Annotated in this window: 65 protein-coding genes and 2 pseudogenes (2 of these 67 running past the window's edge); 40 read left to right on the top strand and 27 right to left on the bottom strand. The window is 68.5% G+C overall.

Annotated features, from left to right (window positions below):
* On the bottom strand, positions 1-237 hold the beginning of the coding sequence (locus ACWD04_RS09760) for a LacI family DNA-binding transcriptional regulator (protein WP_451129895.1). 807 nt of this gene lie to the left of the window's left edge; 237 of the gene's 1,044 nt are visible here — the first part of the coding sequence; it begins with the start codon at positions 235-237; its stop codon lies beyond the left edge, outside the window.
* Positions 238-261: 24 nt separating this feature from the next.
* Positions 262-1,065 (bottom strand): response regulator transcription factor, encoded by an 804-nt coding sequence (locus ACWD04_RS09755; protein WP_451129893.1) that lies wholly within the window; start codon positions 1,063-1,065, stop codon positions 262-264.
* A 297-nt stretch (positions 1,066-1,362) separates the two neighbouring features.
* On the opposite strand from ACWD04_RS09755, the gene ACWD04_RS09750 reads away from it, so the two are divergent.
* From ACWD04_RS09750 to ACWD04_RS09715, 8 genes are all read left to right on the top strand, one after another.
* Complete coding sequence (locus ACWD04_RS09750; RefSeq protein ID WP_451129891.1) at positions 1,363-2,325, top strand: alpha/beta hydrolase; 963 nt, start codon at positions 1,363-1,365, stop codon at positions 2,323-2,325.
* A 41-nt stretch (positions 2,326-2,366) separates the two neighbouring features.
* Complete coding sequence (locus ACWD04_RS09745; RefSeq protein WP_099174183.1) at positions 2,367-2,621, top strand: MoaD/ThiS family protein; 255 nt, start codon at positions 2,367-2,369, stop codon at positions 2,619-2,621.
* Between the two features lie 10 nt (positions 2,622-2,631).
* On the top strand, positions 2,632-3,855 hold the full coding sequence (locus ACWD04_RS09740) for a hypothetical protein (protein WP_451129889.1): 1,224 nt from the start codon (positions 2,632-2,634) through the stop codon (positions 3,853-3,855).
* Between the two features lie 167 nt (positions 3,856-4,022).
* Positions 4,023-4,718, top strand: a complete 696-nt coding sequence (locus ACWD04_RS09735; RefSeq protein ID WP_451129887.1) for an LmeA family phospholipid-binding protein — start codon at positions 4,023-4,025, stop codon at positions 4,716-4,718.
* Positions 4,719-4,965: 247 nt separating this feature from the next.
* Positions 4,966-5,046, top strand: coding sequence for a putative leader peptide (locus ACWD04_RS09730; RefSeq protein ID WP_350310325.1), 81 nt, complete (start codon positions 4,966-4,968; stop codon positions 5,044-5,046).
* A 150-nt stretch (positions 5,047-5,196) separates the two neighbouring features.
* On the top strand, positions 5,197-6,042 hold the full coding sequence (locus ACWD04_RS09725) for a sulfurtransferase (protein WP_451129885.1): 846 nt from the start codon (positions 5,197-5,199) through the stop codon (positions 6,040-6,042).
* A gap of 48 nt (positions 6,043-6,090) precedes the next feature.
* Complete coding sequence (locus ACWD04_RS09720) at positions 6,091-6,378, top strand: DUF1416 domain-containing protein (RefSeq protein ID WP_014154938.1); 288 nt, start codon at positions 6,091-6,093, stop codon at positions 6,376-6,378.
* Between the two features lie 120 nt (positions 6,379-6,498).
* On the top strand, positions 6,499-6,873 hold the full coding sequence (locus ACWD04_RS09715; RefSeq protein ID WP_451129883.1) for a DUF3099 domain-containing protein: 375 nt from the start codon (positions 6,499-6,501) through the stop codon (positions 6,871-6,873).
* A 27-nt stretch (positions 6,874-6,900) separates the two neighbouring features.
* On the opposite strand, the gene ACWD04_RS09710 is transcribed toward ACWD04_RS09715, so the two are convergent.
* The gene (locus ACWD04_RS09710; protein ID WP_451129881.1) at positions 6,901-7,263 is read right to left on the bottom strand and encodes a DsrE family protein; all 363 of its coding nucleotides are present in this window, start codon (positions 7,261-7,263) and stop codon (positions 6,901-6,903) included.
* Positions 7,264-7,866: 603 nt separating this feature from the next.
* Here ACWD04_RS09710 and ACWD04_RS09705 point away from each other — a divergent pair.
* From ACWD04_RS09705 to ygfZ, 4 genes are all read left to right on the top strand, one after another.
* A complete protein-coding gene (locus ACWD04_RS09705) occupies positions 7,867-8,439 on the top strand; it encodes an FABP family protein (protein ID WP_451129879.1) in 573 nt (190 codons plus the stop codon).
* Positions 8,440-8,716: 277 nt separating this feature from the next.
* Positions 8,717-8,878: a hypothetical protein gene (locus tag ACWD04_RS09700; RefSeq protein ID WP_451129877.1), complete on the top strand. Its 162-nt coding sequence runs from the start codon at positions 8,717-8,719 to the stop codon at positions 8,876-8,878.
* A 24-nt stretch (positions 8,879-8,902) separates the two neighbouring features.
* Positions 8,903-9,364 carry a Fur family transcriptional regulator gene (locus ACWD04_RS09695; RefSeq protein WP_451129875.1) on the top strand — a complete coding sequence of 154 codons (462 nt, stop codon included), beginning with the start codon at positions 8,903-8,905 and terminating at the stop codon, positions 9,362-9,364.
* Between the two features lie 30 nt (positions 9,365-9,394).
* On the top strand, positions 9,395-10,360 hold the full coding sequence (gene ygfZ / locus ACWD04_RS09690; protein WP_451129873.1) for a CAF17-like 4Fe-4S cluster assembly/insertion protein YgfZ: 966 nt from the start codon (positions 9,395-9,397) through the stop codon (positions 10,358-10,360).
* 39 nt (positions 10,361-10,399) lie between these two features.
* Here ygfZ and dtd read toward each other — a convergent pair whose 3' ends face one another.
* On the bottom strand, positions 10,400-10,849 hold the full coding sequence (dtd, locus tag ACWD04_RS09685; protein ID WP_451129871.1) for a D-aminoacyl-tRNA deacylase: 450 nt from the start codon (positions 10,847-10,849) through the stop codon (positions 10,400-10,402).
* 115 nt (positions 10,850-10,964) lie between these two features.
* Here dtd and ACWD04_RS09680 point away from each other — a divergent pair, with 115 nt between their 5' ends.
* The 3 genes from ACWD04_RS09680 (at position 10,965) to ACWD04_RS09670 (ending at position 14,008) form a co-directional block, all read left to right on the top strand.
* Entirely contained in the window at positions 10,965-11,642 is a 678-nt protein-coding gene (locus ACWD04_RS09680) for an RsiG family protein (protein WP_451129869.1), read from the top strand.
* A gap of 53 nt (positions 11,643-11,695) precedes the next feature.
* On the top strand, positions 11,696-12,676 hold the full coding sequence (locus ACWD04_RS09675; RefSeq protein WP_451129867.1) for an asparaginase: 981 nt from the start codon (positions 11,696-11,698) through the stop codon (positions 12,674-12,676).
* A 75-nt stretch (positions 12,677-12,751) separates the two neighbouring features.
* Complete coding sequence (locus ACWD04_RS09670) at positions 12,752-14,008, top strand: GNAT family N-acetyltransferase (protein ID WP_451129865.1); 1,257 nt, start codon at positions 12,752-12,754, stop codon at positions 14,006-14,008.
* A 63-nt stretch (positions 14,009-14,071) separates the two neighbouring features.
* On the opposite strand, the gene ACWD04_RS09665 is transcribed toward ACWD04_RS09670, so the two are convergent.
* The gene (locus ACWD04_RS09665; RefSeq protein WP_451129863.1) at positions 14,072-14,845 is read right to left on the bottom strand and encodes an ABC transporter permease; all 774 of its coding nucleotides are present in this window, start codon (positions 14,843-14,845) and stop codon (positions 14,072-14,074) included.
* Entirely contained in the window at positions 14,838-15,806 is a 969-nt protein-coding gene (locus tag ACWD04_RS09660; protein WP_451129861.1) for an ATP-binding cassette domain-containing protein, read from the bottom strand. Before ACWD04_RS09660 ends, ACWD04_RS09665 begins: the two co-directional genes overlap by 8 nt.
* A gap of 96 nt (positions 15,807-15,902) precedes the next feature.
* Between ACWD04_RS09660 and ACWD04_RS09655 the strand changes: the two genes are divergently transcribed.
* Together ACWD04_RS09655 and ACWD04_RS09650 are read left to right on the top strand one after the other, a co-directional pair.
* A complete protein-coding gene (locus tag ACWD04_RS09655; protein ID WP_451129859.1) occupies positions 15,903-16,679 on the top strand; it encodes a TetR/AcrR family transcriptional regulator in 777 nt (258 codons plus the stop codon).
* Positions 16,676-17,320 carry a TetR/AcrR family transcriptional regulator gene (locus ACWD04_RS09650; RefSeq protein WP_451129857.1) on the top strand — a complete coding sequence of 215 codons (645 nt, stop codon included), beginning with the start codon at positions 16,676-16,678 and terminating at the stop codon, positions 17,318-17,320. Before ACWD04_RS09655 ends, ACWD04_RS09650 begins: the two co-directional genes overlap by 4 nt.
* Before the next feature lie 43 nt (positions 17,321-17,363).
* Here the strand turns inward: ACWD04_RS09650 and ACWD04_RS09645 are convergent.
* A pseudogene (locus ACWD04_RS09645) lies at positions 17,364-17,471 on the bottom strand (deoxyxylulose-5-phosphate synthase); the annotation flags it as partial.
* A 327-nt stretch (positions 17,472-17,798) separates the two neighbouring features.
* On the opposite strand from ACWD04_RS09645, the gene ACWD04_RS09640 reads away from it, so the two are divergent.
* Positions 17,799-18,074 (top strand): hypothetical protein, encoded by a 276-nt coding sequence (locus ACWD04_RS09640; protein ID WP_387397032.1) that lies wholly within the window; start codon positions 17,799-17,801, stop codon positions 18,072-18,074.
* An 8-nt stretch (positions 18,075-18,082) separates the two neighbouring features.
* On the opposite strand, the gene ACWD04_RS09635 is transcribed toward ACWD04_RS09640, so the two are convergent.
* Positions 18,083-19,684, bottom strand: a complete 1,602-nt coding sequence (locus tag ACWD04_RS09635; protein ID WP_451129855.1) for an ISL3 family transposase — start codon at positions 19,682-19,684, stop codon at positions 18,083-18,085.
* 279 nt (positions 19,685-19,963) lie between these two features.
* Between ACWD04_RS09635 and ACWD04_RS09630 the strand changes: the two genes are divergently transcribed.
* Complete coding sequence (locus tag ACWD04_RS09630; protein ID WP_451129853.1) at positions 19,964-20,839, top strand: alpha/beta fold hydrolase; 876 nt, start codon at positions 19,964-19,966, stop codon at positions 20,837-20,839.
* 118 nt (positions 20,840-20,957) lie between these two features.
* Here the strand turns inward: ACWD04_RS09630 and ACWD04_RS09625 are convergent.
* A pseudogene (locus tag ACWD04_RS09625) lies at positions 20,958-21,460 on the bottom strand (DinB family protein); the annotation flags it as partial.
* 187 nt (positions 21,461-21,647) lie between these two features.
* Positions 21,648-22,853, bottom strand: coding sequence for an erythromycin esterase family protein (locus tag ACWD04_RS09620; protein WP_451129851.1), 1,206 nt, complete (start codon positions 22,851-22,853; stop codon positions 21,648-21,650).
* A gap of 58 nt (positions 22,854-22,911) precedes the next feature.
* Between ACWD04_RS09620 and ACWD04_RS09615 the strand changes: the two genes are divergently transcribed.
* On the top strand, positions 22,912-23,664 hold the full coding sequence (locus ACWD04_RS09615) for a TioE family transcriptional regulator (protein ID WP_451129849.1): 753 nt from the start codon (positions 22,912-22,914) through the stop codon (positions 23,662-23,664).
* Here ACWD04_RS09615 and ACWD04_RS09610 read toward each other — a convergent pair.
* Positions 23,654-24,175, bottom strand: coding sequence for an ATP-binding protein (locus ACWD04_RS09610; protein ID WP_451129847.1), 522 nt, complete (start codon positions 24,173-24,175; stop codon positions 23,654-23,656). The genes ACWD04_RS09615 and ACWD04_RS09610 overlap by 11 nt on opposite strands.
* 339 nt (positions 24,176-24,514) lie before the next feature.
* Between ACWD04_RS09610 and ACWD04_RS09605 the strand changes: the two genes are divergently transcribed.
* From ACWD04_RS09605 to ACWD04_RS09590, 4 genes are all read left to right on the top strand, one after another.
* Positions 24,515-25,156 (top strand): SMI1/KNR4 family protein, encoded by a 642-nt coding sequence (locus ACWD04_RS09605; protein ID WP_451129845.1) that lies wholly within the window; start codon positions 24,515-24,517, stop codon positions 25,154-25,156.
* Positions 25,157-25,239: 83 nt separating this feature from the next.
* Entirely contained in the window at positions 25,240-25,749 is a 510-nt protein-coding gene (locus tag ACWD04_RS09600) for a helix-turn-helix domain-containing protein (RefSeq protein WP_451129843.1), read from the top strand.
* A 28-nt stretch (positions 25,750-25,777) separates the two neighbouring features.
* Positions 25,778-26,422: a hypothetical protein gene (locus ACWD04_RS09595; protein WP_451129841.1), complete on the top strand. Its 645-nt coding sequence runs from the start codon at positions 25,778-25,780 to the stop codon at positions 26,420-26,422.
* Between the two features lie 116 nt (positions 26,423-26,538).
* The gene (locus ACWD04_RS09590) at positions 26,539-26,874 is read left to right on the top strand and encodes a DUF2516 family protein (RefSeq protein ID WP_033298647.1); all 336 of its coding nucleotides are present in this window, start codon (positions 26,539-26,541) and stop codon (positions 26,872-26,874) included.
* Here the strand turns inward: ACWD04_RS09590 and ACWD04_RS09585 are convergent.
* The 3 genes from ACWD04_RS09585 to ACWD04_RS09575 form a co-directional block, all read right to left on the bottom strand.
* Positions 26,856-28,205 (bottom strand): PP2C family protein-serine/threonine phosphatase, encoded by a 1,350-nt coding sequence (locus tag ACWD04_RS09585; RefSeq protein ID WP_451129839.1) that lies wholly within the window; start codon positions 28,203-28,205, stop codon positions 26,856-26,858. The genes ACWD04_RS09590 and ACWD04_RS09585 overlap by 19 nt on opposite strands.
* Positions 28,206-28,475: 270 nt before the next feature.
* Positions 28,476-29,564, bottom strand: coding sequence for an NlpC/P60 family protein (locus ACWD04_RS09580; RefSeq protein ID WP_451129837.1), 1,089 nt, complete (start codon positions 29,562-29,564; stop codon positions 28,476-28,478).
* 212 nt (positions 29,565-29,776) lie between these two features.
* On the bottom strand, positions 29,777-30,562 hold the full coding sequence (locus tag ACWD04_RS09575; RefSeq protein ID WP_451129835.1) for a class I SAM-dependent methyltransferase: 786 nt from the start codon (positions 30,560-30,562) through the stop codon (positions 29,777-29,779).
* Between the two features lie 191 nt (positions 30,563-30,753).
* Between ACWD04_RS09575 and mshA the strand changes: the two genes are divergently transcribed.
* From mshA to ACWD04_RS09560, 3 genes are all read left to right on the top strand, one after another.
* Positions 30,754-32,103: a D-inositol-3-phosphate glycosyltransferase gene (mshA, locus tag ACWD04_RS09570; protein ID WP_451129833.1), complete on the top strand. Its 1,350-nt coding sequence runs from the start codon at positions 30,754-30,756 to the stop codon at positions 32,101-32,103.
* Between the two features lie 49 nt (positions 32,104-32,152).
* Positions 32,153-32,659 (top strand): YbjN domain-containing protein, encoded by a 507-nt coding sequence (locus ACWD04_RS09565; protein WP_451129831.1) that lies wholly within the window; start codon positions 32,153-32,155, stop codon positions 32,657-32,659.
* Between the two features lie 244 nt (positions 32,660-32,903).
* Positions 32,904-33,683: a hypothetical protein gene (locus tag ACWD04_RS09560; protein WP_451129829.1), complete on the top strand. Its 780-nt coding sequence runs from the start codon at positions 32,904-32,906 to the stop codon at positions 33,681-33,683.
* Positions 33,684-33,704: 21 nt separating this feature from the next.
* Here the strand turns inward: ACWD04_RS09560 and ACWD04_RS09555 are convergent, their stop codons facing one another.
* The 4 genes from ACWD04_RS09555 to ACWD04_RS09540 all read right to left on the bottom strand — a co-directional run bounded on the left by ACWD04_RS09555 (position 33,705) and on the right by ACWD04_RS09540 (position 35,426).
* Positions 33,705-33,947 carry a hypothetical protein gene (locus tag ACWD04_RS09555; RefSeq protein ID WP_451129827.1) on the bottom strand — a complete coding sequence of 81 codons (243 nt, stop codon included), beginning with the start codon at positions 33,945-33,947 and terminating at the stop codon, positions 33,705-33,707.
* Positions 33,944-34,192 (bottom strand): hypothetical protein, encoded by a 249-nt coding sequence (locus ACWD04_RS09550; protein ID WP_124273995.1) that lies wholly within the window; start codon positions 34,190-34,192, stop codon positions 33,944-33,946. Before ACWD04_RS09550 ends, ACWD04_RS09555 begins: the two co-directional genes overlap by 4 nt.
* A gap of 192 nt (positions 34,193-34,384) precedes the next feature.
* Complete coding sequence (locus ACWD04_RS09545) at positions 34,385-34,813, bottom strand: VOC family protein (RefSeq protein ID WP_451129824.1); 429 nt, start codon at positions 34,811-34,813, stop codon at positions 34,385-34,387.
* A 316-nt stretch (positions 34,814-35,129) separates the two neighbouring features.
* Positions 35,130-35,426, bottom strand: a complete 297-nt coding sequence (locus ACWD04_RS09540) for a hypothetical protein (RefSeq protein WP_451129822.1) — start codon at positions 35,424-35,426, stop codon at positions 35,130-35,132.
* Between the two features lie 573 nt (positions 35,427-35,999).
* Between ACWD04_RS09540 and ACWD04_RS09535 the strand changes: the two genes are divergently transcribed.
* Positions 36,000-36,545, top strand: a complete 546-nt coding sequence (locus ACWD04_RS09535) for a hypothetical protein (RefSeq protein WP_451129820.1) — start codon at positions 36,000-36,002, stop codon at positions 36,543-36,545.
* Positions 36,546-36,639: 94 nt separating this feature from the next.
* On the opposite strand, the gene ACWD04_RS09530 is transcribed toward ACWD04_RS09535, so the two are convergent.
* Positions 36,640-36,813 (bottom strand): hypothetical protein, encoded by a 174-nt coding sequence (locus ACWD04_RS09530; RefSeq protein ID WP_451129818.1) that lies wholly within the window; start codon positions 36,811-36,813, stop codon positions 36,640-36,642.
* A gap of 304 nt (positions 36,814-37,117) precedes the next feature.
* Positions 37,118-37,678 (bottom strand): GIY-YIG nuclease family protein, encoded by a 561-nt coding sequence (locus ACWD04_RS09525; RefSeq protein WP_451129816.1) that lies wholly within the window; start codon positions 37,676-37,678, stop codon positions 37,118-37,120.
* 189 nt (positions 37,679-37,867) lie between these two features.
* Here ACWD04_RS09525 and ACWD04_RS09520 point away from each other — a divergent pair, with 189 nt between their 5' ends.
* Complete coding sequence (locus ACWD04_RS09520; protein ID WP_451129814.1) at positions 37,868-38,320, top strand: DUF6009 family protein; 453 nt, start codon at positions 37,868-37,870, stop codon at positions 38,318-38,320.
* On the opposite strand, the gene ACWD04_RS09515 is transcribed toward ACWD04_RS09520, so the two are convergent.
* Together ACWD04_RS09515 and ACWD04_RS09510 are read right to left on the bottom strand one after the other, a co-directional pair.
* Positions 38,266-39,279, bottom strand: coding sequence for an HNH endonuclease (locus ACWD04_RS09515; RefSeq protein WP_451129812.1), 1,014 nt, complete (start codon positions 39,277-39,279; stop codon positions 38,266-38,268). The two genes, ACWD04_RS09520 and ACWD04_RS09515, sit on opposite strands and share 55 nt — an antisense overlap.
* Positions 39,280-39,296: 17 nt before the next feature.
* A complete protein-coding gene (locus ACWD04_RS09510) occupies positions 39,297-40,892 on the bottom strand; it encodes an AAA family ATPase (protein ID WP_451129810.1) in 1,596 nt (531 codons plus the stop codon).
* A 389-nt stretch (positions 40,893-41,281) separates the two neighbouring features.
* Between ACWD04_RS09510 and ACWD04_RS09505 the strand changes: the two genes are divergently transcribed.
* Complete coding sequence (locus tag ACWD04_RS09505; RefSeq protein WP_451129808.1) at positions 41,282-41,461, top strand: hypothetical protein; 180 nt, start codon at positions 41,282-41,284, stop codon at positions 41,459-41,461.
* Between the two features lie 50 nt (positions 41,462-41,511).
* On the opposite strand, the gene ACWD04_RS09500 is transcribed toward ACWD04_RS09505, so the two are convergent.
* On the bottom strand, positions 41,512-42,267 hold the full coding sequence (locus ACWD04_RS09500; RefSeq protein WP_451129806.1) for a GntR family transcriptional regulator: 756 nt from the start codon (positions 42,265-42,267) through the stop codon (positions 41,512-41,514).
* A gap of 78 nt (positions 42,268-42,345) precedes the next feature.
* Here ACWD04_RS09500 and ACWD04_RS09495 point away from each other — a divergent pair, with 78 nt between their 5' ends.
* From ACWD04_RS09495 to ACWD04_RS09480, 4 genes are all read left to right on the top strand, one after another.
* Complete coding sequence (locus tag ACWD04_RS09495) at positions 42,346-42,624, top strand: hypothetical protein (RefSeq protein ID WP_451129804.1); 279 nt, start codon at positions 42,346-42,348, stop codon at positions 42,622-42,624.
* Positions 42,625-43,147: 523 nt separating this feature from the next.
* On the top strand, positions 43,148-43,372 hold the full coding sequence (locus ACWD04_RS09490) for a hypothetical protein (protein WP_451129802.1): 225 nt from the start codon (positions 43,148-43,150) through the stop codon (positions 43,370-43,372).
* Entirely contained in the window at positions 43,369-44,112 is a 744-nt protein-coding gene (locus tag ACWD04_RS09485) for a GntR family transcriptional regulator (protein WP_451129800.1), read from the top strand. The genes ACWD04_RS09490 and ACWD04_RS09485 overlap by 4 nt, the downstream gene beginning before the upstream one ends.
* Positions 44,109-44,411 carry a hypothetical protein gene (locus tag ACWD04_RS09480; protein WP_451129798.1) on the top strand — a complete coding sequence of 101 codons (303 nt, stop codon included), beginning with the start codon at positions 44,109-44,111 and terminating at the stop codon, positions 44,409-44,411. The genes ACWD04_RS09485 and ACWD04_RS09480 overlap by 4 nt, the downstream gene beginning before the upstream one ends.
* 239 nt (positions 44,412-44,650) lie before the next feature.
* Here ACWD04_RS09480 and ACWD04_RS09475 read toward each other — a convergent pair whose 3' ends face one another.
* A complete protein-coding gene (locus ACWD04_RS09475) occupies positions 44,651-44,911 on the bottom strand; it encodes a hypothetical protein (protein WP_451129797.1) in 261 nt (86 codons plus the stop codon).
* 562 nt (positions 44,912-45,473) lie between these two features.
* Between ACWD04_RS09475 and ACWD04_RS09470 the strand changes: the two genes are divergently transcribed.
* Entirely contained in the window at positions 45,474-46,367 is an 894-nt protein-coding gene (locus ACWD04_RS09470) for a Shedu anti-phage system protein SduA domain-containing protein (protein WP_451129795.1), read from the top strand.
* A 246-nt stretch (positions 46,368-46,613) separates the two neighbouring features.
* Here ACWD04_RS09470 and ACWD04_RS09465 read toward each other — a convergent pair whose 3' ends face one another.
* The 3 genes from ACWD04_RS09465 to ACWD04_RS09455 form a co-directional block, all read right to left on the bottom strand.
* On the bottom strand, positions 46,614-47,669 hold the full coding sequence (locus tag ACWD04_RS09465) for a YaaC family protein (protein ID WP_451130013.1): 1,056 nt from the start codon (positions 47,667-47,669) through the stop codon (positions 46,614-46,616).
* 144 nt (positions 47,670-47,813) lie between these two features.
* Positions 47,814-48,344 (bottom strand): hypothetical protein, encoded by a 531-nt coding sequence (locus tag ACWD04_RS09460; RefSeq protein ID WP_451129793.1) that lies wholly within the window; start codon positions 48,342-48,344, stop codon positions 47,814-47,816.
* A 466-nt stretch (positions 48,345-48,810) separates the two neighbouring features.
* Complete coding sequence (locus tag ACWD04_RS09455; RefSeq protein ID WP_450165063.1) at positions 48,811-49,278, bottom strand: NUDIX hydrolase; 468 nt, start codon at positions 49,276-49,278, stop codon at positions 48,811-48,813.
* 18 nt (positions 49,279-49,296) lie between these two features.
* On the opposite strand from ACWD04_RS09455, the gene ACWD04_RS09450 reads away from it, so the two are divergent.
* The 5 genes from ACWD04_RS09450 to ACWD04_RS09430 form a co-directional block, all read left to right on the top strand.
* On the top strand, positions 49,297-50,076 hold the full coding sequence (locus tag ACWD04_RS09450; RefSeq protein ID WP_103511814.1) for a GntR family transcriptional regulator: 780 nt from the start codon (positions 49,297-49,299) through the stop codon (positions 50,074-50,076).
* 139 nt (positions 50,077-50,215) lie between these two features.
* Positions 50,216-50,572 (top strand): SCO3933 family regulatory protein, encoded by a 357-nt coding sequence (locus ACWD04_RS09445; RefSeq protein WP_248585145.1) that lies wholly within the window; start codon positions 50,216-50,218, stop codon positions 50,570-50,572.
* Between the two features lie 2 nt (positions 50,573-50,574).
* On the top strand, positions 50,575-51,939 hold the full coding sequence (locus ACWD04_RS09440; RefSeq protein WP_451129790.1) for an FtsK/SpoIIIE domain-containing protein: 1,365 nt from the start codon (positions 50,575-50,577) through the stop codon (positions 51,937-51,939).
* Positions 51,940-52,017: 78 nt separating this feature from the next.
* A complete protein-coding gene (locus ACWD04_RS09435) occupies positions 52,018-52,683 on the top strand; it encodes a DUF2637 domain-containing protein (RefSeq protein ID WP_383808442.1) in 666 nt (221 codons plus the stop codon).
* 18 nt (positions 52,684-52,701) lie between these two features.
* A protein-coding gene (locus tag ACWD04_RS09430) for a mobile element transfer protein (protein WP_329208681.1) crosses the window boundary here: on the top strand, positions 52,702-52,853 show its 5' portion. The gene runs 40 nt beyond the window's last position; 152 of the gene's 192 nt are visible here — the first part of the coding sequence; its start codon is at positions 52,702-52,704; its stop codon lies off the right edge, out of view.

Genomic DNA, 52,853 nt, shown 5'->3' with positions numbered 1-52,853 from the left:
CTCGGCGAAGAACGGCTGCCGGGCGTCCGGCACGATCATCCCTATGAGGTCGGTGCGCCGCGAGGCCATGGCCTGGGCGACCCGGTCGGGCCGGTAGCCCAGCTCTTTGATCGCGGCGAGCACCCGCTCGCGCGTGGCCGGGGCAACCGGCCTCGGTCCGTTGTTGATGACGTAGCTGACGACCGCTGTCGAGGTCCCCGCCAGTCTCGCCACATCGTCCCGCGTCACCTTGGCCACGCGCGGCAGTCTACGCGGATCGACCTACCGGTTGGCAGGCCGGACCGGGGCTTCTTCCGTGATCTCGGCTTCCGCGGACTGCTCCGAACGGGCGCCCTCCTCGCGCGCGGGCTTCGCCGCCTCCCTGGCCTTGGCCTCCTCGGCCGCCCGGTCCACCTTCTCGGGGGTGACGAAGCGGTAGCCGACGTTGCGCACGGTGCCGATCAGGGACTCGTGCTCGGGGCCGAGCTTGGCCCGCAGCCGCCGTACGTGGACGTCGACCGTGCGGGTGCCGCCGAAGTAGTCGTAACCCCAGACCTCCTGGAGCAACTGGGCGCGGGTGAAAACCCGGCCCGGGTGCTGCGCGAGGTACTTGAGCAGTTCGAATTCCTTGAAGGTCAGGTCGAGGACCCGGCCCTTGAGCTTGGCGCTGTAGGTTGCCTCGTCGACCGACAGATCCCCGTTGCGGATCTCCATGGGGGAGTCGTCGGCGGTGATCTGCTGGCGGCCGGTGGCCAGCCGCAGCCGGGCCTCGACCTCGGCGGGACCCGCGGTGTCCAGCAGGACGTCGTCGATGCCCCAGTCGGCGGTGACGGCCGCGAGGCCGCCCTCCGTCACGACGAGGATCAGCGGACAGCCGGGCCCCGTGGACCGCAGCAGCTGGCAGAGCGACCGCACCTGGGGGAGGTCGCGACGGCCGTCGATGAGAATGACATCGGCACCAGGGGTGTCGACGAGCGCGGGTCCTTCGGCGGGGGCGACCCGCACGCTGTGCAGCAGTAGGCCGAGGGCGGGGAGCACCTCCGTCGACGGTTGAAGGGCATTCGTCAGAAGCAGCAGTGAACTCATCGCCGCCCACCTGCCTGGGTCGTCGGTCGATCGTGCACGTTCAGCTCGCCCATTACGTCGGTCCTCCTCGTTCCCTGCGAGAGGGGCACTCCCGGGTCGGACCCGGGGGAGTAGTGCGGCACTGCTTCGTACTCCCGTACGGCCATCACCTGCGACGGCCGTCATACGGTTTTACTGTGCGGCTCCCCGCCCGGGGACCGCTGAGCTTGTCGAAACGTTGTCGTAACAACACTCGGAAAGCACAAAAGGATCCGGGGGCTGCTTTGCCCGGATCCTCTTCGAAGCAGAATAGCCCACATGAGTTGTGTGCCCGAGGGGCGTCTGCCGAGTTCTTCTGTTTCCTCGGTCACGCGGGTACCCCGGCGCACCACGTTGCTGACCGGTGACGGCGTCCGTATCGAGGCGGTGTACACCCCGTGTACGGCGGGTTCCGGAGCCGCTGGGAGCGGTGCGCCCGAAGGGACCGCCGTGGTCCTCGCGCACGGCTTCACCGGCGCCGCCGACCGGCCGGCGCTGCTGCGGGCCGCCGAGGTGTTCGCCCAGCGTGCGGCCGTGATCACGTTTTCCTTCCGGGGTCACGGAAGGTCCGGCGGACGGTCCACGGTGGGCGATCGAGAGGTGCTGGATCTGGCGGCGGCGGTCACCTGGGCGCGGTCGCTGGGACACCGGCGCGTCGTTACGGTCGGCTTCTCGATGGGCGGTTCCGTGGTGCTCCGGCACGCCGCTCTGTATACGGCGCCGGAAGCCGCTGAGTCCGCGAGTGAGGAATCGGGGGCGGCAGGGTCCGAACGAGTGGCGAGGCGCATTGAGGCGCGAAAAGCGCACGACGGGCGCTCGGGGGCGCATTCGGGGGCGCGTGCGCATGCCCTCGCGGACGCGCACACGGACGCGGTCGTCGCCGTGAGCGCCCCTGCCCGCTGGTACTACCGCGGCACGGCCCCCATGCGCCGCCTGCACTGGGTCGTCACCCGCCCCGCGGGTCGCCTCGTCGGCCGCTACGGCTTCCGTACCCGGATCCACCGTGAGGACTGGGACCCGGTGCCGCTCTCGCCGGTGGAGGCGGTTTCGCTGATCACCGCGCCCCTGCTGATCGTGCACGGCGACAAGGATCCGTACTTCCCCGTGGACCACCCGCGGATGCTGGCAGGAGCGGCGGGGGACGAGGCGGAGCTCTGGCTGGAGCACGGCATGGGCCACGCGGAGAACGCCACGGACGGGGAACTGCTGGCCCGTATCGCCGACTGGACGGAGTCGGCGTGATTCATGATGGACACCGACGTACGACGAAAGGGGGTGCCGCCATGGCAGCGGGGACGATCCGCTACTGGGCCGCGGCCAAGGCCGCCGCAGGGACCGCGGAGGAGCCGTACACGGCGGAGACACTCGCCGAGGCGCTCGACGGGGTGCGCGAGCGGCACCCCGGTGAGCTGACGCGCGTACTGCTCAGATGCTCGTTCCTGATCGACGGGAATCCCGTGGGGACCCGAGGTCATGAGACCGTACGGCTTGCCGAGGGCGGCACGGTCGAGGTGCTCCCGCCGTTCGCAGGAGGGTGAACCGCAGACCATGAGCAACAGCGATCAGCAGTATCCGTACGACCCGGGACACGCGCAGCAGTACGACCCGGGACACGCGCAGCAGTACGACCCGGGACACGCGCAGCAGTACGACCCGGGACACGCGCAGCAATACCAGGGGCAGCAGCAGTACGACCCGGCGTACGGGCAGCAGAGCCAGCATCCGGGCTACGGGCAGCAGCAGTCCTTCCCGCCGCAGCAGCCCGCCGACCAGGGCGAGACCCAGACGTGGCAGGGCCAGACCTGGGACACCCGGTATCAGCCGGCGATCCAGCCGCAGCAGGCCGCGGCGCCCGCTCCCGCCGCCGGTCAGGCCGCCCGGGGCGGCTACCCACTGCCGCCCGAGGTCCCGGTGGTCCCGGCAGCCTCCGAAGCCCCACCCGCCCCGGCGGTGGCTCCGGCCGCCGCGCCCGACGGCTCGGACTACAGTGCGCCCACCACCCTGGGCAACAGCCGGATCACCGACGCTCAGCGGGCCCGCGCCGAGGGCCGTTCTCCGATCATCGCGCCGGGGATGCTGCCCGCCGCGATCACCGCCGGCCTCGGCCTGCTGCTCGCGCTCGGCGCCGCGATCGGGGCGTACGCCCTGCTCGTGCCCCTGGTACTGCTCCAAGCCGTGACGGCCGCGGGGTGGTTCCGGCTCAACGGCATGTGGCCGGCCAGGCAGGGCATCGCGCTCGCGTTCGCCGGTGGTGTCGTGGCCGATGCGGTGCTGCTCGTGGCGGGCCGGAGCAACGGCCCGGCGGCCCTCCTCGGCACGCTCGGTGTCTGGGTGCTGCTCACCCTGGTCCTTCAGCTGCGCAGCCGGGCCGGGGCCGATGAGCGGATGTACGGCCTGACGGCCACAGTCGCGTCGACCGCGCTCGCCGTGCTGGCCGCCGGACACCTCGCGGCCGTCCCGGGCGCGGTGACGGTGGGCGGCATCGCGGTCGCCGTGGCCGTGCTCGTCAGGGCCCTGCCGCTGCCCGGACCGGTCTCCGTCGGCGCGGCGCTCCTCGCCTCGGCCGGCGCGGGTGCGGTCGCCGGAGCGTTCACCGACTTCGGCGCGCAGGCCGCGTTCCTCGGCTTCGCCGCCGGCTGCTGTGCGCTGATCGGCCTGCGGGTCGCGAGCTACGACTACCCGTCCCGCTTCGTGCACATGACGGCAGGGGTGGCGCTGCCGCTCACCGCCGCGGCTCCCGCCGTCTATCTGATCGGCCGTGCCATCGCCTGATGTACCGGACGTTTCCGACGTTCCCTCACTCCCGCCGCCGTCCCCGTCTCCGTCCACGGGGAACTGGCCGGGCCTCCCGCTCGTCGATCACTCGGGGCACGCCGCGCTGCGGCAGTAGTCTCACGCGCACCAGGGGTCAGGTACGTCCGAGTGGGGGAACAACAGGCATGCGAGCACTGCGAATACTGCTGATCATCGCCGTGGTGCTGGGCGGCGTCTTCGTCGCCGTGGACCGCGCCGCCGTGTATTTCGCGGAGTCGGAGGCCGAGGGGCGGGTCGCTTTCGGCGGCGCCGAGGCCGGTTCGACCGAGGTCTCGATCAAGGGCTTTCCCTTCCTGACCCAGGTGGCCGGGTCCGAGCTCGACCGCGTCGACGTCACGGTCAAGGACATCCGCGCCAACGCGGCCGGACGGGAGATACGGATCAGTGAGATCCAGGCCCAACTCCGGCAGGTGACGCTGGGTGCCGGTTACACCAGCGTGACGGCCTCCCGGGCCACCGGGACGGCCGTCATCCCGTACGCCGCCCTCACCGAGGCGGCCGACGACGGTGTCACGGTCGCCTACGGCGGCGACGGCAAGGTCAAGGTCACCGGGACGGCGCGGATCCCGATGCTGGAGCAGACGGTCACGCGCAGCGTGCTCTCCACGGTCTCCCTGGTCGACGGCGACACCGTCAAGGTGCGCGCCGACGAGGTCCCGGGCGAGGGCGTTCCCGGCCTGGAGGACCTGGTCAGGAAGAAGACCGACTTCGAGCGCGGGATCGGCGGACTGCCCGACGGCCTGAAGCTGGAGAGGATCGAGGCGGCGCCGGGCGGCCTGGAGATATCGCTGACCGGTGCCGACATCCGACTGGCGGGATGACGGGCGGCCTGGAGCGGCCACGGATAACCCGCGGCAGGGTGGGGTAGGGGCCCGCGGAGACGGACGGACGTCCGATCCGGATATTGAGACGGGTCCGTCCGTTCCGTAGATGGGTATCGGTCTCAGGCCGCCCGCCGACGGCCGCCGGAGCCTTCGGGGGCTTGCGCGTCTCGCATGGTGGACGATCGTGTCTCATCATTCGACACGACGGTGACATCTCCGCCCGTACCTCCCTACGATCGGACGCATGAAGCGACAGGCGGACCTCACGAAGCGGCGGGCAGTAGACCTGTGCCGCGTCGCCGCCATGCTCTGTCGCACCTTCTGAGCGGGACCTTTTCCCGTTTCCCCGGCCCTTCGACGATGTCAGGGCCGAACCCGTGCCTCCCGTACGCGTTCCGCTCCAAGCACCTGCGCGTACACCTCGCACCCCGCACACCGCACCACCCCGCCGCAGACTGCCCCGGAGGAGAAACACATGAGCCGCGCAGACGTTCTGGTCGACGCCGACTGGGTCGAGGCCCGCATCGAGGACCCGCAGGTCGCCATCGTCGAGGTCGACGAGGACACCTCGGCGTACGAGAAGAACCACATCAAGAACGCGATCCGGATCGACTGGACCAAGGACCTCCAGGACCCGGTCCGCCGCGACTTCATCGACCAGGCCGGCTTCGAGAAGCTCCTGTCCGAGAAGGGCATCGGGAACGACACCACGGTCGTCCTCTACGGCGGCAACAACAACTGGTTCGCGTCCTACGCCTTCTGGTACTTCAAGCTCTACGGCCACCAGGACGTCCGCCTGCTCGACGGCGGCCGCAAGAAGTGGGAGCTCGACTCCCGCGACCTGGTGGACGGCGACCAGATCCCGTCCCGCCCGGCCACCCAGTACAAGGCCAAGCCCCAGGACGAGTCGATCCGCGCCTACCGTGACGACGTCGTCGCCGCGATCGGCAGCCAGAACATCGTCGACGTGCGGTCGCCCGACGAGTTCAGCGGCAAGCTGCTCGCCCCGGCGCACCTCCCGCAGGAGCAGTCGCAGCGCCCCGGCCACGTGCCGAGCTCGCGCAACATCCCGTGGTCGAAGAACGCCAACGACGACGGCACCTTCAAGTCGGACGACGAGCTCAAGGCCCTCTACGAGGACGAGCAGGTCGACCTGTCGAAGGACACCATCGCGCTCTGCCGCATCGGTGAGCGCTCGGCCCTGACCTGGTTCGTGCTGCACGAGCTGCTCGGCGTCGACAACGTCAAGAACTACGACGGTTCGTGGACCGAGTACGGCTCCCTCGTGGGCGTGCCGATCGAGCTCGGCGCCAACAAGTAATTCCGCAGGACCCGATCAGCAGGACCCCGACCAGAAGGACAGAACACCATGTGTGGAGCACAGGCCGGCGGCCCCGACGCTTCGACGATCAAGCCGGGCGAGACGACCATCCAGGGCAGCGTGACCCGCGACGGCGAGCCCGTCACCGGCTACGTCCGTCTGCTGGACTCGACCGGTGAGTTCACCGCCGAGGTCCCGACCTCGGCGACCGGACAGTTCCGCTTCTACGCGGCCGAGGGCACCTGGACGCTCCGCGCCCTGGTTCCGGGCGGCACCGCCGACCGTACGGTCGTGGCGCAGACCGGTGGCCTCGCCGAGGTCGCCATCGCCGTGTAGTTCACGCACGCTCACGGCCGGAGGGCCGCACCCCAGGGGGTTGGACGCCACCTGCACAGGGGTGCGGCCCTTCCCGCCGTCCGCATGCGTCTCCGCGTCCGAGAGCTCTACGCTGGAGACATGTACGCCCGGCGCAGGCGCGCCTATTTCTGGATGATGGGCGCATGCCTTTTTCTCTTCGTCTCCGCCTGGGCCTTCGTGCGTCTGTGGTCCGTCCCGGTGGCCGTGGCGATGTGCGTGCTCGCCATGGTCATACCGCCCGTCGCGGCGATCGTCGCCAACCGCCGGGGGCCTGAGGACCGTTGGTGGGACGAGCCTCCGCCCGAAGACCGGCCCCGGTCCTCCCCGCCTCCGGACATCGTGCCTCCGGACATCCGGTCCCCGGACGTCCCGCGCAGGGAGCCCCGGCCTCGCCCGCCCCGGGAGGAGCCCACGGGCGATCCGACGTCGGACGCCTGGTGGGACGAGCTCGACGGCAGGAACCGCCGTCGGTAGGCCGACGGCCATCCGGACCGGTGGACGTCAGTAGACGAGGGCCTGGGTACCGTCCGCCATGGCCTCCTGTACGAAGACCTGGGCGCCGGCGATCCGCACGCCCTCCAGGACGTCCTTCTCCGTGATGTCGCGCCGCGCCGCGCACTGGGTGCAGAGAGTGATCCCGCCGCCCGCCAGGATCGAGTCGACCAGATCGGGCAACGGCGCGGAGTGCGGCAGTTCGAATTCGGCGGCGCGCCCCGGCAGGGCGAACCAGGCGGACTCGCCGGTCAGCCACAGCGAGACCTCGACCCCGCTGGCGACGGCCACGGCTGCCACGGTGAAGGCCTGCGAGCAGCGCTCGGGGGCATCGGCTCCGGCGGTCACCTTGATCACGAGCTTCTTCGGCATGAACCGAACTGTAATCCTCGGCCGGACGACCTCCCCTGTGACCCGTGGATCAGTCGTGTGCGCAGGTGATGGAATCCCGCGCCTCAGGTCTCATGCGAGGACCGTTCCGGAACCGAGCGACCCGAATCCGGCGTGCCGGCCGACCCGCCGCCGTCCCCGCCCGGGTGCCCGTGTCCGCGAAGCCGTACGACCCCGCTGATCGCCGTCGCCGGCCTGGTCGGCCCCTCCGGTGGCACGGCCGTCGGCTACGACATCCAGGCTGAGCGGCGGCCAAGGGCGCGGGCGGCACGGAGACCGTTCCGTTCCACCAGGCCGCCGTCTGCGGGACCGGCTGCTGGGCTGCGCCGACCGCGCCCGGGGGAAACCCCGGGCCGTCGTGCCGGGCCCCCACCCATTAGGCTGGGGGCCCGGTCGCCTGCTGCCGTCATGTCGTTCGTCCCGAGGAGCTCCCGTGCTTGAGGTTTTCTTCTCCGCCCTGCTGGTCCTGGTCTGTGTCGGCGTGCTCGCCTTCTCGGCCGTGGCCGTGAAGAAGCTGTACCAGGGCCAGCGCTGACCCTCGCCTGAACACCTTCCGTACACCCTCACAGATCGTCTGAGCCGCTCATGATCGAGATTCCGTCCGACCTCCATCCGGACCTCGTGCCGCTGGCCTTCCTCCTCGGCAACTGGGCGGGTGCGGGCGTCTCCGACTTCCCCGGCGCCGAGAAGTGCAACTTCGGCCAGGAAGTCACCTTCAGCCACGACGGCCGCGACTTCCTCGAGTACGTCTCGCACTCCTGGGTGCTGGATTCCGAGGGCAAGCAGGTCAAGCCGCTGGAGTCCGAGTCCGGCTACTGGCGCATCGACAAGGACCGCAAGGTCGAGATCGTCATGGTTCGCGACCAGGGCATCGTCGAGGTCTGGTACGGCGAGCTGGCCAAGCAGAAGCCGCAGATCGACGTCGTCACCGACGCGGTCGCCCGCACCGCGGCCTCCGGCCCGTACAGCGGCGGCAAGCGCCTCTACGGCTATGTGAACAGCGACCTGATGTGGGTCGGTGAGAAGGCCACCCCCGACGTGGAGCTGCGGCCGTACATGTCGGCGCACCTGAAGAAGGTCGTCACCCCGGAAGAGGTCGCCGCGATGGCCAAGAGCCTCGGGGACATGCCGGACGACGGCATCGCGTTCTTCAAGTAGCGGTAACGCACTTTCCTCTTCACGCGTGAGCCCCCGGCACCTCCGTGCCGGGGGCTCACGCGCGTGACGGGGGGCGCAACGGTCCGTACGAGGGGCCGCGAGGGTGACGGGGTGAGCGACGGGAGGGGGGTTTCCGGATTACTTGTGTACTGCAATGCGCTTACGTCTGAGGAGTGTGGCTCGCTGCGGTGGTCACAGGTGCGGAGCTCCAGATCTCCTGGGTCCGGGGAACGCGGAACCCCCAGTCGCATTGCCCGCGACCGGGGGTTCATAAGCCGTGCTCAGGGCGGCCTGCGCACAGCGGCGGATCGGATCCCTGCTCGGTGCCCTGGACGAGAAGATCCGGGTGCACGAGGAGATCTCACGTACGACAGCGCTGCTGCGCGACTCCCTGGCGGGACGACTGATGAGCGGACAGCAGCCAGGGCCGCGGGAATGAGCCGGCTGCTCCTACACTGGGCCTGTGGTGAGCACCGACTGGAAGACCGATCTTCGGCAGCGTGGCTACCGGCTGACGCCTCAGCGTCAGCTTGTCCTGGAGGCCGTCGACACCCTGGAGCACGCGACCCCCGACGACATCCTCTGCGAGGTGCGCAGGACGGCGTCGGGGGTGAACATCTCCACCGTCTACCGGACCCTGGAGCTCCTGGAGGAGCTCGGGCTGGTCAGCCATGCGCACCTGGGGCACGGCGCCCCGACGTATCACCTGGCGGACCGTCACCACCACATCCATCTCGTCTGCCGGGACTGTACGAACGTCATCGAGGCCGATGTCGACGTGGTGGCCGACTTCACAGCGAAGCTGCGGGGTGCGTTCGGCTTCGAGACCGACATGAAACACTTCGCGATCTTCGGGCGCTGCGCCGACTGTGCGGCGAAGGCGGCACAGGCCGGCCCGGAGGAGGGACCCGGTAGCGCGCGGTAGGGATGTCCGCCCGGGTCGTACGCTGGTCGCATGAAGAGCCCCTTGCTGTCCCTGCCCGGCGCCGTCCCCGCCGAGGGGCGCGACGAAGGCGTCGCCGCGCACTACGGCGACCTGTTCCGTGAACAACGCGCACTCGCCGACGGCGGCGGCCTCGTCGACCTCTCGCACCGCGGGGTCGTCACCGTCACCGGCGACGACCGGCTGGCCTGGCTGCACCTGCTGCTCACCCAGCACGTCAGCGACCTCGCGCCGCACCAGGCGACCGAGGCGCTGATCCTCTCCGCCAACGGGCACATCGAGCACGCCCTCTATCTGGTCGACGACGGCACGACGGTGTGGATGCACGCCGAGCCGGAGACCCAGGGTGAGCTGATCGCGTACCTGGAGTCGATGAAGTTCTTCTACCGGGTCGAGGTCGCCGACCGCACCGAGGACATCGCCGTCGTGCATCTGCCGGCCGGTTCCATCGCCGAGGTTCCGGACGGCGCCGCCGTACGGGAGACGGCGCACGGCCGCGACCTCTTCCTGCCCCGCGCCGATCTGGAGACGTACGCGGCCGCGCACGGCCCGGTGGCCGGGATCCTGGCGTACGAGGCGCTGCGCGTCGAGGCGCACCGCCCGCGTCTGGGCTTCGAGACCGACCACCGCACCATCCCGCACGAGCTGGGCTGGATCGGCAGCGCCGTACATCTCCAGAAGGGCTGCTACCGGGGCCAGGAGACGGTCGCCCGTGTCCAGAACCTGGGGAAGCCGCCGCGCCGCCTCGTCTTCCTGCACCTCGACGGCAGCGAGGTCCATCTGCCCGGCCACGGGACTCCGGTCCGGCTCGCCGCCGACGGTGAGGAGGGCAGGCAGCTCGGTTTCATCACCACCTCGGCCCGTCACCACGAGCTGGGGCCGATCGCCCTGGCGCTGGTGAAGCGGAATGTCGCGGTGGACGCGGAACTGATCGCGGGTGACACCGCGGCGGCCCAGGAGACGGTCGTCGAGCCGTAGGGGGCTACGCGCGGCCGTCCAGTCGCGCTGCCCGCCTTGCTATACCTCGACCAGTACGGTGAACGGGCCGTGGTTCGTGAGCGAGACCCGCATGTCCGCTCCGAACCGGCCCGTCTCCACCTGCGCGCCGAGCGCCCGCAGCTGTGCCACCACCTCGTCGACCAGCGGCTCGGCGACGTCGCCCGGCGCGGCCGCGTTCCACGTGGGCCTGCGGCCCTTCCTGGCGTCCCCGTAGAGAGTGAACTGCGAAATGACCAAAAGCGGTGCATTCGCGTCCGAGCAGGACTTCTCGCCCTCGAGGATCCGCAGGGTCCACAGTTTCCTGGCGAGTTGTGCCGCCTTCTCCACGGTGTCCCCGTGAGTGACCCCCACCAGCACACACAGGCCCTCGCCGACGATCTTGCCGACCGTTCCGGTCTCCGACGCGTCGTCCGCGGCGCCGGCCACGGTGACGGTCGCGCCGTCCACTCTCTGTATCACTGCACGCATACAGACCAACCTATCTTGGGCTGAACGGGTACAGAGCACCTGCGTGAACACCGTGCGTAGTGGCACCATGCACGGTGTCGGTGTGCCGACGCACCGGTCGAGGGGACGGAACATCATGACGACACGTGGAACCGGGCCAGCACCCGGCGCCGTACCAGTGACACGTACAGCCGCCGACCCGCGGCCGCCTGTGCAGCGGACCGGTGTGGTGGCCGGGCGGCCGCCCACCCCGCCGCCCGTACAGCTGCCCGCAGTGGTGTCCGTGCCCGGGCAGACCGGCGGCGGTGCGGTCGAGGGACTGGCCGCCGTGCGTCCCCAGCCCGAATTCGGCGGACTGAGGCTGCCGGAGCTGCGCACCTTGCGCCGTGACGCCCGGCGCGACGAGGCGGACCTCAGCTACGTGCGCCGTCTCGTCCAGGGACGGATCGACATCCTGCGCGCCGAGCTGGCCCGCCGGGTGGGACCCGAGTCGCCTGTGGTGGACCGGCTCTCGGAGATCCTGGCCGACACCCCGTCCGTCCACCGCTCCTCGGTGCGGCACGTCACTCTCACCACGCCTCGCAGCGAGGAGTACCGGCAGCTGGCGGCGGACACGCTCGCGGAGGTCGAGCTCTCCGACCTCGACGCCCGGACTGACGACGAGCTCCTCACGGCCATGGGACGGCTGGTCCGCTACGAGCAGCGGGTGTCCCGGCGTCGTCACCGGCTCCAGCGGACCGTCGACGATTGCAGCGCGGAGATCGCCCGCAGGTACCGTGACGGAGAAGCACAAGTACAGGACCTGCTCGCCTGAAGCGACCCTTCCGGGGGTGGGTCACGCCCGCCCCCGGAAGGCCACCCGCCAGCATGACGTCCTCCATAGCCTCGTATCCGTCCGAGTCGTCGCCCGCTCTCCCGGTCCTGGCCGAGGTCGTACGGTCCGGCTTCACCGAGGGCCACCACCGGGGGTCGCTGGTCGTTCTGGCCGCGGACGGGAGTGTGGAGCTGACGCTCGGCGACCCGGCGGCGCCGGTCTTCCCGCGCTCGTCCAACAAGCCGATGCAGGCCGCCGCGATCCTGCGGGCCGGGCTGGACCTTTCGGGGGAGCGGCTGGCCATGGCCGCCGCGAGCCACTCGGGCGAGGCCTTCCACCTCGACCTCGTGCGCACGATGCTCGCCGAGCACGGGCTGCAGCCGGACGATCTGCAGACGCCGCCCGATCTGCCGCTGGACCCGGTCGAGGCGGAGGCGTACCTCGCCGCCGGGGGTGTGCGGGAGCCGCTCACCATGAACTGCTCGGGCAAGCACGCGGCGATGCTCGCCGTATGCGTACGCAACGGATGGGACACGGCGACGTATCTCGACCCGGCCCACCCGCTGCAAGGGCTGGTCGGCGAGGTGGTCGCGGAGGCGGCGGGCGAGCCTGTCGCAGCGGTCGGCACGGACGGCTGCGGGGCTCCGCTGATGGCGATCGGGCTGGTGGGCCTGGCCCGTGCGTTCCGTACGTTCGTGCTGGCGGAGCCGGGCTCGGCGGAGCGCCGGGTCGCGGATGCGATGCGGGCGCATCCGGAGTACGTCGCCGGCACGCGGCGGCCCGACACCTGGCTGATGCGGGAGGTGCCGGGCACGCTCTCCAAGATGGGCGCGGAGGCGGTCCAGGCGGTGGCGCTCCCGGACGGCAGGGCCCTGGCCTTCAAGATCGACGATGGTTCCACCCGCGCCCTGGGCCCGGTGCTGGCCCGCTCCCTCGAACTGCTCGGTGTCGACGCCCCGGTGGTGTCCCGCATCGGGCGGGCTCCGCTGCTGGGCGGTGCCGCTGAGGTGGGCAGGATCCGGGCCGCGTTCTGAGCGGCGGCGGCGGCCCGTCGGCCCGGCGGGAAAACCGCGCGACATTGCGTACGCCTTGTGCCTAGCGTGCGCCGTATGAGCCTTGATCCACGTACCGTATCCGCAGCCGAATTCCCCGACTGGCTGCGTGCCGTGGGCACCGGGTTCCTCCGGGCGTCGGCTTCGGTGCCGGGGGAGGAGGAGACCGCTGTGCGCCTGGCCCACACGGATCTCGCCCGGGTGCAGGGAGTGTTCGACGCCGGCCGCTGTGTGGCCACCTTCCGGTCGTTCGCGCAGGAGCTGACCGTCGTCGGCGGCGCGACGGTGCCGGCCGACGCGATCACCGCCGTGACGGTGACACCCACGCACCGCCGCCGCGGGCTGCTCAGCCGGATGATGGCCACCGACCTGGCGGCGGCGAAGGAGCGCGGCGACGTGGTCGCCTCGCTGACTGCCTCCGAGTACCCGATCTACGGGCGGTACGGCTTCGGCCCGGCCGCCTGGACCACCGAATGGGAGATCGACGTCCTCCGGGCCGGCCTGGACACGCGCGGCCGGTTTCCCTCCGAGGCGGACGGCGGGGGGATCGAGCTGGTGGACGGCGCGGACGTACGCAAGCTGGGCCCCGGACTCCACGGCCGTCTTGCCGCACGCCAGCACGGCGTGGTGTCCCGGGACGAACGCTGGTGGCAGCGCAACACCGGCGTGGACGTCCCGGCGTCCGAGACGTGGACGGAGCCGTTCTACGCGGTGTACCGGTCGGCCGAGGGGCGGACGGACGGGCTGATCGCCTACCGCGCCGACGACACATGGAGCGACCGTAAGCAGCCGCGCAACACGGCGAAGGTGGTCGGCATGATCGCGACGACCCCGGCGGCGGAGCGCGCCCTGTGGCAGTTCGTCTGCTCCATCGACTGGATCACGACGGTCCGCTCGGGCTACCGCGCGCCCGACGACCTGCTCCCGCTCCTCCTCCCGGACCCGCGTGCCGCCCGCGTCGTGACCCAGGTGGACCGGCTGTGGCTGTGCGTCCTGGACGTTCCCCGGGCCCTGGAGGCACGTACGTACGCGACCGAGGGCGCCCTGGTCCTCGATGTCCGCGACGCCACGGGCCTGGCGGGCGGCCGGTTCCTGCTGGAGGTCTCACCGTCCGGCGCCTCCTGCGTCCCCACGCCCCGGGAAGCCGACCTCACGCTGGACGTGGCGGAGCTGGGCGCGCTGTGCCTGGGCGACGAGTCGCCGGTGCGGCTGGCCGCGCTCGGCCGGCTCGACGAACACCGGACGGGCGCGGCGGCATGGGCGGACGCGTTGTTCCGGGCGCCACGGCGGGCGTGGTGCCCGGACGTGTTCTGAGGCAGCGTCACGTGCGTGGGACGTGGCGGATGAGAGCTGTCCACCCGCCGTCGGCTCCGGGCGTCACCGCGTCCGCATCCTGAAGAGCACCCCCGACAGGGCCACGGCCACCAGCAGGATGCCGGACGCCCACGCGAGCGCGATATAGGGGGCGTTGCCCACCGGCTGGTCCAGGAGGAGGCCGCGGAGGGATTCGATGGCCGGGGTGACCGGCTGGTGGTCGGCGAAGCCGCGGAGCCAGCCCGGCATGCTGTCGACCGGGACGAACGCGCTGCTCGGGTAGGGCAGGAACGACATGAAGAAGGTGAATCCTCCGGCCGCCTCCGGGGTGCGGGCCAGCAGGCCCATCGCCGCCGAGATCCAGGACAGCGCCACGATGTAGGCGAGCAGTACGGCGGCGACCCCGAGCCAGCCGACAGGGGTGGCGGCGGGGCGGAAGCCGATGAGCAGGGCGACGGTGAACACCAGCGTGGTGGAGACCAGGTTGCGCACCGTGCTCGCCGCGACATGGCCGGCCAGGATCGGCATCGCGCCGATGTCCAGGGAGCGGAAGCGGTCGATGATGCCGCCCTTCATGTCCTCGCTCACCGCCACCGCCGTGGTGGCCGAGCCGAAGCCGGCGCACAGGAACAGGACACCTGGGACGACGTACATGACGTACGAGTCGTAGGCGGTGCCCGTGTCGATCGCACCGCCGAAGAAGTAGACGAAGATCAGCATCAGCATGATCGGCAGCATCAGCGAGACGATGACGGCATCGACGTTGCGGCGGCTGATGAGCAGGCTGCGGCCGGTCATGACCGTGGTGTGGGTCAGGGCTCCGGGTGCGTCAGACATGGGCCGGTGCCTCCGTCTTCTCGGTGGTGAGGGCGAGGAACACGTCGTCGAGGGTCGCGCTGTGCACGGAGAAGCGGTCGACGTCGGTGCGGTGCGGGTCGATCTCGTCGAGCAGCGCCCGGGCGTGGGTGGCGGTGCCGTCCGTGGGGATGCCCAGGGTCAGGGTCTCGGGGGAGTGGTGGGCCGCGCGGGTGGCGAGCCGGAGGTAGGCCTCGCGGTTGCTGAGGACGAGGTCCAGGCGGTGACCGGAGACGCGTGACTTCAGGACCTCCGGGGTGCCCTCTGCGACGATCCGGCCCTTGTTCAGCACGGAGATGCGGTCGGCGAGCTGATCGGCCTCCTCCAGGTACTGCGTCGTGAGCAGCACCGCGGCGCCCCGTCCGGCGAGGTCGCGGACCACCTGCCAGAGCTCGCGGCGGCTGCGCGGGTCGAGTCCGGTGGTGGGCTCGTCGAGGAAGAACACGCCGGGCTCGGGCGAGCCGACCAGTCCTGCCGCCAGGTCCAGGCGGCGGCGCATCCCCCCGGAGTACGTACGGGCCTGTCGGCGGGCCGCGTCGGTGAGGCCGAAGCGGACGAGGAGCTCCCCGGCGCGGGCCTGGGCCTGTGCGCGGGTCAGGCCGGAGAGCCGCGCCATCATCCGCAGGTTCTCCTCGCCGGTCAGCGTCTCGTCGACGGCGGCGAACTGCCCGGTCAGGCTGATGGCGCGGCGCACCCGGCGGCGGTCGGTGACGACGTCGTACCCGGCGACGCGCGCGGTGCCGGAGTCAGCGGTGGTGAGGGTGGCGAGGATCCGTACGGTCGTGGTCTTGCCCGCGCCGTTGGGGCCGAGCAGCGCGTGGATCCCGGCACGGGCGACCTGGAGGCCGACATCGTTCAGGACCCGGACCCGGGCTCCTGGTTTTCCGTAGGACTTGGTCAGGCCGTGCGCCTCGATCAGGACGTCGTTCATGGCGGTGCTCATGGCGGTCCCCCTTCTGCGTATGACATACGCGTTACTGCGTAAGCATTACGCAAACCTAGGATGGTGGCAAGCCAGTACCGGGAAAGGCGGCTTCAGGTGACGGAGAACAGCAGCGCGTCGTCGGGCGGTACGGGCCTGCCGGCCAGCATCGAGGCCGCGTGGGGACTGCGTAAGCGTCCGGTCAAGGGCCCGAAGCCCGGCCTGACGCTGGACCGCATCGTCGAGGCGGCCGTGACGGTGGCGGCGTCGGAAGGCCTTCCGGCCGTCTCGATGGGCCGGGTCGCCAAGGAGCTGGGCGCCTCCACGATGTCCCTCTACCGCTACGTCTCCGCCAAGGAGGAGCTGTACGTCCTCATGCAGGAGGCGGCGATGGGTGCCCCTGAGCCCCTGCCGGCGCTGGAGGAGGGGGCGGGCTGGCGGGAGTCGCTGAGCCAGTGGGCGTGGGCCCAGCGACGGATGTTCCAGCGGAACCTGTGGTCCCTGCGCATCCCGATCGCGGGGCCGCCGGCCAGCCCGCATTCGGTCGCCTGGTGGGAACAGGGCCTCCAGGCGCTGGAGAACAGCGGACTGCACGAGGGTGACAAGCTCTCCGTCATCCTCCTCGTCTCGGGGCTCGTGCGGAACGAGGCCCTGCTGATGAGCGACCTCGCCGCCGCCGTCGCGGCGAAGGGCGCTTCGGCCGAGGAGGTGACGGCTCAGTGGGCACGGACCATGCAACGGCTTGTCGACCCCGTCCGCCATCCGGCGCTGTCCAGGCTGCTGTCCTCCGAGGCCATGAGTGAGCCGGACGAGGTCGACTACGACTTCGTGTTCGGACTCGAACGGATCCTCGACGGGGTCGAGGCGCTCATCCGGAAGGGCCCGCCGTCATGAGCACGGAGAAGACCGGCTTGCGCCAGCGCAAGAAGCAGCTGACCTACGAGGCGGTCTCCGAGGCCGCGATCTCGATGTTCCTCGCACGGGGCTTCGACAAGGTGTCGGTGGCCGAAGTGGCGGCAGCAGCCGACATCTCGAAGCCGACGCTGTTCCGGTACTTCCCGGCCAAGGAGGACCTCGTCCTGCACCGGTTCGCCGACCACGAGGACGAGGCGGCCCGCGTCGTCTCCGGCCGGCCGGACGGCGTCACACCCCTGGAGGCGCTGCGCCGGCACTTCCTGGACGGCCTGGACCGCCGCGACCCCGTGACCGGACTCTGCGACGACCCGCAGGTGCTGGCCTTCCACCGGCTGCTCTACGGCACCCCGTCGCTCGTCGCCCGCCTCTACGCCTACCAGGGCCGCTCCGAAGCGGCACTCGCCCGCGCACTGGACCCCGGCACCCCGGTGGCGGCACGCCTCGCGGCGGGCCAGATCATCGCCGTACTGCGGATCCTGGCGGAGGAGAACTGGCGTCGGATGGACGCGGGGGTGAGCGCCGGCCAGGTGCACGGGGGCGCGGTGGCGGCAGCAGGTCTCGCGTTCGGGCAACTGGAGAACGGGCTGCTCAACGCGTGCCCCGGAGGAGCCGCTCGGTGAGCAGCCCGCGTGGAAGCGATGCCCGCGTTCAGCAGGACCGAGAGGGTGCGGCGCACCGGGGGCGGACGCGGTCCGCCCACCCCCTGTCGTAGGGCTGCTTGTACGAGGCCCGGCACGGCAGGCGGACGTACGAGGTCTTGGGCGGAGGCATGCGGCCGGCGTAGGGCGCGCGCCCTACGCTGTTCGACCGGTTTACGCGGGCCCGGGCCGGCGTCAGCTCCACAGGCGCCGGACATGGGGCCGCAGCCGGTCCGTCGGCGTCACGCATGCGCGTCGGCTTCGCGGGCCGCGCGATCCAGCCGGCTCCGGTGGTCCTCCCACCAGGCCGCGTCGCCCGGCGGGATGCTGTCGTTGCTGGCTTTGTTCACGAGAACGGGTTCTGGCTCACATTCCGTGGAGGGCTGACTGAGTGTGATGTCAGTGGTGTGTGGTGGGATGGCCGGACTTTGCTGCCGTGACCTGCTGGGGGTCCGCCTTGATGCCCGTGTACTCGTCTCTGACCCACGCCCTGGCCGAGGCTTTGGTCGATGTCCTGTGGTTCGTTGAAGGCAGTGATGACGAGCAGATGGATCCGGACGATGCCGTCAAGGTCATGGAGGGCGTCGCCCACTTGGTCAGCAAGCTGTCGAGCGAGCAGCGGAACGAGTTGATCGAACTGCTGGGGACGATGGCCGACGCCGAGTCCGACCCAGCACGGCGCGAGTTCCTGGAAGGGTTCGCGGAAGGCTTCGGGCTCCTTGAGGATGGGGTCTGACCTGTGCTTTACGAGTAGAGCAGGACGCGTTTGCGGAGAAGGGCGAAGCCGGCCCGGCCGAACATCTGGCGTTTGAGCATCTTGATGCGGTTGACGTGGCCTTCGACGACGCCTGAGCTCCAGGGCAGGGTGAGGCCGGCGATGACCGCATCGCGGTCACGGTCGATGCCCGCGGCGAGGGTGTGGAGGCCGGGGAGGTCGTCTCGCCGGACGGCATCGAGCCACTGCGGCAACCGCTCGCCCTGGCGCTCGGTGAGCATCTGGCCGAAGGAGCGGACGTGCCCGGTGAGGGCGTCCAGTTCAGGGCAGTGGACCAGAACGGCCTTGAGCCGAAGTTGCTCCGTCTCGTTGAGGGTCTCCGGCCGGCGGAGGATCCATCCGGCGACGATGCGGGGTGACGGTGGCCGAGCTGTGCTGGGGCCCGGCGAGAGCCGCTTCTCCCGGAAATAGGCGCGAACCCGCTGGTAGCTGCCCTGATAGCCGAGCGGCACGATCTCTTCCCACACGGTCCAGGCGTTCGTGCAGCCCTGGTTCCAGCGGTCATCCAGGTAGGGCTTGAAGGCGTCGAGTTTGGACGGCCGGCCCTGCCACTGTCCGTGGAAGAGGTCCTCCGGGGTGGCTGCATCGGCCAAGAGTTTGACGGTGCGGGAGGTCGTACGGAGCTGGCGGCCGATCGCCCTCCGGCTGAGACCGGCTGCCAGCAGTTCGTGGACAGTCGCGTGGTTGACGCGGGTGCGGTCAGCGAAGCGGTGTCCCCTTGGCCAGGGCGACACGGACGGATCTTCGAACTTCGTCGGCTCGGGGGCAGGCTGGGCCGGATCCGGCGTCAGCACCCGCAGGCATCCACGGTGGTCTGCGACACAACGTTCTGCAGCCTCGCTCAGGTTGTGCCAAAGATGCCACCGGTCCGCCACCTGCACTGCCTGGGGCGCCCCGGCCGTGGCGCCTTCGGCGAAGAACGGTGCCCGATCGCGGCAGACGACCTCCACCCCGGGCCGTTTCGCGAGCCAAGCGGCCAGGCTGGAAGCCTCCCGGTCGGGCAGTAGGTCCACCGGGCGTCGCCTTTCGACGTCGACCAGGACGGTCCCGTAATGGCGGCCTCTACGGGTCGCGTACTCATCGACGCCAACCACGCGCGGGGCCGGAACTTCCGGGTCGGGCAAGGCTTCGACCAGCCTCAGCACCGTGCTGCGGCTGACGGCCACGCCGAAGACTCTCGCCATGCGGGCACCGGCTCGGCCGGCGAGCGCGAGGCCGACCGCGGCCAGCGTCGACCGCAGGCGCTCGGTCCGCCGGCCGTACCGACGGGTCAAGCCCGGTAGCTGTTCGGCGAAGGTCCGTCGCCCGCACGAGATGACCGGGCAGAGGAACCTGCGGACCCGCAGGCAGAGAGCGACTCGTCGGCCTCCGCTGGGGACATCAGCGGGAAAGCGCAGGTAGGAGCAGTGGGTCCGCCGTGACCAACTCCCGCATCCGGGGCAGATAGCCCCAGCCACCGTGCTTCGGACCTCGATGTGTACCGCCTCGTCGTTCACGGCCACGGAGAGCACCACCACGTCGGCGATCGACGGGAACAGCAACTCCTCCAGCCGGAGCACCACTTCTTCCACGGGCCGAACTGTCAGCCACACCGCACCCGGTACGGCTCAATTCCGGGCATCTTCCGCAGGGCCCGCTCGCCCGACAACCGTCACTCAGAGTGCATGCTCCACGGAATGTGAGCCAGAACCCGAGAACGGACAGCAGATATTTACTACTTCGGGAGGCACTGAAGCGTGCCTGTCGATTCGAACAGCATGGGTTCCGTAGTGCCGAGCGCTGTTCTCTGCTTCGCTGCCGCGGTCGGTGGGGGACGGCAACCGGGAGGCGGGCGCGGGACAATGCGGATCATGGACTACGGCGTGTGGGAACCATCGCGGCTCGGACAGATCCAGCTGCCGGATGGTCGGCTCCTGGGCTGGGCGGAATGGGGACCGACCGACGGCACCCCAGTGCTGCTGTGCCCAGGGGCGGCCACCAGCAGGTGGCTCGCTTTCGGCGGCGGCGTCGTCGACGCAGCAGGTGTCCGGCTCGTCAGCGTGGACCGGCCCGGCCTCGGGGCCTCCGACCCGGCCCCCGGCCGGACCCTGACCAGTTGGGCCATCGACATCCGGCACCTCATCCAAGAGCGAGCCCTGCGCGCGCCGTCGGCGGTGGGATTCTCGCAGGGGGCACCGTTCGCCCTCGCCCTGGCGGCAAACGGTCTGGTGAACGCGGTGTCCGTGGTGTCCGGCAGCGACGAACTCGCCCATCCTCGCTTCGCTCACTCACTGAACCCGCAGGTGAGGGGCATGGTGGACGCCGTCGCGGCCGACCCCGGCGCCGCTGAGGCCTCCTTCGCGGGCTTCGGTAGCGCCAACACCCTGTGGAATCTGATCATCACGACGAGCTTCGAGGCAGATCGTGCGGTATACACCGACCCGGTCTTCCAGCACGCCTTCCGGCATGCGATGGACGAGGCCTTCAGCCAGGGCCCAGCGGGCTACGCCCGCGACACCGTCCTGGCGATGGGCCGCTGGCCATTCGACCCCACCGACATCGCCGTCCCGGTCGACCTCTGGTACGGACAGCGGGACACCAGCCCGGTCCACTCCCCGGATTTAGGTGAATCGCTCGCCCAGATGATCCCGACGGCGACCCGGCACCTGCTCCCCGCCGCCGCGGGATCCTTGCTCTGGACACACGCCGAGGCCGTCCTGCGCACCTTGCTGGCCCACGTCCGGTGACGACGTGGAATCGAGCAGCCCGTCTGCAACCCGGCTGGACCGGGAATCGAACGGCGCTCTGCGCCGGTGCCTCCCGAAGTGGTGAACATTTGCTGCTCGTTCTCATTAACAGAACCACGTTGCCCTTGTTCATTCCCACGGTGCCGTCGATGAGTTCCCGGACGATGTCGGCGTGCCCGGTGTGCCGGTGCGTGTCGGCGATCACGCGTACCACGGCATGGTGCAGTGTCACCTCGGCCCGGTGGCTCGGCCACCACGGCACCGTGCCGACCGTGTCCAGCGGCAGCGCGTCGAGCGTCGCGTCCGCGTGCGCCCAGGCCCGGTGGTGGAGCCCCACGATCTGTTCGCGTGACTCGTCGGCGGTCGCCCACATGTCCGCGTTGGGCTCGGCCCCTTCTCGACCCATGGCAGCGGCTCGCCGGACGGCCGTCCGAAGGTGTCGCCGAGGTAGCCCAGTTCCACACTTGCCACGTGCTTGACCAGGCCCAGGAGGTTCGTACCGGTCGGCGTCAGGGGGCGTCGGGCGTCGTACTCGAAGAGCCCTTCGAGCTTCCACAGCAGGGCATCGCGAGCCGACTGCAGGTAGAAGTGGAGGTCGGCCTTGGCGTCAGGTGCGGTCATGGCGCCCAGCTGCCGCGTCGGCTCATCGCCTGGCCCGGCTTCCCGGCCGCCCGGTCCCGGGCGGAGCGCGGCGGCCACCCTGCTCGCCGATCAGTGGGACGGCCGCCCTGGTGATCATTCCGCGGCGCCGCTCAGGACGCACGCCCGGCGTCGAGCGATCACTTCGGTCGGAGGTGCGGGTCCCGCACTACCTCCGCGGAACGTCCTTGAGGAAGACGATGCCGTCGCTGTTCGCCAGGTGGGCCGGGTCGAGCGGGGCGTAGCCGTACCAGGAGGACACGCGGGGGGCCGGCCGTGTGGCGCCGAGGGCGGTGGCCAGCCCGGGGGCGTCGACGACGTAACGGCTCTCCGGGCGTGCGTACAGGAATCCTTCGACGGTGTCGGGCGGCGGGGTGTCCACTCCCTGGTGCCGGAGCGTGCCGAGGGCCGTGGCCAGGAAGGCGTACTCCTCGCCCAGGTGCGCGCTCACGATCGCACCGGCGCTCCACCACTCCACCGGCAGTCCGCCCATCCGCATCGTGCTCCTGTCCCGTTGGAGATGACTGTTGTGGGCGTGGACCAGTGCTGGGCCCCGTTCGGCGACGGCCAGGAGGTTGCCGGCCATCATCTGGTCGCGCAGGCCCACCAGCCGTGCCATGCGGCCCGGTGACGAGTCGGCCATCCAGAAGTGGTAGCGCAGCAGGCCGATGGCGGTACGCCCGTACAGGTGCGCCCGGTGCCAGGCGTCCAGGGAGGTCGCCGTGATCAGGTGCGGCGTCTGCGCGTCGAGCAGCGCCGTCAGATCGTCGGTGAGCAGCCGCAGTTCCCTGGCCTCGGCCGACTGCCCCACGGACCGGGACGGGTCCCTCATCGCGGCGGGTTCGGTCCACCGGTCGTCGGAACCGAGCAGTCGGTCGAGCGTTTCCGTGGTGCAGGGGAGCAGGTCCGCGTCCACCCCGGCCGACGTGAGGTAGCCGTGGAGTGCGGTGAGGGCCTGTCGGGGGCTCGCGGCGCCGGTGATCTCCAGCGGGCCGTCGAAACCGGCGAAGTGGAGGTGTTCGGACGCGGGCCGGCCGTCGTTGTGGGCGCGCATCCAGCGCACCAGCTCGCGGTTGGCCGCGGAGGTGCCCCACCCGTGGCTGATTCCGCGCTCCACGACCTCGTCGAGCATGCCCGTGCCCGAGGTGACGTAGTCGTCCACGTCCAGGCCCGCCAAGCAGTCGCTCTCGATCGCGATGGTCCGGTAGCCCTCCTGCTCGACGAGCTGCCGGAAGAGCTCGTTGCGCAGGTCGAGCAGAGCCTCCTCGCCATGGGTGGGCTCGCCCAGGGCGAGAAGCCGCGGCCGGGCCGGGAGCAGCCTCATGACGGCGGCAGCCTCGACGGTATGGGTGGTGTCCTTGTTGCCAGCATCCATACATTCAACGCTATCGTTGAACACTCGGTTGAGACTTTCCCGCGATAGCATCAGGGTTGTGCGGAAAAACCTTCAAAGCGCCAGGCAGCTCAGGCCGATTGACCTGGCACGCGGCCATGGTCTGTCCACACAGGCCGTCAGGAATTACGAAGAGGCCGGCATCCTCCCGGCCGCCGGTCGCACAGAGCACGGATACCGCACCTACACCCCGATGCACGCGGGGGCGCTGCGCGCGTTTCTCGCTCTGCTGCCCGGCCACGGCCACGGGACGGCGACGTCGATCATGCAGGCCGTGAACCGGGGCGCGGCCGATGAGGCGTTCCACCTCATCGACGGGAGCCACGTTCAGCTCCTGGAGGACCGGCGGACACTCCAGGCCGTGGAGAACGCGCTCCGCGACCTGACGCCCACCGCGACGTCCGAGCCCGATCCCGACACCGTGTCGGGGCCCGGCGACACGTTCATCGGGCCGCTTGCGGGGAAGCTCGGTATCCGTCCCGCGACCCTGCGCAAATGGGAGCACGCCGGGCTGGTCCGCCCTCGCCGCGATTCCCTGACCGGGTACCGCGTCTACGCCGAGTCCGACGTACGGGACGCCCGGCTGGTCCATCAGCTCAGGCGGGGCGGTTATCTGCTGGAGCAGATCGCCCCGCTGATCACCCAGGTACGGGCGGTCGGCGGGCTGGAGCCGCTGGAGGCCGCACTGCGCGACTGGCACGGCCGGCTGTCCGCCCGCGGGCGGGCGATGCTGACCGGGGCCGCCGAGCTGGAGGCGTACCTCCGCGAGTGGCGGGCGGACCTCAACTCCTGACGGCCTCCGCGATCCGCAGGGCGGCCTGGGCGGGCGTGAGGTGCGTGGTGTCGACGACCTCGGCCTCGCCGTGCAGCCACATGCGGGCCGCCTCGGCGTAGGGCTCGAGGTAGGCGAGACGGAATGGGGAGGGGCCGAGAAGAGTGTCGCCCTCGATGCGCCCGCGGAGGGTGTCCTGGTCAGCATGGAGGACGAAGTGCCGTACCGGGATGGCGTGTCGGGCGAGGCCTGTGCTGATCTCGCGCCAGTACTGCTCGACCAGGACGGTCATGGGCATCACCAGAGTGCCGCCGGTGTAGTCGAGTACGCGGCGGGCGGTCTCGACTACGAGCGGCCGCCACGGCGGCCAGTGCTGGAAGTTGTCCGTCCGGGGCAGCCCCGGCGTGATGTCCATGAGTGTCTCGCCGACCTTCTCGGCGTCGAACACCCGGGAATCCGGGATCAGCTGCTGCACGAGTGCACTGGTCGTCGTCTTGCCTGCGCCGTGAGTGCCGTTGATCCATACGATCATGGGACCGACGCTAGCGCTGTGCGGGCCCGGGAACGGGCAGAACGGAAATCCGGTACGGCTCCGGCGTTCTCCGGGTGGTGTCGACCGCTGAGATCAGGTGTCATCTCTCTCGACACGTTGCACCGAGCGACCGGTGACAGCAAGCGCCGGAACGTGACAGCTATCGCTGGTGTCCGCTTTCGGATAAGTCCGGGTGCCTCGGGCGGATGAGCTGCGATGCCCCGAGCAGGTGAGACAGCTCGCTCGGCGCCTGTCCCTGGAAGTCCGGGCTATCGCATCAGCCGTGAGCCTGGTAGCCGGGCAGCCGGTCCTGTCGGACCCACCGCCTATCGTCTGCCCATGACATCGATCGGTCTTGCTCCGTTTGATCAGGCATGGGCCCGGTTCGAGTCGTGGCTGGCCGTCCGGTCGCCAGCGGATCACGCCGCGCTTCGACCGCCGGCAACGGCTGCTGAGATCGCTGAGCTGGAGAAGCAGCTGGACTTCGCCCTTCATCCTGAGCTCAGGGGGCTGCTGGAGCGGCGGAACGGTGTCGTCGAGCCCGAGCTGGACAGTGGACCCGAGCCAGGAGTCTTCCCGGCCGGCAACATCCTGCCGCTGGGCCATCGGCTCAGCTCGACCGCCGAGATCGCATCGATGCACAAGATTCTCGTGGACCTCGGCGAGGACAACGCCGAGGTCGATCTGTGGGATGAAGAAGACCTCGCCGGCCATCTACATCTCTGTGTGCCGTTCGCGCTCCCCAACGACGGAGGTGTCGCGTTCGTCGACCACCGGCCTGGGCCCACGTACGGGCACGTGTATGAGATGGGCATGGGCTCCGGCGATCTGGAAGGCACCCTCTGGGGCTCGAGCCTGACCGAGTTCGTCCGCGCTGTGACGGACGCTCTGGAGACGGACACCCCATTCACGTACTACTGGCCAGTCACCTTCGAGCACTCTTCCGGCAGGACCTGCATCGACTGGGAGATCCGTTCGTAGATCACATCGCGCGACGGATGACGTGGAACACTTTTGCAAGCATGCGCTTGCAATAGTTAGCAGGACGGGTGCAGTATCGAGGCATGGCATCACTCAACGTCGGCAATCTCGGCGAGTACCTGCGTGAGCAGCGGCGTACCGCGCAGCTCTCCCTGCGGCAGCTCGCCGACGCCGCCGGGGTGTCCAATCCGTATCTCAGCCAGATCGAACGCGGTCTGCGCAAGCCGAGCGCCGAGGTGCTGCAGCAGGTCGCCAAGGCCCTGCGCATCTCGGCCGAGACGCTCTATGTGCGGGCCGGGATCCTCGACGAGCGGGAGCGGGAGGAGCTGGAGACGCGGGCGGTCATATTGGCCGATCCGTCGATCAACGAGCGGCAGAAGAACGTGCTGCTGCAGATCTACGACTCCTTCCGCCGGGAGAACGGTTTCGATGTCGCGCCCGACACCGGCTCCGAGGTCCACGGTGCCGCCGGGGCGAAGAGCAGAATCGATGCCGATGCGGAAAGCGGTGCCGGTGACGCGGACGGTGCCGTTCCGGATGCCCGCGGCCCCCGCACGGCCGGCGGCAGTGATGCAGACCCACCAGCGAACTGACTTCTGATGATCCGGGAGGACCACAGTCATGGCCATCACCGATGACCTGCGTAAGACCCTCACCGACCCCACCCCCCTCTACTTCGCCGCCGGTACGGCCGACCTCGCCGTGGAGCAGGCACGCAAGGTCCCGGCTCTGATCGAGCAGCTGCGGGCCGAGGCGCCCGAGCGGTTCGAGGCGGTGCGCAACACCGACCCGAAGGCCGTGCAGGAGCGGGTCGCCACGCAGGCCAAGGAGGCTCAGGCCACCGTGCAGGCGAAGGTGACCGAGGTCTTCGGGGCGCTGGACACCGACCTCAAGAAGTGGGGCGAGAGCGCCCAGGACCTGGCCCTGCGCAGTGTGGGCGTGGCCGCCGAGTACGCGGTCCGCGCCCGGGAGACGTACGAGAAGGTCGCCGAGCGCGGCGAGCAGAGCGTACGGACCTGGCGCGGCGAGACGGCCGAGGAGATCGTCGAGATCGCCGCGGTGGTCGAGGCGGAGCCGAAGTCCGTGCCGAAGCAGAAATCGGAGGCTGCGGCGAAGCCGGCCGCCCCTGCGAAGCCGGTGTCCCCCGCCGCGAAGAAGCCCGCGCCGAAGGCCGACGAGACCAAGGCGGCGCCCACGGCGGCGAAGAGGACGGCGCCGGTGCGCAAGCCCGCGGCGAAGAAGACGACCCCGCCCTCCGCGAAGTAGTCGCAAGCGGTTCCGGGGCTGCCGGAAGAACGGGCCGGGCACCTTCGGGGTGCCCGGGTCGTTGTCCCGGTACCTTGGCCGCGAGGCGCTCATCCACTGACTAGGCGGTGCTCACCGTGTTGCTCGAAGCATTCGGCTCGTTCCTGCAGCTGTTGTACCTGGCCATGCTCGTCCTGGCCGTGGTCGCGCTGGTCTTCGCCGTGACGGCGCGCGAGGACGCCTACCGGGCCGCGGACAAGCAGAAGAAGTCCTTCTGGCTGATCATCCTCGGGGTCACCGTCTTCGTGAACCTCGTCATTCCGATCCTGTTCCTGCAGATCGCGGGCGTGATCGCGTCCATCGTCTTCATGGTGGACGTGCGGCCGGCGATCAAGGCCGTGTCGGGCGGCGGTGGCCGTCGCGGAGGCTCCAGCAGCGACGGACCGTACGGCCCCTACAACGGCGGGCGCTGAGCACCCGCCGACGAGGCGGCACCGGGGCGGGAGCGCAGTGCGCTCCTGCCCCTTCGGCGAGTCCGGGCCTCGTCGCGTTCCACCAGCAGGACCGCCACGTCGTCGGTCAGCTCGCCTCCGTTCAGCTCCTGCACCTGGGTGACGGCGGCCTCCAGCAGGGCCTCGCCGCCGAGCCCCTGGGCCAGCCGGCCGTTGACCATCGCGACCATGCCGTCCTGGCCCAGCCGCTGGGCCCCCTCCTGCCCGACACGCCCCTCTATCAGCCCGTCGGTGTACATCATCAGGCTCCATGAGCCGCCCAGCTCGACCTGCCGGCGCGGCCACCGGGCGTGCGGCAGCAAGCCGAGGGCCGGGCCGCCGTCCTCGTACGGGAGCAGGTGTGCCGCCCGGCCCTGGCGGGCGATCAGCGGCGCGGGGTGGCCCGCGATGCACAGGCCCGCGCGGCGGCCGTCGGGGGCGATGTCGACGGTGCAGAGCGTCGCGAAGATCTCCTCGCTCTGCCGTTCGTGCTCCAGGACCTGCTGCAGCGTGGACAGCAGGTCGTCGCCGCAGAGCCCGGCCAGCGTCAGCGCCCGCCAGGCGATACGCAGCTCGACGCCGAGCGCCGCCTCGTCCGGGCCGTGCCCGCAGACGTCGCCGATCATCGCGTGGACCGTGCCGTCGGGCGTGCGGACCGTGTCGTAGAAGTCCCCGCCGAGCAGGGCCCGGCTACGGCCCGGCCGGTAGTGGGCGGCGAAGGCCAGGTCGGAGCCGTCGAGGAGCGGGGTGGGCAGCAGCCCGCGCTCCAGCCGGGCGTTCTCCTGCGCGCGCAGCCGGGACTCGGTCAGCTGGTGCTGGGCGATGTCCGCGCGCTTGCGCTCCACGGCGTACCGGATGGCGCGGCTGAGGAGGCGCCCGTCGAGCTCCCCGCGGAAGAGATAGTCCTGGGCCCCGACCCGTACGGCCTCGGCGGCCCGCTCGGCGCCGTCCTCCGCCGTGAGGGCGAGGACGGCGTGGCGCGGTGCGATGCGCAGGATGTGCTTGAGGGCGGCGAGCTCGTCCGGGTGGCCGGTCTCGTCGTCAGCGCCATCGGGGCGTGCGCCGGCGGGCAGGGCGGCCGCCTCCAGGTCGAGGTCGAGCAGGATGCAGTCGACGTCGTCGGTGAGCAGCCGGCCGGCCTCGGTGAGGTTGCGGGCGGTACGGACGCGGACCCGCGCTCCGGTGGTGGACGACAGCTCGGGGACGGCGAAGGTGCCCGCAGGGTCGTCCTCGATCACCAGCAGTGTGAGGTCGCCACCATGAGTGGTCTCCGCAGCGGGAACGGCACGTTGCTGCGGTACGGGTACGGGCATCGGTTCGGGTTCCTTCCCTCCCCCCGAGGGCGCGACGGGACGACGATCGACGACCCGCCGACGGGGACGATAGCGGTCCGCAGCAGGGGAACGGAATGGTGCCCGGCGATCATCCTCTGACACCTGCGCGGCCGTAAACCGCGTCCCACCACGGATCCGGCGCGACGGGCGGGCAGGAAACGGACATGAGGTCATGACGAACATCACGCGTCCGGCACGCTCTGCACACATGTGCCGGGCCGATCCGGCGCGGGGTGCGGGTGCGGGTGCCTACTTGTCCGGCCGGACCACGCCCAGGATCTGCATCGAGCCGGCGCCTGCCAGCGTGACATCCCGGCCGGGCCGGGGCGCGTGCACGATCGAGCCGTCGCCGACGTACATCCCGACGTGGCTGGCGTCGCTGTGGTAGATGATCAGGTCGCCGGGGCGCATGTCCTGGACGGGTATACGGGGCAGCCTGCGCCACTGCTCCTGGGAGGTTCGGGGGATCGGCTGACTCGCCGCCGCCCAGGCCTGTGAGGTCAGCCCCGAGCAGTCGTACGAACCGGGGCCCTCGGCTCCCCATACGTACGGTTTGCCCATCTGGGCGGTCGCGAAGGCCACCGCCTGCTTGCCGGCGGCGCTCGCCGCGCGGTTGATGTCCTGAAGCGCACCGGAGGAGAGCCAGGCGGCCTGCGCCGTCGACGCGGCGTTCTTCTCCAGTTGGAGGAGTTTGGCCTGCTCCCCCTTCGCCAGCTGCGATTCGAGCTTCTCCGCCGCCGCGATCTGCGCGTTGATGCTCTTCTTCGCCTTGGCCTGCTTGACGCGGCTGGCCTCGATCTTCTCCCAGTTGAGGCTCGCGTCCTTGGTGTACGTCTCCAAGTCCTCCTGGGACTGCTCCAGTTCGGCCAGCATGCCTTTGGTGGCCTGCTGGCCCTGCCTGGCCTGGTTGACGCCGTCCATGAAGAGGCCGGGATCGCCGCTCAGCATCAGCTGGGCGCCCGGGGGGAGACCACCGTTGCGGTACTGCTCGCGGGCCTGGGCACCCGCCCTGTCCTTCAGTTCGGCGATCCTCGCCTGGCCGTCGGCGATCGCCTCGGCGAGCCGGACGATCTCGCCGGACTGCTTCTTGGACTGCTCCTCGGCGAGGTTGTACGCGTCCGTGGCCGCCCCGGCCTTGCGGTAGAGGGTGTCGATCTCCTCGCGCACCTCCTCGAGGCTCCTCATCGAGGAGGCGGAGGGGGAGGGGGGAGCGCCTGGCGTGGTGACTGCCGGGGTGGGCTCGGGCAGCGGAGCGGCCATGGCGTGGACCGGCGCGGTCAGCAGGGCCAGTGCGCAGACCAGAGTGATCGCGGCAGTGGCACAGTGGCGTCGGTTCACAAGCTCCCCCTCCGGGCGGAAGGCAACGAAAGCCTTGTCGCGCCCATGTGATTTACCGTCAGTAACGTTCGCGTGACGACGCGATCGTGCCATGTTGTCCCGTAAAGCAACAGAGGTCCGCACACCCTCCCCGTCACACAGGGGGACGAACGGTGATCCGCCGGTGTTCCCGGATACGGGCACGTCCTGCCCGCCGATCCCCCCGCTCACATTCACCCCGTGGCAGGCCGCAGCGCGGACCAGCGCACCGTGATCTCGCCCTGCCGCCACCGGCGTACGCCGTCCGTCAGGGGCCAGTCGGCGGAGACGGCCCGGGCCGCCGCGATCCAGCGCTGGCGCGCGCCCAGCGACGCGTACGGGGAGGCCGTGGCCCAGGCCCGGTCGAGGTCCCGCAGGAAGGCGTGCACCGGTTCGCCCGGCACGTTGCGGTGGATCAGGGCTTTCGGGAGGCGCTCGGCGAGGTCCGAGGGGCGCTCCAGCGAACCGAGCCGGGTGGCGAAAGTGACCGTGCGCGGCCCCTCCGGGCCGAGGGCCACCCAGACGTGCCTGCGGCCGATCTCGTCGCAGGTGCCCTCGACCAGCAGCCCCCCGGGGGCCAGCCGGGCGCACAGCCGCTGCCAGACCGCGGCGACCTCTCCCTCGTCGTACTGGCGCAGCACGTTCGCGGCCCGGATGAGGTCCGGCCGGCCGGTCGTGGGGATCTCGAAGCCGCCGTGCGCGAAGCTGAGGCCCTCGCGCTCGTACGGCTGCGCCGCCGCGACCCGCGCGGGGTCGATCTCGACTCCCACCACGGCCGTGCGCGGTTCGGCGGTGCGCAGGCGCTCCAGCAGTTCGACGGCGGTCCAGGGCGCGGCGCCGTAACCGAGGTCGACCGCGAGGGGTGCGTCGCTGCGCCGCAGGGCGGAGCCGTGGGCGGCGGCGATCCAGCGGTCCATGCGGCGCAGCCGGTTGGGGTTGGTGGTCCCGCGGGTCACGGTGCCGATGGGGCGCTGGTGCATGAGAAGGAGCGTATGCGAAGCGTTGGCAAACCCACGCGGAGCGGCAGGGAGCGCGGACCGACCTGCGGCACGCCGGAAGGACCGTAATGATTTGGCAAAACGGAAATGAAAGGCTGAGTTGCGCTGTTCTGCCACTTCGAGGGCGCCATCTGCCCGTACGTGTCATGCCCTGAGCGAGGAGGAGCGGCCCCGTGAGCCAGTACGTCTCCCGGCTCGGCAGCAGCCGTGCGGCACCCCGTATCCGCTTCCCGGGCGGTTTCGCCGGAAGCCGTAAGCCGCGCCGTGTCGCGATGCTCTCCGTGCACACCTCTCCGCTGCACCAGCCCGGCACCGGCGACGCGGGCGGCATGAACGTCTACATCGTGGAGCTGGCCAAGCGCCTCGCCGCGATCGGCATCGAGGTCGAGATCTTCACCCGGGCCAGCACCGGTGGGCTGCCCCCGGTGGTCGAACTGGCGCCGGGTGTCCTGGTGCGTCACGTCGACGCCGGGCCGTACGAGGGCCTCGCGAAGGAGGAGCTGCCCGCTCAGCTCTGCGCCTTCACCCACGGTGTGATGCAGGCCTGGGCAGGCCAGCGACCCGGCTACTACGACCTGGTCCACTCCCACTACTGGCTCTCCGGCCAGGTCGGCTGGCTCGCCGCCCAGCGCTGGGGCGTCCCCCTCGTCCACGCCATGCACACCATGGCGAAGGTCAAGAACGCCGCACTCGCCGAGGGCGACGCCCCCGAGCCCGCCGCCCGCGTCATCGGTGAGACCCAGATCGTGAACGCCTCCGACCGGCTCATCGCGAACACCGCCGGGGAGGCCGACGAACTCATCCGCTTCTACGACGCGGACCCGGCTTCGGTCGCCGTCGTGCACCCCGGCGTCAATCTGGAGCGTTTCCGCCCCGGCGACGGCCGCGCCGCCGCCCGCGCCCGCCTCGGCCTTCCGCAGGACGCCCTGATCCCGCTGTTCGCCGGCCGCATCCAGCCGCTCAAGGCCCCGGACGTGCTGCTGCGCGCCGTCGCCGTGCTCCTGGACCGTGACCCCTCGCTGCGCTCACGGATCGTCGTACCCGTCGTCGGAGGCCCCAGCGGCAGCGGGCTCGCCAAGCCGGAGGGCCTGCAGAAGCTGGCCGCCCGCCTGGGTATCTCCGACGTCGTGCAGTTCCACCCGCCCGTCGGTCAGGACCAGCTCGCCGACTGGTTCCGGGCGGCCTCCGTGCTGGTCATGCCCTCGTACAGCGAGTCCTTCGGGCTCGTCGCCATAGAGGCGCAGGCGGCCGGCACACCCGTGGTCGCGGCGGCGGTGGGCGGGCTTCCGGTCGCCGTACGGGACGGAGTCAGCGGCTTCCTGATCCCGGGCCACGACCCGGAGGCGTACGCGCAGGCGCTGGGCCGGTTCGCGGACAGCGCCGAGCTGGCCGGCCGGATGGGCGAGGCCGCGGCCGCGCACGCCCAGTCGTTCGGCTGGGACACGGCGGCGTCGGCCACCGCCGACGTGTACACGGCGGCGATGCACGATCACCGGCGCCGCGCCCGCGAGCACCACGGCTGAGCGACGGCGCCGGGCTGAGCGCGCGGGCACGCTGTCGTACGCTCGCACCATGGCTGACGTATCCGAGGAAGCAACAGCGGCGCAGGTCATCGAGGCGACGCTGAACGACGCGGAGCTCGAATGGGAGAGTCCCGAGCCCGGCGCCTACGTCGTGAAGCTGCCCGGCACCCGCAAGCTGTCCACGACCTGCTCCCTGCGCGTCGGACAGCACTCCCTCTCTCTCAACGCCTTCGTCATCCGCCACCCGGACGAGAACGACGCGGCCGTACACCGCTGGCTCCTGGAGCACAACCTCCGTCTGTTCGGCATCAGTTACGCCATCGATCAGCTCGGCGACATCTACCTTGTCGGCAGACTTCCGCTCTCCGTGATCACTCCCGAGGAGCTCGACCGGCTGCTGGGCGCGGTGCTGGAGGCGGCGGACGGCGCGTTCAATCCGCTGCTCGAACTGGGCTTCGCGAGCGCGATCCGCAAGGAGTACGCATGGCGGGTGGAGCGCGGCGAATCGACCCGCAATCTGGACGCCTTCACACACCTGACGCGACGCCCCTCCTGAGATTGTGGGCGGCGCGCGCCGGGAGGACCACGCGAGCTCGGCCGGCCCGGCCCCGGACAACCCCACAGGTGCTTCACGGGGTGATCACAAAGGCGTCACGATCACACCCCGTGACCGTTCGGGGCGATCATCGGACAGGTGTCCGATCGTAAAGTGTGGCGCATTGCGACATGCCCCCCGTGTCAGCCCTTATCACGCGGCGGGAGTGGTCTGTTGCTCCTTCAGACGGAAAGATGAACGAACCATGCGCGCCACCGCAGTACGCCGTACCGCCCTCGCCGCCGCCGTGGCATCCCTGGCCCTGTTCGCCACTGCCTGCAGCGGCTCGGACTCCGATGCCAAGGGGGACGGCGGCGCATCGGGCGGCAAGGACGACGCCTCCGCCAAACCCGCGGCTGCCAAGGCGTTGACCTCGGCCCAGCTGGAAAAGGTGTCGCTGGAGCAGGGCGACGTCGAGGGTCACAAGATCACCAAGGCCGGCCCGCAGGACATCGCCCAGCCCGGAGACGTCACCGTCGACAAGAAAGAGTGCGAGCCCATCGGCTTCGCCCTCTACGGCGTGGAGCGGGGGACCCCGGTCGGGAACGCCGGGCGCAGGGTCCTCGAGGAGCCCAAGAAGGATGAGTCCGCGGACCCCGAGGACGCGCTCGCCGGCATGCTCGACGTGACCTCGTCCCTGGTCACCCTGGCCTCGTACGACGACGACGGTGCCACGAAGAGCCTCGCCGAGCTCCGCGACTCCGCCGCGAAGTGTGCGGCAGGCGGGTTCAGCCTGACCCTGCAGGGCACGGAGCAGAAGGTCACCGAGCTGACTGAGGAGAAGGTGACGGGTGGCGAGGAGGCCCTCGCCTGGCGGGTGCAGATGGAACAGAAGGGCGAAGTGGCCCCCTTCAAGCTCGTGAGCGTGCGTCAGGGCGGCACGGTCGCCACGTTCTCCTCGTTCAACCTCGGAAAAATAGGCGCGGAGTCCGACGTCGACCTGCCTACCGCGGTGATCGACGCGCAGGTCAAGAAGCTCGGCTGACCACCCCGCCACCTCTCCGGGTCACGGCAGCGGTACGAGCCTGACCACGGTGACCGTCAGCACGGACCCGGAGACGTAGTAGAGGACGATGGCGCCGTACACCGTCGCCTCGCGCCGGTCACGTTCACGCTTCACGGCGGTCGAGGCATGTCCGTACGGATCCAGGCCCAGGGTGCGCGCCATCTCGTCCCGGAACGAGATGCCGTCGCGCATCTTGGCCAGGGTGTCGTCCGCGGGCGGTGCGTAGGAGATGCGGAAACTCAAGCGACGTTCCGCCTCTCGGCCTCGTCCTGCGCCAGGCGGTCCAGGATCTGTTCGGCCTCGGGATCGGGTACGGACTCGAGCATCCAGTGCCGCATGACGGCCTGGATCTCGTGCACCCCGGCCTCATTGATCGCGTGGTCGAACTCCTCGCGTCTCCCCTCGGGCAGAGCGGCACGGATCGCCGGAATGCTGTTGGGCACCTCGACCTCGGTGCCGCCGACGAAAGTCTTCAGAGACTCGCCCATGACCGATCTCCCCGATCTTCCCGATCTCCCTGCTCTCCGCGCCCCGTCCGCCCGCACCGCCGCGGGTGTACCTGCGTAACGGGCAGGTGTGCAACTCACGTTAGCGGGTGCCGGCCCGGCCGGGCGTGCCCACTCCAAGCCCGGCCGGGCGAGGGCCACGCCGAGTCGGGCGAACGGACCGGAAGGTCGAGCTCAGGTGACCGGCTGGCCGATGCCGAGCATGTTCCCCTCGCTGTCGCGGAACCAGGCACCGCGTTCGCCCCTGGCGCCCTTGCTCGGGTAGTTCCCCTCGATCCCGGCGATACCCTCATGGGTTCGGAAGCCTGGTTGGTCGACCGTCTCGAACACCACGCCGCGCCGTCTGAGTTCCGACACGACCCCTTCGATGTCGTCGACCTGCCACCCCATCTGGGTGAAGGTGCCGGGCGAGGCTCCGGCCGACCGGAACAGGGCGAACTCCGAGTCCCCGCACCGGTAGAGCAGCCCGCCCGGCCGTTCGTCGACGGGTTCCAGGCCGAGCTTCTCGGAGTAGAAGCGCCGCGCCCGCTCCAGGTCCTGCGCCGGCAGCCTGGTCGCGGCACCGCGCGCCCCGGCCAGGGTGTTCCCGCTGTCTGCGTCCATGCCTCCATCGTGCCGCGCGCGAGGGCCGGTTCCGGGGAGGAGGCCCATGCGAGTCCCGCGGCCCGCGGCGGCGACTCACCATTCGGTGGAGCATCCGTAGTCGTCGGAGCCGGATCCGTAGCTCTGGCCGGACCGGCCGGCAGGATGGGGGCGGTTGATGAGGCTGCGGTACGGCGCTGCTGCACGCCTACGGTGACTCGGTCGTCCTGCTGCTCCGGCGGGGCATCCTGCGGCAGACCACCCTGGCAGGCGCTTGTGCCCTCCACCAGATGTGAGCGCGGGTCACCGGACCGAGCGTTGCGGGCGGACGACGAGGTCAGCCCTGCTGCAGCGCGGCAAGACCCTTCTGCATGTCTTCGCTGTTCATCACGGGCTGGATCTCGACCTTCGCACCGAGTTTCTGGAGGAGCGCATCCGTGATGGTGGGCAGCAGTGAACTGTCCTGCATGTCGAAGACGAAGGTGCAGCACCGCCCGCCCTCGCTGGGGCCGAAGTAGGCCGCCTCAGGCCTGAGCCGTTCCGTCATCGACTGCATGATCTTCGGCAACGTGCCGTTCTTGAGTGCCTCATTCGAGATCTGGGTGTCCAGATGTGCTCTCAGCATGACCCTCATCGCACTAGCTCCTTCCGTCCGCCCCCGACCGGCGCGGGTTCGTCCGCGCGCGGAGACCTGGCGACGTCCCCGCTCAGCTTCGCCTCGAGTGATCAGGACAGCAACATCTCGTCCTCCGTCCGTGCGACCGTGGGCGCCTGCAGCTGCCGCACCTTTCCGGCCAGGATTCCGTCGGGCCGGCCCCCTCCCCAACCCACCACTCATATCCGCCGTGCCGCCTTGCTCACCGGAGAGCGGTACTTCCCCAGGGGTCGGCACGGCCGTCCGCCGTCCCTCGACGCCCTCCCGGCCGGTTGGCCGCTCCCACCTCCGCCGCGCCCGCTGACGCATTGACCGTCGTCCTGGGCGGCCAGGATTCGCGGTGGACTGTCCGATGCAGTGGTTGAGGTTGTTCTCCGCGCACCGGGGAACAGCCCCGGTCAGAGGCAGACGGGATCAGCGATGACGCTCACCTGACAGGCCACCACGAACCGGGCGTCACGCGGCTACACCGAAGTTCTGGGGCTCCGATAGGCTGATGATCGTGAACGTTGACCCGTAAAGGGCAGAGCATGACATAGAGGGAGCAGTCTGGTGTCGACCCGCAGGATATCCTCCGGTGTCTGGATCGTCGTTTTGCTGGCCGCCGCCCTCGCCACGATTTCCTTTTTGTCGGTGCAGGCTTCTCGGAACACGCCTGCGAAGAATACCGTAAGTGCCGATTCCAAGCCGAGTCCGAAGCCTCGCCCTTCCGCCACCAAGCCCAAGACGTACAAGGTTCCCGATGACTCCGGAACCGGGCGGCGGGTCGTGTATTCGCTTTCCCAGAAAAGGGTCTGGCTGATCTCCGAGAGCGGATCCGCCGCCCGTACCTTCACGGTGTGGCCGGGCAATGTGCCTCCGCCGGAGGGGAAACATCCGGTGACCTTCCGCCGTGCCGAGGGCACTGGAAGCGATGGTGTGCGAATTGAGCACGCGGTCTATTTTGGGGCGCAATCAGCCTTTTCCAACGCCGTGGACGGCGCCTCTCCCGCACCGGACAGCACGGTGAAGACCGGCGCGATTCGCGAGAGTGTCGCGGACGGAACAGCGCTATGGGATTTTGCCACAAAGGGGACGCTCATTCACGTCGTCGGCTGAGTGCTGGCTGTTTCCGAGGTCAGGACTTAAGGGCTTCGCGGGCGGTTTCCGCACGTTCGGATATCCTCGCGCGCACCTCTCGGATCTTCGCTCCTCATGTCTTGACGGCTTCCTTCTGTATTTCGGTTCCGTGCCGAACCAATTGGTGACCGGTCCGGTCTTCTTCTTGCAGGCGACGTCCTGCCGAGCGGCGCTTATCTCCGTGCTGCTCGCCTTCTCCTCCTGCCATGGAGTCTTCGTAGCCGGCCGCCTTGATGCGGTCGGGCACGCGGATGCCCGTACAGCCAGGAGCGCACGCGTAAGGCTGTGGCCGCGGTCTTCGACACGGCACGATCCAGCACCTGACGGCCCAGGGCAGCAAAACGCCCCCCACCACACGGAGAAGCCGCAGGGGGGCTTTTTAGCGTCGTGTTACTTCTTCTTGCCCTGGGTCTTGCGGTAGATCTCGGTGGCCAGGGTTTCTGCAGGTAGGGACGCTGATCGACTCCGGGTGAGTGGTCGCCATTGGTCGTCATCGGGTGCCGTTGAGCAACCTCGGACGGCCCAGAGACGGCCCAGAAAGCCCTCTCAGCCTAGGAGCTGATGGGCAACTCGCGCGCTCGCTGTCGTGCTTGGGCCCGTAGCTCCTTCAGGCGGCTGTGATACGCGTTGTGGCGGTTCTGGTCGAGGTTCAGCGGGAGGTCGAATTGGGAGATGAGTTGTGACTCCAGCTCCCACGGTTTGTCCTGCTCCATCCAGCACACTCGCGCGTTGTCCTCCATCCACTGGCTCAGGGTGGCTTCGCCTGTCTTGCCAAAGGTCATCCGCTTACCGCTGCCGACGCGTCGCAGCTCAAGTCCGAGCAGGCACCCCAGAGTGAGTCGTAGCGTCGAGCCGGCCGCGTTGCCCCGGTAGTGATAGCGCACCCGCTTGCGCAGGTTCTGAGTACTGGTCCGGTTGGCCATGTACCGTGGGGCTATCCCGACGTAGAGCAGGCGCCCGGCGTCCAAGTCCGGACGCGGCGGCTGCTTGAAGTGCCACCCGTAGACCCCTGCCGCAGCTGGGAGAGGGCTGGGGCGCACCAGGACCTCTTGCGCCGACCACAACCGGTTGGGATTGATGAGAATGGTAGCTTCCACGAAGCCTCCGAGCATGGCTGATCCTCGAAGGCTACCGGTACCCGTTGGCAATGCCCCGGTCCGCGTGAAATCAGTTTGAGCGGCATTGGTGATCCAGCTTGGAACGTGCTGGCGGACGGAATGACAGGGGTTGGTACCCCAGGAGGTTAGCCAGGCGGCGGCTCTCGTTGACCGCTGTTCACCGCACGTAGTGGCATTAACTGCGTGACAACGCCGACGGACAGCGGCGGACAACCGCGCACACCTGAGGACCATCGCAGCAGGGTGGGCTACTACGTGCTCAAGTCGGATGCCCCGAGCGGACACACACGAAAATTCGTCCGTCGGGCGTTCTGGGTGAAGGACTACGACCGATCTGAGCAGCCCGACGGTATGTATAAGACGTCCGCGCCCCGCGAGGCCGTCGACCCGCGGACGGGTCGCGCCGGGAGTCTGGGGCGGTCCTCTGCTCGACTGATCGGGCAATCGGGTGGGCGCCGCGGGCCTCACGACGAGGAGGGCTGCAGAAGCGGTCGAGGAGAGACCACCGCCCGGCGTGGTGGTCTCTTCTGCGGTCGCATGCCGAGGCGCGATCTGAGACGCGATGAGCCAGGGGTGGGAAGCTATCGCACCCGGACGATCCTGACGTCGCTAACGCCCGCTTCGGCCCGCTTGTAGCCGGCGTAGTCTCCGGCAGCCTTCGCGCTGTAGCGGACTACGGACTCACGGCGGAGACCACCCTGCATCCATGTGATCTTGAAATTCTCCATGCCGTGATCGTTCACCTGGGCCCGGGGGCCAGATTCGGCGTTGAAGGATCCTTGGCAGAAGTCATCGTCGGCGGCCCACGCGCTGTACGCCACGCCCGCCCACCCGTTGAGGTCATCGGCACGGTGACTTGAGGCCAGATCCTCCAGATAGATCTGCAGGCCAGCCTCGTGGCTCTTCTCTAGTTGCTTGGTGAAGTGCTGGCGCATCCCGCCGAGGGTCTGGTTGGCCTTGCTGCTGTAGCGCGTGGCCAGGTTCAAGAAGCCAAACTGGTGGCGGACACGATCGGCGAACACGGCATCCCAGTGAGGCGGTGCGGCCACGAAGTACCTAAGAACCCCCGGGCTCCCGGCGGACACCTCGGCCTTCAGCCAGCGCTCAGTAGATACGTTCTCAAAGTTGGGATGCAGCAGTACCCTTCCGGCGACATCGGTGGTGATGTCGCTCTTCTTTGAGTTGCAGTAGTCACAGGTCCCTACGAGATTGTCGGGGGCGACGCACAGGGTAGGGAATGCCTTTTTGGGGAGGACGTGGTCGAGCTCGGAAATCTCAGTGTGTCGGCACATCGGGCAAAGGTCTTCGTCACGGCCGTCCATGACCTGGTCGTATATCTGGCGGCCGGCACCGCTGACCATGCCGCTGTCATAGACGATGTCGGACACCGTGGAGCCAGTTATGCCTGCGACTTGGAAGTCCTGCGACTTGAGGGTATGCATGGTGCGTGACAGGGCGGCGTTCCGATAGGTCTCGGCGGCCTTCTCTGCGATAGTCGCGGCCGCGCGGAGCTTGGTCCCCAGGCCGTCATTCTTTTGCGTGTCGCGGGACACGCCGGTGCAGATCTCCCAGCTGACCCTGGCGCTGAGTGTCACCGGATCTGAGGGCCACATCAGTTAACATCCGCCCTCTTGTCCGCGAACAGGATGCGCACCAGGCCCTTGGCTTCGTCGCCCAACTGATTGCCAAAGTGACCGATTACGTCCTCGTAGGTGTCGAACCGGGCGACCGCCTTTTCAATTGCGGCATAAAATCCGGACTTCATCACCTCGAGACCGAAGATCTCGTGTGTGAGCACCCCTACGTTCTCCCCGTAGGTCTCGATCTTGGGGCGCCGCGCGCGTCCACCAGGGCGGCTGATCTTGTAGACGCAGGACTTCGGAACCTCCTGAAGCACGACAGGCGAGTGCGTCGCGATGATGGCGACCCCGTTGCGCTCTGCCAGTAGTTCAGACAGCGAACGAACGAAGGAAGACAGCAGCGGGGGATGGAGATGCGCCTCGGGCTCGTCGAACAGCACGAGCGTCTGCTCCCCGACAAGGTCCACAAGCCGAGTCAGGGTGAGCAGCACGATGGCGTGTCCGGAACTGAGGTTCATGAAGATTTCGCGCCAGGAGCGTCCTGCTACGTTGGCAGGCTCGTCTTCGTGCGTGACGCCTTCGATCAGCCTTGGGCTGATTCGATCACCGCTGAGGTTGCCGCCGAGGAAGATGGCGGCGTCGAACTGGGGATCGCTAGCAAGGGTGTGTAGGGAATCAAACCACCGGTCGTAGTGGCCAGAGGTTGCGATTGACTTGAGGCTATCGAGGAATTCTTCTACCAGTTCCTCCTTCCCCTTCAAACTGGCGGGGTCGCTGTCGCAGGTTTCGCCGTCAGGTACGTGTGTGAGCCCGATGTGAATGTAGCGGGTCTTGGTGTGGGACGCGGTGATGCTGGCGAAGGGATCGAACGCGCTAAAGGTGACGAGCAGGACGTTCGCGAAGCCGGTTTCCTCGATGTAGGTGATCTTGCCAGCGGTTTCGGGAAGGTCGAAGGGACGCACCGCGGCTGTGGCCAAGGACCGCAGGAGCGTGGTCTTGCCGACCCCGTTACGCCCGATGAGTACGTGGATGTTGTTAGAGGGAACGGAGTTGGGACGGACTTCGAACTCCAGCGGAGGGCGGGCCGAGATCTCGGTGTTCGTCTCAGGAAAGTGGTAGCTGAACTTGTACCCGGCGTGCTTGGGTCCTCCGGCGGTGATGCGTCGGTACTGATGGATAAGTGTTCTTGAAGAGAGGTTCCGCATGAAGGAGATATCGAAGACCGGACTCGACCTTGCCAGCGCGTTCAGCTTCTTTTCAGTGAGGTGGGCGCTCTCCAGTGCGGTGATGTCGCCCAAGGATCGGAGGATCTCTCGCCCCTGCTGCTCGAGCTCGGCGATCCTTTCGTAGTACTCACCGTCCTGGCCGAGTGAAACCCATTCACCGAGACCAGCCGGCAGCCCTTCGGCGAAGTCGCCAGGCGGCAGCGGACTCGGGCCGGGTTGCTGCTCGGGAATAGCGATCTTGACACGGCCAATCTCGATCGGCCTGGTGCCATCGGTATGGCGGAACCACAGGTCGTAGCTGGTTCGGAAGCCAAAGTCGTCCCAATTGTCAGGGAGGAGGATGGCCGCTCGGGGGCCGGTGTCAGAAGGAATGCGTCGGTCGGTTTGAACGATGAACCGCACAGGGTCCTCCAGGCTTGCGGCAATACTCCGACAGGCAACCCTATCCACTCGGCAGCCACCCCTGCCTGTATGCACCAACCGGCAAGCAGGCGTGCGGCCCTCAGTCGGTCGTGCCGCACTCAGGACAGTTGGTCGCCTGCGGGGCTCTCTGTACGTGTGTACTGGGCCCACTGGTTCTCCTCAAGGCGCCAGAAGCTGCTGCCCACCACGGGCCCGGGCCACTGCACGCCTTCGAAGACTTGGACTGGCGCTGACGGGTCGCCCACTGCGCGCCAGAACCGCGACGGAAGACCTTCCGCAGGCCCTCCTCGGAGCAGAGTTGCCGGTGCACGGGCAAGTGCGCCCACTGGAGCCCGCCAGACAACTCCCTCGTCGCGCACAGGGTGACTGTGCCCGGCGCGACATCCGCGGCTGTGTGCCTGTGCCCCTGCGTCATGTGCTTCTCCTTCGGCTTCGAGGAGGTGCGCAATCACCAGATGGCTGCGGGTGTTGATGAGGTCGACCGCAACGAGTTCGGTGAGGGCGAGGCCGCCAACTTCGCCTATGGACCTGACGCAGATGCTCTGTAACGGGTGATGAAGCCGGGCTTGCGTGCGCTTCCCCTGCCGGGGCCGGCTCGTCAGTGGCTGATCGGGATTTCGTAGACGATCTCGCAGTGCGCTGCGGGCACCACGATGTCCGCAGTTTCCACGGGGCGGCCCTGGTCGCTGTAGTACGTCCGCCGGATGTGCGTAACGAGCGCGGCTTTCTGGATGCCGAGCAGCGATGCTTCCTCGGCGGTCGCGTGCCGTGGTTCGGGCTGCTCCACCGCGTGGCTGACGGTGACTCCAATCGTGGCCATGCGGTTCACGACACCTGCCCCGGCGTGCGGCCCTCCCTCGGGGAGGACGACGAGTGTGCCGGCGGTGAGGTCGTAGGGCTCCCAACTCGTCGACAGCTGCACCGGCCTGCCGTCCGCCAGGAACTCGTACGTCGTCTTCACGCACAGCTCGCCCTCGGCCACCCCAAGCCGCGCCGCGATCTCCGCCGGGGCCGGCACCTTCGCGTCGGTCCGGCTCTCCCAGTCGCCCTGTCTGCCGAGCGCCTTCATGTCCTGGCGGAACGGAGCTCCGCCGGGCTGCTCGCGCGCCGTTGACCGGACGACGCGTACTCGCTGCCGGGTCTCGGCGACGTACGTACCCGATCCGGCACGGCCTTCCAGCACGCCCTGGGAGATCAGCAGCTCCTGCGCCCGGCGCACCACGTTCTCGCCCACGCCGCACTCCTGGCCGATCTGGGCGCGGGAGGGGAGGCGGTCCCCCGGCTCCCAGACGTGCTCCGCGATGCGCCGCCGGAGTTCGTCGGCGATGCGGAGATACGGCGGCTGCTCAGACATATGGAAAATCTAGTCCACTAGCTCTAATCTAGTTAACTAGCTTCACTGAAAGTGATCGCTGGCGACGGAGGCTGCCCTGTGCCCGCTTCGGGAGTAACCGCGGCGGCCATCGCCGCCCGACTGTCCGCCATCGGGCTCCCCACCCGCGTGGAGGAGCACACGCGGTTCACGACGGTCGAGGCGGAAGTACCGGAAACGCTCTCCGCCGATTCATGGCGGGAGGTCCTGGACGTGGTGGCTGAGGCCGATCGATTCGGACTCCTGGCCACCAGTTTGAACGGCCGCACCTTATGGGCGGCTGTACGCAAAACGGTCCCCACGACGGGCGATGTCGGGGGACCGGGCTATCAGCGATAGGAGCTGAACAGCATGCTCAACCGTATCCGCCGTGCCGCCTCGCTCACCAGAGAGCGGTACTTCTCGAAGGGCCGGCATCGCCGCCCCTTAACGCCCTCCCGGCCGCTGGCCGCTCGCACCGTCCTCGCACCCGCTGACGCTTCGACCGTCGCCCTGGGTCGGGCTTCTGCGGCCGCGGTCCACCGATACCCGCTGAGGGGTGAGGACGTCGCGCTTGTCCGTCCGTACCTGGTGGCGTGGGAAGCGCGTGTGCGGACGCGAGCGGTGGTCGTCGCGCCTCGTATGCCGGCCGATGCCTGGTCGGCCCTCGCAGGGGCCCATTGATGCCTCCTCGCCGACAACCGCACCCCACGGGCACAGCTCCCGTCCCGTACCGCTCGATCGCGTGCTGGATCGGCACGCACCACTCCTGCATCGAGCCCTCCCCGTCTTTGGCGCCGGCCGACGTACCGGTGATCTACGAGGTGTGTGACTGCCCGTGCCACTCGACCCCCGACTCGTTTGTGCCCGTGGAGGTAGCGGCGTGAGGGACCGAGCCCCCGTCGGTGTGCTGGTTTCCCCCGTCGAGGTCACCGCGGCAACCGTGCAGCGCGGCGACATCATTCAACTTGGCGGTCAAGCCTGCCGAGTGAGAGATCTCTTCCAGCTTCCTCAGGGGGCCAAGCAACTGGTCTTCGAGTCGGGCGAACTGCTGGCCATACACAAGCGCACCCGGCTCATTGCCCTGCGACTGCTGAGAAGGCGGTGACCGGCTCCGTGCCTTCCCGTCACCACGACATCGCCGACGATCTACGACACCAGATCACGACGGGCGTCATCAAGCCTGGCGAACGCCTCTCGTCCGAAGCCAGCCTGGCCGCCCGGTACAGGGTCAGCACGGTGACCCTGCGACGCGCTCTCGCCGTGCTCCAGGGCGAAGGACTCGTCGAGAAGATCCACGGCAAGGGCAACTACGTGCGTCGCCCCCGCCGCAAGGTCATGTACGTGGGCGGCTGGGGCACGCTGGACCCCTGGACCGCAGCTGAGCCAAAGCTGCGCATCACGGTTCGCCACACCACGGTTCCGGCCTCCGTGCACCTGACGACGTTGTTGAAGTTGCCAACGGGCAGTCGCCTCGTGGAGTACACCTGCCTCAGCCTCGAACAAGGGACACCGCACGGCCTGGCCCGCATCTACATCCCGCGGGACCTGGCCCCGGCCGGAGTCCTTGACGACGATTCCGCTTACAGGGAGGCAGCTACGAGATTCGCCGTCCTCGGCTCGTCGCCGGCCACCATCCGAGAAACGGTCTGCGCCCGATCCCCCACTCCGGATGAAGCCTCGGCCCTCCGGATCGGACCCACCACGGCAGTCCTCGCGATCACCCGTATCGCCACTGACTCCACCGGCCGCGTTACCGAAGCTGCACTCCTTGCTTTCCCGGGAGACCGCATCGACGCCGTTTTCACCGCCCACCACGTGCTCGACGAGAGGCTGACCCACGGATGACAGCACCGAACGAACTGCGGCTTCTCCCGTGGTCGGGCCCGGAGGGCAAGCCCTGCTACCTGAGCACGGACGACCCGGACGGCTACATGTCCCGCCTGGCGGACAACATCGAAGCAGTCCAGCTCCGCACGGCGGCTGATCTGCTGGCAGACGCCTTGGGGGCACTCGACGACAGGGACACGAACCTGAACGATCTGCGCCGCCTGGGCCACGACCTCACTGGCGCCCTGAGGGACGTGCTGCGCGTTGCGATCAGCCGCGGCCATCTCCCGGCGAAGAGCGAGCCCTACCGAACCTGAGGAAGTAGCGGCGGAACGGTGGCGGCTAAGACAGACTCCCCACTACACCGGGAGGAGAACCCTGGCAAAGAACCGGGGCTCTCCTCCTCGTTGCGCTATGCCAGCCCGACTATGTGCCGCGAGCGCGTGCAGCCGGGCAGCCTCACCCAGGACTCTCACGCCCGATAGCAACCGGGGTTATCCATCACCTTTGATGTCAGGCGGGGATGTCAGTCGCTAAGCGCGACCGGAAGGCTGCCTCACTCTTCGGGCTCTTCGTCATCCTCATCGGACCACTCAACATCGACATCTGTGTACTGGGCGGACGTCTCAGCCCATCGATAGTCCCAAGTCATGCGGCTTCGGACGGTGTTCACGCTGCCGTCGAGCAGCTCATTCTTCGCGGCAACGATCGCGGCACTCACCGCGGCCTCGTAGGCCGCCTTGACTCGTGGAGCATGGATCTTTCGATCGCCCATCTCGAACTCAAGCGTGACTGTCAGCACCTTGGGCGTACTCATGATGCTCCCCTCCCCCGCAGGTGCGGCACCTGCCTGGAGCACGCATCCAACCATCCGGGCCTACTAGTCGTAGGTGGAACAACCAACTTGTTGCGTCAGCGGTCTGCCAAGGACGACTGCTTTGTAAGCCGGGCGCCGGGCGCCGAGACGTACTCGATGGTCACCCGCCATCTGAGGCGCTGGGCCTGTCAACACAGCACTACACCGCCGCGCGCCCCAGTTGACCGTGGCTGACCGCTCGATCTGGCACGGATCTGGCACGCCGACACCTGCCTTGTAAGTTCGATCACCCTACGGAACGGCATGCCGAAACGAGGCTCGGTGGTAGCTCGTCGATCCGGCTGCTGTCACCAAGGTGCGCCATCGTTCGCAGCAGTTGATGTCAACCTGGTGCCCTACGCCCTGATGGCCAACTGCCGTGCCCGCTGACGGGCTTCGACCCTCAGGCCCTAGAGGCAGCCATGGAACGCATTGTGGCCGTTCCAGTCCAGGTTCAGCGGCAGGGCTACCGATTTCCTTGATATTACCCACAGAACCACCCGCAACCATTCAGAATGTCCTCATGCTCACAGTGCCTCAGGCAGTAACCGATGAGAACCCTGACCGTCCGCAAGCTCCCACCTGGGAGCAATACGAGGGCTGGCTGCTACCCAAGTGGAAGACGCTGCTGGGATCAAACCCCCACGAGCGCCAGATGCAGGAGTTTTTGGAGCTTCACCCCTGCCTTCTCCCTGGAGCGACTGACAGAATTGGCCAGGGGGGACATCACGGCCCATCTTTTGAGGCAGTGATCAGGCAGCCTCCATTGCAAGGTCTCGGACCGAAGCGCGTTCCCGACTTCATGTGGGTGAGGCGAGACACTGGGGCAATTCGGCCTATTTGTATAGAGATTGAGAGCCCCGGAAAGTCTTGGTTCAACAAGGACAGAACACCAACGGCGGAACTCACCCAGGCAATCGACCAGCTCACCGAGTGGAAAGTTTGGTTTAACTCTCCTGAAAATCGTCTGATCTTCGCAAAGACGTATGCGCCTCGATATTCGAATCGCCCAGTAGAACCACAATTCGTCCTAATCTTTGGCAGGAATTCTGAGTTCAAGGCCGGATCCTCCAAGCATGAGAATCCGGACTACCTGCGCCTAAAGCGCGACCATATGGCCCGCAGGGACGAGCACTTCTTCACCTATGATCAGCTGAAACCCGAGCGCGAGGCTGGAGACTACGCAACTATCACCAATAATGCCTACGAGTGGTCTCTGCACTCCATCCCGCCCACCTTCTCCACCGGTGCCCACATCATGGAGCTGGGCGGAGTCGTGAGCGATCCGTCGCAAGCTATCTCTGAAGTTGAGCTCGCGAGCACGGAACGCAAGGCATACATGCTGAAACGCTGGGACTACTGGCGCAAGATTGCGCTGGCTCCCGAGAATCACATGTTCTCGCTCGGACGAGAGTAGCTCGGTGATGCATAGTCAGCAGGATGGTCCCGCCTGCCACAGCTAGGTTGAGCTGCATGCCGCCCGCGCGGTTGGGGTGGCGGGCCTGAACCCACGGCCGCTTCGTCCCGAAGCAACTTGCATTGAGCGTCTGTCTTGGGCTGTTGCATCTCTCACCTGCGCTGATGGTTCACAGGCGTCCGCACTAGTCCGTCGGCGTTCACGCAGTTAGACACTCAGCGTCAGCCACTATCCGGGAGCTCGAAACTAGGTCGTCACCTCGTCAATCGCGGCGAGGATCAACTCAGGCACCGCAGCGAGGGCGCTGTCCAAAAGGTACTCGATCGCTACAGCATCCTTGCTGCGGTTCACGTCAATCTGTGCAGTCCACTGGCCTGGCTGATAGCGAGCAAGCATCGATAGCGCGTAGAGCACCGCCCAATAGGCCAACAGAGGGTGCATCACGCGATCGTCACCGCCGAATCGCGCGTGGATCACTCGGGTGGAGCCTGAGAGGCTGCGTCCCTTCCACGGAGCGATGTCTCCGAACCTACGCTTGGCTGCTTCCTCTCCGCCTACCACGTCCCACACCAGTCGGCAGCCGATCGTGCCTTGTATCGAATCCCAGCTAGCCGGCCCGCTATCAGGGATGGCGCCAGTCGACTGGAAGCGGTACCCCATCAGCGACGGATAGTCGGCGAGCCACGCACGTACGCCTTGCTCACGATCCTGCGGGTTCGCGTGCTCTTGAAGGTTTCCGGGCAAGCCGGACACCGTCGCCTGCAAGGTGGTCGTCTCAACCGGATGAGTCTCTCTACTGACTGTGAGCTGCGGGCGGCTTGCAGTCTGCAGGGGCCATAGACTCACTTCCAAAAGTGACGCCCATACGTCCGCGAGACGGGCTTCGTCAGGCAATGATCGCGATCCGAGCATCGCCGCAATTTGAGTGAACGACTGAGTGCCGGCTGCGCCCTTGTCTTTGATGGTGACCGAGCCCAAGTCCGGCTGGTCCATCTGAGCTGCGGTGATTCCATGGCCGTTTAGGCGGTAATTGTCGGCAGGGACGGGCGCGCATGCTGCGATCGCCCTGCCTGCCTGGCTCAGCCCGTAGAAGAGCACGAGGGGCCTGGAAGCCGGTCCAACCGAGGCTGCTGCGGTGAAGAGTTGCTCCGACTGCTCCAGTGCTGCGCTGAACAGCTTCTGACGCGTTCCTGTGCCTGCGTACCCTGGCGGCTTCGAGCGGAGCTCTCGTAAGGCCCTCCATACTGCCGCTGTCGCGGGGTACGTCTGATCACCGTAAGTGGGATACGGCCTGCGAACCATGTCCAACCCCAAATGGATACGAGTACGGTCTAGCGCCCGTGACCTGTGCATTGAGGCCCAGAGCGCGTAGTTGATCTATTGCTAGCTGTCGTTTGCGGTTGACGCCGTACGCCGCGGAAACGGCCCTCGAAGCGCGAGCGGCTTCTACCGTGCCCGCTTGGACAGGTGCTTCGCGATCTCGCCAAGTTTGGCGATCACAGTTTCGCGCTCTAGAGCCGTCTCCTGCATGAGATCTAGATCGATTAGGTATGACATTTCCTCAACGGGCCCAGACGGGCCAGTGGCCCTCACCTTGATGGTGTACTGGCGCGGCAAGTCGGTGAGCGCATAGAAGCGGGGGCCAAAGGTGAAGTACCACTCCAGCCGGCGTCCAGGTGGCAAGTGTGACAACTTCCTACTCAACGCAACCCTCAGCTTCTCGTCCCACCCATCCCTCTCCCCACCTTGAAACGGCGGGTCAACCTTGATCTCAACGTTGCGGGCCACAGTGGCGCCAACGTTCTCCAGGGTGAAGACCAGAATCCCTGAGCCTCCAGCACGCGGCTGGATGTCTGGCACGACGTAGGGCTGGCTTGCTTCCCGCTGGATGCGCCTGTTCAGCATGAACTGCGCGTAGCTGAAGTAGAGCGCAACGAGGCTGACGAATGCCGCACATCCTGCGATCCAATTGCTCATGGCCGAGAGGGTACGGACTGGGACTGACAATGGTGAGCAGGTTTGCGGTTTCGCGGCACTCGCACCCTCGCCTCAACCCACCTCCCATCCCGTCCGCCTTCGACCCACACACCGTGGAGCGGGCGTGGTTCAGGGCGTCAAGGTGGAGCGCGCCACTGTACGAACGACCTTGACGCCCTGGGCCGCGGCTGCTCGGCTCTGCCTGGGTCGAAGGTGGTCGGGATGGGAGCCCGCAACGCTCACCACGAATCCGCCGGCACTCGCGAACGGCGCCCCTCCCATCCCGGAGTCTGAGCGCCCCCGCCGGAGGCATCGTCTTGAAGCAGCCGAATGATCTCTCGCTTCCGCCCGCAGCACGTAGCGCGCCGCCTGGCGCGGCCAGCCGGGGCGAAGACAGAGGCAGGCCGCGCCGCTGAGGCGGCGCGCGCCCGCGCCGTGCGCGGGTCTTGATGAAGTAGGGAAAGTTCTATCGCGTTGGCGTCAGGCGCTTGCCGTCGTGGCTTCGCACGTGGGGCCCGTTCCCGTCGAGGGCATCCAGCAACCGGACCGCGTAGACCTCGGACATCCACTCGGTGACCTCGTCCGGCGTGAGCCAGCCGACCGCGGTCGATTCGCTGGATGTTCGCTCGCTTCCGCCGGCGGGCTTGCATCGGAAGACCAGGGCGACGATGCCTCGCGTGGTGTTCTTGTAGACCCCGGTGAGCTCGTCCACCTCGACGTGGATGCCCGTCTCCTCCAGGACCTCGCGCTGTACGCCCGCCTCCGGGGTTTCGTCGAGTTCGAGCACACCGCCGGGGAGCTCCCAAGTGCCGTTGTCGGCACGGCGGATGGCCAGGAGTCGTCCGTCCTCGCGCACGACCACTCCGGCTACGGACACGGAGTGGAGCGGCGTTGACGTGCCTTCCTGCGCACTGTTACTCATGTACAGGAGCATAGGAGGAAGAGAAGGACTATGGAAACAGCAGTAGGAGGTGGGAAGTCCGTACCTCGGTACGTGCAGATCGCCGAGGAGATCGTTCAGCAGATCCGCGCCGGAATCCTCAAGCCCGGTGACATGGTGCCCAGCGAATCGGAGCTCGTGGAGCGCTACGGCGTCTCGGGCGGCACCATCCGCAAGGCCATGGTGGAGGTCCGCGCGAGTGACCTCGTGGAGACCCGCCAGGGCAAGGGGTCCATGGTGAAGGCGCGGCCCCCGGTACGGCACCGCTCCTCGGACCGCTTCAAGCGCTCCCATCGGCAGGGCGGCAAGGCTGCGTACCTCGCCGAGTCGGAACAGTCCGGCGCCAAAGCGGGCGTCAGTGTTCTCTATATCGGTCCGACGGACGCTCCGAACGACATCGCGGAGCGGCTCGGCGTCCCGGCCGGCACTCAGGTGCTCGCCAGGCGTCGCCTCTACTTCCGCAACGAGACCCCAGTGGAGACGGCCACGTCGTACCTCCCGTGGGACGTTGCGAAGGACATCCCCGAGCTGTTCGCGAAGAACCCCGGCGGTGGTGGCATCTATGCCCGCCTCGAAGATCATGGGCATGAGTTCGCCGAGTTCGTCGAGACGCTGCAAGCCCGGCTGGCCACCAAGGCTGAAGCCTCCGAACTGGCCCTGAGTCCCGGCGCTTCAGTGGTTCATCTGATCCGTGAGGCAAGGACGACGGAGGATCGTGTTGTAGAGGTGTGCGACACGCTCATGGCCGCTGACCAGTTTGTTTTCAGCTACCGGATCCCCGCCTCCGACTGACGCGCTCTCAACTCCCCACGGCCCGCCGCGACTTCTTCGTCTCGGCGGGTTGACTCATGTATAGGAGTGATGCACTCTTCTTTATGCCACTCATGTACATGAGTGGCTGAGTCGAAGACATCTATAGGAGTGATCTTCTGTGCGTACGATCCCCGTCGACACCTCCGCCGCGTCCGTGATGGTCGCCAAGCCCCCGCAGATCAAGGTCAAGGACCGCCGGACCGGCGAGATCGCGGTGGACGTCGAGAGCGGCGCGAAGCTCATGACCGTGGACGTGATGTTCGCGGCGAACGAGGAGGTGGAGATCCTTTCGGTCACCGTCCCTGAGCCTGGCATCTCCGGTGAGCTGATGATGGGCACGCCTGTCGCCGTCACCGGACTGATCGCTCGGCCGTGGGAGAACGAGTTCAACGGGCAGAAGCGCCACGGCATCGCCTTCCGCGCGGTGGCGGTCACCTCGCTCGTTGTTGCTGCCGAGAAGCCCAAGGCGGCCTGATCATGACCGGGTGCCTGGTCTCGCTGCTGCTGCTGCTGCTGGTCGTCGTCACCGCACTGATCCTGCGGTGGCGGCGTCCCGCCTGGTACTGGATGACCTTCGGGGTCACCCTTGCCGCGTTGCGAGTAGCTGTCCGATACGCCTCGGTCATGGACGCCTGCGGACTCACCGTTCCGCCCGCGCGTTGGCGTCTCTCCCTCGCCCGGATGACGAACCGCCCTGTTTCCGAGTCGAGGGCCCCGCGCATTCTTCGACTCCGGCCTACTCGTACCGGGCTGCTCCTGCGGATCAAGCTCCGTCCCGGTCAGGATGCCTTCGACGTTGCCTCGGCCACCGACCGCCTCCGGCACTCCTTCGGGATGTACGGAGTCACCTCCCGCGAACTCCGCTCGGGAATTGTGGAGTTACGGATGACGGGATACGACGTCCTCCAGCGGGTGCAGATGCCCGCAGAAACCGACCCCGCGCCGATGCGTATCCCTGTCGCGCTGCGCGAGGACGGGGCCGTCCACTACCGCGACTACCGGACTGTGCCTCACGGGCTGACGCTCGGCGCGACCGAGTCGGGAAAGTCTGTCTACCAGCGCAACCTGGTCGCCGGCCTCGCGGCGCACGACGTCGCGCTCGTCGGGATCGACTGCAAACAAGGAGTCGAGCTCTTCCCCCTGGCTCGGCGCTTCTCCGCCCTCGCCGACAACCCGGACACCGCGCTCGAACTCCTCGAAGTCCTCGTGCAGCACATGGAGGACGTCTACCAGCTCATCCGCTCCGCTCAGCGCATCACCGTCGACGTTCCGGACGCCGACATAGCCGCCGATATCTGGGACCTGCCGACCGACATACGTCCGACTCCGGTCGTGGTCCTGGTCGACGAGGTCGCTGAGCTGGCGCTGTTCGCCACAAAGGACGAGGAGAAGCGCCGCGACCGGATCGTCACTGCTCTGGTACGCCTCGCCCAACTCGGTCGTGCCGCGGGGATCTACCTGGAGATCTGCGGCCAGCGCTTCGGATCCGAACTCGGCAAGGGCATCACGATGCTCCGTGCCCAACTCACCGGTCGCACCGCCCACCGCGTCAACGACGAGTCCAGCGCCAACATGGCCTTCGGAGACATCGCTCCGGACGCCGTACTCGCCGCAATCCAGATTCCCACCGACGTCCCCGGCATCGCGGTCTCGGGTGACTCGACCGGTGGATGGACCCGCATCCGAGCTCCCCACACCTCTCTGCGCCAAGCCGTGAACATCTGTAACCGGCACGCCGACCGCACTCCGGATGTGCCCGCCCTCGCGGCCTTCCGGCCCGCCGTCACACCCCTGGCCTCTGCCACCGCACCGCTTGCCGAAGCCGCGCCCGCCACCGCCTGACCTCTCCGCACACCGGTCGGCGCGACCATCCCCCGCGCCAAGTCCCTACCCGCCCCATGCCAAAAGGAGGAGTCCGCGATGGCCCGTCCCTCCGTCCGCGTGGATGCCGTACTGATCCAAGCCGTCATCGCTGGTGCGCTGTCCTTCGCCCATCTCCACGACCTCGCCGCCGCCGCGGGCCAGGACGGCTGGAAGGCATGGGCGTACCCGATCAGCGTTGATTTGCTCCTGGTCGCTGCCTGGCGTCGGCTGCGAAAGGACGGTCCGTCCCGGCTCGCCTGGTGCTGGTTCCTGATCGCGCTCGTCGCTTCGCTCGGTGCCAACGTCGCCACCGCCGGATTCCTCGATCTCGCGCACCCTCCGGCCTGGTTGCGCTTCGGCATCGCCGGATGGCCCGCGCTCGCCTTCCTCGGCGGGACGCTCCTCGCCCACACCGCGCCTCCGGTTGAGGACCGGATGCCCGTTCCGCCGGCGCCTGCGGCTGACCCTCCGGCGCCGGAGCTCGTCACCGAGGAACAGGCCCCGGAGCTGGCACCAGCGCCGATTCCCGCCGCTGAGGAGTCTCCAGTCCTGCCTCCCGCCGACACATCTCCGCCCGTGCCGGCCGCGCTCGTCGACCACGCCCGGAAGGTCGCCGACGACCACCGCACCCGTACCGGTTCACCGATCGACACCGACACACTCCGCGCCCGTCTCGGAGTCCCTCCCCAACTCGCCGCTGCCATCGCCGCCCAGCTCGCCTGAACCGAGAGGAGATCCACCATGCCCGCCCGCGACCACTTCCACTCCGTGATGCGGATCGGACCTGTGCAGATCGGAACCCACCGCGACCGGCACGGCCGCACCCAACACGCCGCCGTGTGCACCGCCGATCGCTGCGGCTGGTCGTCCGACTTCACCAGCCGGTCCGCCGC

The organism is Streptomyces sp. NPDC002911 (assembly GCF_053591835.1).
The sequence above is the reverse complement of the archived record's forward strand: the minus strand, read 5'-3'. Positions and strand labels throughout refer to the sequence as shown.

What these genes read in the sequence shown, in the direction of transcription:
- ACWD04_RS09755 (WP_451129893.1), bottom strand. Translation starts at nt 1,065, where the DNA reads ATGAGTTCACTGCTGCTTCTGACGAATGCCCTTCAACCGTCGACGGAG.
- ACWD04_RS09750 (WP_451129891.1), top strand. Translation starts at nt 1,363, where the DNA reads ATGAGTTGTGTGCCCGAGGGGCGTCTGCCGAGTTCTTCTGTTTCCTCG.
- ACWD04_RS09745 (WP_099174183.1), top strand. Translation starts at nt 2,367, where the DNA reads ATGGCAGCGGGGACGATCCGCTACTGGGCCGCGGCCAAGGCCGCCGCA.
- ACWD04_RS09740 (WP_451129889.1), top strand. Translation starts at nt 2,632, where the DNA reads ATGAGCAACAGCGATCAGCAGTATCCGTACGACCCGGGACACGCGCAG.
- ACWD04_RS09735 (WP_451129887.1), top strand. Translation starts at nt 4,023, where the DNA reads ATGCGAGCACTGCGAATACTGCTGATCATCGCCGTGGTGCTGGGCGGC.
- ACWD04_RS09730 (WP_350310325.1), top strand. Translation starts at nt 4,966, where the DNA reads ATGAAGCGACAGGCGGACCTCACGAAGCGGCGGGCAGTAGACCTGTGC.
- ACWD04_RS09725 (WP_451129885.1), top strand. Translation starts at nt 5,197, where the DNA reads ATGAGCCGCGCAGACGTTCTGGTCGACGCCGACTGGGTCGAGGCCCGC.
- ACWD04_RS09720 (WP_014154938.1), top strand. Translation starts at nt 6,091, where the DNA reads ATGTGTGGAGCACAGGCCGGCGGCCCCGACGCTTCGACGATCAAGCCG.
- ACWD04_RS09715 (WP_451129883.1), top strand. Translation starts at nt 6,499, where the DNA reads ATGTACGCCCGGCGCAGGCGCGCCTATTTCTGGATGATGGGCGCATGC.
- ACWD04_RS09710 (WP_451129881.1), bottom strand. Translation starts at nt 7,263, where the DNA reads ATGCCGAAGAAGCTCGTGATCAAGGTGACCGCCGGAGCCGATGCCCCC.
- ACWD04_RS09705 (WP_451129879.1), top strand. Translation starts at nt 7,867, where the DNA reads ATGATCGAGATTCCGTCCGACCTCCATCCGGACCTCGTGCCGCTGGCC.
- ygfZ (WP_451129873.1), top strand. Translation starts at nt 9,395, where the DNA reads ATGAAGAGCCCCTTGCTGTCCCTGCCCGGCGCCGTCCCCGCCGAGGGG.
- dtd (WP_451129871.1), bottom strand. Translation starts at nt 10,849, where the DNA reads ATGCGTGCAGTGATACAGAGAGTGGACGGCGCGACCGTCACCGTGGCC.
- ACWD04_RS09680 (WP_451129869.1), top strand. Translation starts at nt 10,965, where the DNA reads ATGACGACACGTGGAACCGGGCCAGCACCCGGCGCCGTACCAGTGACA.
- ACWD04_RS09675 (WP_451129867.1), top strand. Translation starts at nt 11,696, where the DNA reads ATGACGTCCTCCATAGCCTCGTATCCGTCCGAGTCGTCGCCCGCTCTC.
- ACWD04_RS09670 (WP_451129865.1), top strand. Translation starts at nt 12,752, where the DNA reads ATGAGCCTTGATCCACGTACCGTATCCGCAGCCGAATTCCCCGACTGG.
- ACWD04_RS09665 (WP_451129863.1), bottom strand. Translation starts at nt 14,845, where the DNA reads ATGTCTGACGCACCCGGAGCCCTGACCCACACCACGGTCATGACCGGC.
- ACWD04_RS09660 (WP_451129861.1), bottom strand. Translation starts at nt 15,806, where the DNA reads ATGAGCACCGCCATGAACGACGTCCTGATCGAGGCGCACGGCCTGACC.
- ACWD04_RS09650 (WP_451129857.1), top strand. Translation starts at nt 16,676, where the DNA reads ATGAGCACGGAGAAGACCGGCTTGCGCCAGCGCAAGAAGCAGCTGACC.
- ACWD04_RS09640 (WP_387397032.1), top strand. Translation starts at nt 17,799, where the DNA reads ATGCCCGTGTACTCGTCTCTGACCCACGCCCTGGCCGAGGCTTTGGTC.
- ACWD04_RS09630 (WP_451129853.1), top strand. Translation starts at nt 19,964, where the DNA reads ATGGACTACGGCGTGTGGGAACCATCGCGGCTCGGACAGATCCAGCTG.
- ACWD04_RS09620 (WP_451129851.1), bottom strand. Translation starts at nt 22,853, where the DNA reads ATGGATGCTGGCAACAAGGACACCACCCATACCGTCGAGGCTGCCGCC.
- ACWD04_RS09610 (WP_451129847.1), bottom strand. Translation starts at nt 24,175, where the DNA reads ATGATCGTATGGATCAACGGCACTCACGGCGCAGGCAAGACGACGACC.
- ACWD04_RS09605 (WP_451129845.1), top strand. Translation starts at nt 24,515, where the DNA reads ATGACATCGATCGGTCTTGCTCCGTTTGATCAGGCATGGGCCCGGTTC.
- ACWD04_RS09600 (WP_451129843.1), top strand. Translation starts at nt 25,240, where the DNA reads ATGGCATCACTCAACGTCGGCAATCTCGGCGAGTACCTGCGTGAGCAG.
- ACWD04_RS09595 (WP_451129841.1), top strand. Translation starts at nt 25,778, where the DNA reads ATGGCCATCACCGATGACCTGCGTAAGACCCTCACCGACCCCACCCCC.
- ACWD04_RS09585 (WP_451129839.1), bottom strand. Translation starts at nt 28,205, where the DNA reads ATGCCCGTACCCGTACCGCAGCAACGTGCCGTTCCCGCTGCGGAGACC.
- ACWD04_RS09575 (WP_451129835.1), bottom strand. Translation starts at nt 30,562, where the DNA reads ATGCACCAGCGCCCCATCGGCACCGTGACCCGCGGGACCACCAACCCC.
- ACWD04_RS09565 (WP_451129831.1), top strand. Translation starts at nt 32,153, where the DNA reads ATGGCTGACGTATCCGAGGAAGCAACAGCGGCGCAGGTCATCGAGGCG.
- ACWD04_RS09560 (WP_451129829.1), top strand. Translation starts at nt 32,904, where the DNA reads ATGCGCGCCACCGCAGTACGCCGTACCGCCCTCGCCGCCGCCGTGGCA.
- ACWD04_RS09550 (WP_124273995.1), bottom strand. Translation starts at nt 34,192, where the DNA reads ATGGGCGAGTCTCTGAAGACTTTCGTCGGCGGCACCGAGGTCGAGGTG.
- ACWD04_RS09545 (WP_451129824.1), bottom strand. Translation starts at nt 34,813, where the DNA reads ATGGACGCAGACAGCGGGAACACCCTGGCCGGGGCGCGCGGTGCCGCG.
- ACWD04_RS09540 (WP_451129822.1), bottom strand. Translation starts at nt 35,426, where the DNA reads ATGAGGGTCATGCTGAGAGCACATCTGGACACCCAGATCTCGAATGAG.
- ACWD04_RS09525 (WP_451129816.1), bottom strand. Translation starts at nt 37,678, where the DNA reads ATGCTCGGAGGCTTCGTGGAAGCTACCATTCTCATCAATCCCAACCGG.
- ACWD04_RS09500 (WP_451129806.1), bottom strand. Translation starts at nt 42,267, where the DNA reads ATGTCTGAGCAGCCGCCGTATCTCCGCATCGCCGACGAACTCCGGCGG.
- ACWD04_RS09480 (WP_451129798.1), top strand. Translation starts at nt 44,109, where the DNA reads ATGACAGCACCGAACGAACTGCGGCTTCTCCCGTGGTCGGGCCCGGAG.
- ACWD04_RS09475 (WP_451129797.1), bottom strand. Translation starts at nt 44,911, where the DNA reads ATGAGTACGCCCAAGGTGCTGACAGTCACGCTTGAGTTCGAGATGGGC.
- ACWD04_RS09470 (WP_451129795.1), top strand. Translation starts at nt 45,474, where the DNA reads ATGCTCACAGTGCCTCAGGCAGTAACCGATGAGAACCCTGACCGTCCG.
- ACWD04_RS09465 (WP_451130013.1), bottom strand. Translation starts at nt 47,669, where the DNA reads ATGGTTCGCAGGCCGTATCCCACTTACGGTGATCAGACGTACCCCGCG.
- ACWD04_RS09460 (WP_451129793.1), bottom strand. Translation starts at nt 48,344, where the DNA reads ATGAGCAATTGGATCGCAGGATGTGCGGCATTCGTCAGCCTCGTTGCG.
- ACWD04_RS09455 (WP_450165063.1), bottom strand. Translation starts at nt 49,278, where the DNA reads ATGCTCCTGTACATGAGTAACAGTGCGCAGGAAGGCACGTCAACGCCG.
- ACWD04_RS09450 (WP_103511814.1), top strand. Translation starts at nt 49,297, where the DNA reads ATGGAAACAGCAGTAGGAGGTGGGAAGTCCGTACCTCGGTACGTGCAG.
- ACWD04_RS09440 (WP_451129790.1), top strand. Translation starts at nt 50,575, where the DNA reads ATGACCGGGTGCCTGGTCTCGCTGCTGCTGCTGCTGCTGGTCGTCGTC.
- ACWD04_RS09435 (WP_383808442.1), top strand. Translation starts at nt 52,018, where the DNA reads ATGGCCCGTCCCTCCGTCCGCGTGGATGCCGTACTGATCCAAGCCGTC.